The sequence below is a fragment of the Bacteroidales bacterium MB20-C3-3 genome (genome assembly GCA_035609245.1).
In the GTDB taxonomy this organism is placed as follows: domain Bacteria; phylum Bacteroidota; class Bacteroidia; order Bacteroidales; family UBA932; genus Bact-08.
Genome location: CP141202.1, coordinates 57,672 through 115,342 on the forward strand (window position 1 = coordinate 57,672; position 57,671 = coordinate 115,342).

Genomic DNA, 57,671 nt, shown 5'->3' on the forward strand with positions numbered 1-57,671 from the left:
ATGTATGCAATTGACTGAACCTCTCTGTTGTTGTAATAGAGGTGCATTGTTCCGTCTGCATCGGCTTTACCACCCTCAGAAATCAACTTTTTAAAATCCGGCAGGGTAATGACATTTTTAATATTGCCGTAGCCGAATTCGCCTTCTGCAGGGGTGTATGAGTTGAAGCCTGTTGCAACAAGGATTGAACCCGCCACAAACTGCTTTACCACCTCGCCCTGGGATCCTTTAATGGTCACATCCACCTTAAAATCTCCGATGTTTCCGCCAGTAGAGGTAACCTCGGCATTTGTAAGGAGGGTGATATTTGGCTCTGCTGCAATCTCTTTCTCAAGTCTTGCCAGCAGCTCCCTGCCATCGGTCCCCTCTGGGCTTATCCTCTCTAAGGCCGATAGGTGTCCGCCTACTCTTGCCTCTCTTTCGATAAGATATACCTCGTCTTTCATTCTTGCCAGAGATATTGCAGCCTTCATTCCGGCAACGCCTGCTCCAATTACGGCAACAGATCTCTTTGACTCAATTATAATTGGTTCAAGGGATTCGGCCAGACGGGCCTTTGCAATTGCTGCCTTAACAAGGTTGATAGCCTTCTCGGTAGCTCCCACTTTGTTGTCTGAATGGGCCCATGAGCCCTGCTCCCTTATATTTGCATGGACATAGTTGTATTTGTTCAAACCTGCTCTTTCACTAACGCCTCTGAAGGTTGTAAGGTGTAGTTTTGGTGAACAGCTTGCCACAACTATTCCGCTTAGGTCGTTCTCTTTGATGTCCTGCTCCATATCCTTCTGATTGGTATCACCGCAGGCAAACATGGTGGTCTTGGCCAGTACCAGACAATCCTCGTCCTTAACAGCCTCCCTCACCTTCTCAATGTCTACATAGTCAGAGATGTTACCTCCGCACGCGCATATGTATACTCCTAATTTCTTTTTCATCTCTTTCAGGTTTAACTGTTTAGGTAACTGATTGCCTCGGTGGATGCGCATCCTGCAGAGAGGATGGAGTCCGGGATATCTTTTGGTCCGGTGGCTGCTCCTGCAACAAATACCCCCTCAATGGTGGTTTTTGCAGGGCTTAGCAGAGGGTCACTCTGTTTAACATATTTAAGGTTATCAAGTTCCAGCTTCTGGGTCTTGAATAGTGACTGAGGCTCCTCGTTTGGTTTTGCACCTACTGAAAGAACCACAAAATCGTGCTCCGCCTCTTTTAGCTTACCTGTTGATACATCTTCGTATCTGAGTACAAGATTACCGTTCTCCTTTTCCGATATTTTGCCGATTTTTCCCTTTACCAGCCTTACACCCATAGCAACCGCCTGCTCGTAGAACTCATCGTATCCTTTGCCGAATGCGCGGATGTCTATGTAGTAGATAGTGATGTCTGCCATCGGCAATGCACCCATAAGAAGTTGTGCCTGCTTTATGGAGTACATACAGCATATCTGAGAGCAGATTGGGTTCCCCATTGAGTCGTCTCTTGATCCGGCGCAGAGTACATAGGCGATTTTGTCCGGAACCTTACCGTCGCTCGGCCTTAATATTGTATGGAATGGCCTTGTGGGTGCAAGAAGTCTCTCCATCTGCATTGATGTGATAACATTCTTTCCCTCCTGGTAGCTGTATCTTTTTACGGTTGAAGGGTCAAATAATTCAAAGCCTGTTGCAACTATGGCTGTCTTTACGCTTACCTCATAGTGTTTAGGTTTCATTGTGAAGTCAATGCAACCCGGAGGGCACACCTTTTCGCAGGCGCCGCAAAGTGTACAGTTGTCAATATCTATTGCTGCAACCTTTGGGCTGCAGATGCTGAATGGTATATAGGCAGCCTTACGACCCACGAGTCCGTACTGGAACTGGTCCTTTACAATAACCGGGCAGGCCTCTTCGCAAAGCTGGCAAGCTGTGCAATCCTCTTCAACAACATAACGCGGTCTTCTTGTTACCTTTGCTACAAAGTTTTGCTCTCCAAGTTTTTCGATTGACTCTATATCGCTTTCAGTAAATATCTTAATGTTCGGGTGTCTGGAAATTTCAGACACTTTGGGTGTGGTTATGCAGGCCGAGCAGTCCAGGGTTGGGAATACCTTGCTGAGCATAATCATCTTTCCCCCTACGGAGAGGCTCTTCTCCACCACCAATACCTTATAGCCGTTGTTGGCAAGGTTCAGGGCAGCTTCACCTCCTGCAATTCCTCCGCCTATGACAAGTGCGTCATAGGTAAGTTTAATTCGTTCTGTCTGCATAATTACTGGATTTCCTGTTTTAATAATATTTCGTTAAAGCTCTTAACCTGCTTAACGAATGATTCGCTGCACACCGAACAGATGGCAGCCATTCTCAGGCGTGATGGCTCAATATTCTGGGCCTTCATCATTTCGTGGACCCTCTCTACAAGATGACCCGTCTTCTCTGTGCAGCTCTCGCCATATGAGCAGTCGCTTCCGTCTGCAGCAATGAATACTCCGTCAAACCCCTTTTCAAAGGCGCGAAGAATCCATCTCGGCTTAATTCCGCTTGAACACCTTACCGGAATTGTGAATACCTCCGGCGGATAGTGTAATTTGAGAAGACCCGCCATGTCAATGGCGGGGTCGGATATTTTTTCTGTTGAGAAGACCAGGATTTTTGCATTCCTTTTGCTCATCTCAACTATTTTTAGATTTCGTTCTTACGCATGTAAATTTTGAAGTAACCATTCTCCTCAACGGTTCCCAGGTAGTCGTGTCCCTGTTTTGAACACCATTTAGGTATATCTACCTTTGTTCCTTCGTCGGCAGAGAGAATCTCCATAATTTCGCCCTCCTCTATTGTTCCAATGGCTTTTTTTGCCTCGAGCAGTGGTCCGGGACATGCTGTTCCTCTTGCGTCAACACTCTTATCTACGTTTAGTGCTTTTAGTTCCTCTTGTGTCATCATAATTCAATTGTTTTTATTGTTAATGAAATTTTTTGTTTAATTGTTTGCAATCTGTTTTTGATTGCTAAATGAATAATTGCGCAGCGCTTTCGCCGGCATCAGCCACAAATGTTGCTGCCCCTGCATACGAAAGGTGAGGGTAATCAATGAACTCCTCTTTTTTGAAGCCCATCAGACCCATTGACATCTCGCATACGATAATCTCAATACCAAGTTCTCCAGCAGTCTTGAACATCTCGTCAAGTGAGAGAACATTGTTTTTCTTCATAAGGTGCTTGATCATAACCGGGCCCATACCAAGCATATTCATGTTTGAAAGTTTAAGAGCATTTTTGCCCTTTGGAAGCATTATCCCAAACATTTTTGAGATAAAGTTCTTTCCCTTGGCGCTCTTTTTCTCATCTCTGAGTGCACTTAGCGCCCAGAAGGAGAAGAACATCTTTACCTTTGTGTCCATCGCTGCTGCAGCAATACCAATAATCATCGAGGCCATCACCTTATCCAGGTCGCCCGATACCACAGCCATAGAGAGCTGGTCTTTTCTGGCATTCTCCAGTTTGTCCACCCTCTTTTTCAGCTTATCCAGTTGTTCTTGCATCTCTTTGAATTTAGATTGTTTATATCCGTTTACAAAGAAAGCCCATTTAGCCATGCAAGCCGGCCAAACCCCAATGATATGAATACGGGTCAGGATGTGATATGAATCACAAAAAAAGATTACAAAGAGTCAAAATCTACCCTATAAAACCAAGACGGAATATAGTCGTACCACTCCTTATATTCCTGAGGAATAACAAATTTTAGCTCTTCCCTGAATCTCTTCTCTAATTGATATATCCTTTCCGGCTTAAGATTTTTTAGAATGCCAGGATATGTTTGAAAACGGAATTTGATATTTAATATTTTTCCGTTAAGATCAAGTGCCACTGCATATTGAAGACAAGGTTTAGCTAAATGATATACTTTTGGATTCATTGACTCAGGATAAGAGTTTTTTAAAGCCGTAATCTCCTCTTTAGAAAACACCTCTTTAATGATCTCTGCATCTTTACTTTCTTGAGCCAATTTAACCTTTTTGAAAGCGCCAATACTCGTTGAGTACCCCTTTTTGGTAACTACATAGTTTCCCAGAAGTGAATTATGGATATCTCCTATTTCAAATATTGTTCCCCCTCCAAAGTCCCATTTTAATTTATAGGTTATTTCATTTATCTGAATTGTGTCCTTTCTCTCTATCAGACTTTGAGCAAAAGTTAATGAGTAGAAGCAGACAGATAATAGAATCATAATAAACTTTTTCATGATGATTTATTTTATTGTTGATGTTATTACAAAGGATTAGCAATTTGGATGCTATAGCAGGCCTGGAATATGTCTCTTATTCTATCAAAAGATCTATTTAATATATTTTCTGTATAATTGCTATATGTTTCACTGTAGCCTCTTACAGCATCTGCCAGAGCTAAATAATTTTCAGATGTAGGATCTTCTAAATAATAATCAAATAAGATCCATTCTATATCACCGGGAAGCATAAGCCCTTTATTCATTGAAAAAATATAGTATGCCATAAATGCTTCTATCTCGGTGTTTAAATTATTAGATAACATCAGGTTTTGTTCTTTTTGAAGAGCATGGACAAGTTCATGTATTAAGTCATTAGCATTTGGTGTATTAGTTTTCCATGAAATGATATGTCCATTATTACTTGAGTAGGCATATGATAAACTATAAGTTTGATTTGGATTATGATTTATGTATATATTTCCGGAAATATTTGAAACAATACTGTTGCCTGCACAAGTAGCATATAATTCTTCAATTTTATCTTTTACTGATAAACTCTCTTCATCAAATTTGATTTTATCATCCGGAGATTGGTTGTCGTTAGAATCAACATATCCACCCCCTTCGGACCCTGAGCCTCCTCCTCCTCCTCCGGAATATGGATAATCAACGGTCCAACAGTTTATCTCTTCATTTACTTCAATATTTGATATATCCATTGCAGGACTATTATTATATGTCCACTCAATCCAACTTATATGATAAGTGGATTGACAGTATGTAACAGAGTTTTTTGTAGGGACATTATGACTTGAGACCCTAAGTTTTGATATTATTTTCCCCTCTTCATATTTCCAGCCACCAACATATTGTCCTTCTAAATTTTTATATAATACAAGACCGTCAAATTTTCTGTCTCTAAAAAGATAAGTCATCTTTGCTAAAGAATTACCGCTATTTCTTACAAACTTCTCTGATGGTACAACAATCATAAAAAACGCCCTGTAGATTCCTTGATTGTTGGATTCAATGACCAAAGATTCCTTATTGACTAAAGACAATATTTCCTGATTACTAGGTTTATGTATAAATAATTTAGTCGAAATAATATCTTGGAAAAGATATGATAATGGAACCTCTAAAGTTTTGGAAGTGTCATTGTGAAATATAAGTCCTTTTTCCCACATGGGCATCCATTTGGCATTGGATTTCGTCAAAAAAGAGTTCTTACTTAACCAGTTTATTGACTTTTTAATCTCTTCCTCTTTTTTTACAAAATAAATTTCCTGAGAAATAGGTGTATTCGTTGGTTCAATTTTTTCACAAGAGATTATTAACATTGTAAAAATCAATTTTAGTAATACAAAAGATAATTTATTCATATTAATATGTGTAAGTTATTATTTTTTTGTTTCCCTACCATGCCTATTTACAGCCAATCGTATATTTTATCGTTCATTAGTTCAATTTCACCAACATATTTGTCATCATCGCTTATTATGACGATATTGTAATAACCATGAACAGTAGTAATAAAATTGTATTTATGAATTGAACCATCGCAGATAATTGGTGATAGACAAATAATATTACCCAGATTATCAATTATATAAAATATATTATTGCTTTGCAGTTTATTAAATGATATTGAGATAGTATTATCCCCATAATTTATCCACACAGATGGTAATGCATTCAAAGTTCGAGGTCCGGGATTCACTGGCTCAGTTTTTCTCATCTCTACCTCAGTGCTGTTGCTTTGAGAGTACAAGGAGATTGTTGAAATCCAAAAGAAAGAAATAATTAACAGGATAGATTTAATTTTCATATAATCAAATTTTTATATATCCAAAAATACTTACAAAAGACTACCTATCAGTCGAAATCACTGATAATATTTAGTCATTTTTGGATCTGTAAAAATTTGATTACTAACGATAAATAGTTTTAGGAAGTCATTGCGATTGTTAGCTGGAAATTATCCTAATTTCACCACTGATATAATCGTCAATATTTGATTCAATTTTCATCTTTTGCGTGAGGCGTTTTTTTCTTCCATAAATGGATTTTTCGTTTGTATAATTAAAAAATACAGTCATTTCTATAGCAGAAAAATTACAACAAATAAGTGCAATTAGTTTTAAATCATCTGAATTTAATTCAGGGTGTTTTTTTGCAAGATGATCAATGATTCTATTATGCTGAACATTAACAATATCAACAAGGTCATTTAATACGCCCTCATCGAGATTATCTGTCCTAATAATTGATTTAAAATGCTTGATAAAGGCCTTAGGTGTGGACTCATATCTATATGAAAGATCTATTAATTGTCTGATTGTATGTAATTTTCTATCAAGGAATTTTTTTAATTTTTCTTCATTACTGATTGTGGTAGAGATTTCGCAATTTAGAGTATTTGCCCTCATTAATGAGCTGGATTTCAACTGTTCTAAAAAAAATCGGATCTCCTCAAGTTCTTTTTGTTTCCTTTTTATAATAAGTAACTCCACAAATAATAAACCGGCAAAAAATATTGATACTAGAATAATTACCAAAAGTCTGGATTGATTTTTGATTTGCAGATCTTGGTTTTTAATTACCAATTTCTGATAGTCATATCTTTTTTCAACATCGTAGATATCCATCTTTCTGGCACTATTTATAATTGAATCGGATATTCGCTGTGACAATGTGAAAAAATCAAATGCTTTTTTAAAATCGCCTGATTTCTCTGCTATAATTTTATTAGTAAGATAATATGATAGAGAATCATTCTTTCTGATATTTATCAATCCGGAATAATGGTAAGCAGAGTCAATCATGTAAAGAGCTGCATACGATCTACTCAGACAGTTATATACTTCGTCAGATAGTGTTGAGTTATTTTTGTTTCTGATAATAAACAGACATATCTCCTTTGCTGTTTTGTAGTTACCATCTAAATAATAAGTATTGGCCAGCAATGCCTTATTGTAGAGTAAGCTTACCGAATCCTCTCGCTGTTGTGCCAGTTCAATTGCTTGGTTAATATAATAGTATGCGCTATCCCTGTTTGTTTGCCCCACTCTATAGTGTTGTCCAATCAGACTTAGTATGGAATTAAGATTTGCGTAGTGCCTCGCTTTGTTGAAATAATCCTTTGCATTTTTATAGTACTTTATATCTTCGTTGTTCTCAATCAATTTCTTTGAATACAACATCCCTATTCTTGAATTGATTAGTCCTTTTAGTAAAAAATCAGAACTCTCAGCTGATATCTCTTCGGCCTTTTTGTACATCTCCATTGCCATAGTATTCATGTACATCTCCTCAAGAGAAATACCCTTATATATAAGTGATTTTGCATACTTATCCCATTCTTTCTCATGTAAATAATAATCAACTGCTAGAGAAATCAAAGAGTCATTAACTATAGGGAGGTAATTTTTATGAAGGCATTGGGTATACAAAAGGGCGTAGTAGGCTTTTTCCTGATTTGTTTTAAGTGCACTATATCGGATAGACTTCAATATATTAAGTGAACTGTCAGGCAAATAGTTCATTAAACTATCTGCTTTTTCTAAACTAATATACACATTACTGTTGGTAATGCAGGATATTATTATAAGTGCTGCAAAAATAAATATTACTATTTTTCTCATAATAATAAATTTCAAATGGATATAATCATTTGGATTGCAATATAATCACTTTTCCTCTGAGGCAGAGTTGTGGTTTTAAATTTTTTCCATACATTTGCAAACGATGAAATTTAACAGCACATATTATTACTCGTATTACTACTTCAACAGGGGTTGATACGGGATTGATATGTTATGAAACCATATTTGGCTCCCGTTTTTGGGGGCCTTTTTTGTTTATAATGAATATTAACCGCGCATATTACTACAGCTATTATTATTACCGCACTTACAGGGGTTCGGCCGTAGTACTATTGTGTAATTCTGAAACATAACCACAGAAAACATAAATGAAGTATATGAGTCCGGGCCCGCAGCCCGGACTTTTTTATTTAATAACTAACTAACAAATTACTTAACATTTAATCATTCAATTTATGAACGAAATTAAATTCCACACAGGCGAAAACATTCCCCTGGAACTTCACAAGGTAAGAATCGTCCAAAAGTTACATCTTATTCCGGTGGAGGAGCGGCTGGAGGCGATTAACAGATCGGGCTTTAACACATTCAAACTGAATACCCGCGAGGTCTTTCTGGACATGCTAACTGATAGCGGCACAAACGCAATGAGCGACGAACAGATGTCGGCAATGATGAGGGCCGATGATGCCTATGCGGGCTCTCAGAGTTTTGAGAGGCTGCTGGAGGCTGTGCGTGAGGTTCTAGGCGCCGGGCATTTTCTGCCTGTCCACCAGGGGCGTGCAGCGGAGAATATTATTTGCAGGGTTTTTCTCAAGAACGGAAGTGTTGTTCCCACAAACTACCACTTCACAACTTTTCAGGCGCACACGCTGGACAAAGGGGGGCGGATTGAGGAGCTGCTCTATGAAGATGCACTTAAGATAGAATCGGATAATCCCTTTAAAGGGAATATGAATATTGAGAAGCTCAGCGCCTGTATAGTTGAGAATGGCCCTGAGAATGTTCCCTTTATACGGATGGAGGCTTCAACAAACCTTATAGGGGGGCAGCCCTTTTCGCTCGCAAACCTGAGGGCAGTTAGGGGTGTAGCAGACAGATTCGACATCCTACTGGTGCTGGATGCCAGTCTGATAGGGGAGAATGCATACCTTATCAAGAGGCGGGAGGCCCAATGGCAGGGTGCTCAGATAGGGGAGATTATCAGGGAGATGACCTCGCTTGCTGATATTGTTTACTTCTCTGCCAGAAAACTGAGCTCGTCAAGGGGTGGTGGAATTTGTACAAACCGAAGGGATCTTTACTTGCAAATGGAGACCTTGATACCGCTCTACGAGGGTTTCCTGACATACGGAGGAATCTCTACCCGTGAGATGGAGGCAATGGCAGTGGGATTGCGTGAAACCCTTGACGAGACTGCAATTTCGCAAAGTCCCAGATTTATTGAGTTCCTTGTTGATGAGTTTAAAAAGCGAGGTATCCCTGTAGTAACTCCTGCCGGAGTCCTTGGCTGCCACATAGATGCAAAGGCATTTTGCTCTCATGTGCCCCAGAGCCAATATCCTGCCGGTGCACTTGCTGCCGCCCTCTTTATCGCCTCCGGAGTCCGCGGAATGGAGCGGGGAACCCTCTCATCAGTACGGGACCAAAATGGTAATGATATTCTTGCCGATATTGAGCTGCTCCGCTTAGCTGTGCCGAGGCGCGTCTTCACCCTCTCCCAGCTTAAATATGTAGTTGACCGTGTTCAGTGGTTGTGGGAAAACAGGCACCTGATTGGTGGCCTCACCTTCTCCTATGAACCCGCCGTTCTCCGCTTCTTTATGGGCGAACTCCAACCCGTAGGTGACTGGCCGCAAATCCTTGCCGCAAAATTCCGTGCGGACTTTGGGGAGAGTTTGTAGTCGCACAGCAAATTTGCCTCAGAGGAAAAGTGTCAAACAACTGAATATTTGACACTTTTCCTCTGAGGCAAATTGTGTTTTGGGTTTTTACTATATTTGTAAAAAATGAACAATGGCGAACAACTGTCAGTTTTGCGAATACAAATCACCGGCGGAGGAGAAGTTGTCAGCAGAGGAGCTTAAGATGTTATCTCCAAATTGCCTGACCGTAAAATTTAAGAAAGGTGATGTGATTATAAGGCAGGGAACATACTCTACTAATGTTGCCTATCTTAAAAAGGGGCTGGCCAAGATTCATATTGACGGCCCATATCATGTTCAGGTGGTGAGGATTGTTAAGCCTAGAAATTACCTCGGCCTACCCACTACTTTTGGAGATAAGATAAACCAGTATTCGGTGACAGCGATTGATGAATGTGAGGTTTGTTTCATAGATATTACAGTATTCCGTAAGATGCTTGAGACTAATCCTGCATTTACCAATCAGATTATGATTGAGTTGTGCAAAAGCGAGCTCGAGTCATATCAGAAATGTGTGAACCGGACTCAGAAGCAGACCCGCGGTAAACTTGCCGATGTACTTCTGGAATTCGCAAATGTCATTTTTAAAAATGACGAATTTACACTTAATGTTACTCAGGAAGAGATTGGAAATCTTGTGGATGCCTCTCGTGAAAGTGTCTCCAGAGTATTCACTGAATTTGGAAAAGATGGGATTATTGAGATGAACGGCAAATCGGTGAAAATTCTGGACAAAAATGGCCTGATGACAATTAGCAAGAATGGATAAATAATTCTGGAAATGGCTAAACCCGGATATCTCAAATATGGTGAACGGGAGGTTCGCCACCTCTCCACAGTCTGCCCTGAATTGGGTAGAGTCATTGACAGACTCGGCTTTCTTGAACGCCCCGTTGAACCTGACCTCTTTACCGCTCTCGCCTCCAGCATAGTCTCACAGCAGATAACAGGCAAGGTGGCGGAGACCATATGGGGCCGGCTTGTGAAAGCGGTTGAGTTAAAATTGGCGGCTGAGCCATCAAAATCAGTTGAACCAGGTAAGTCGGCTGTTTCTCCGGAAATCTTTTCGCTTCTCTCAACAGAAGAGCTCAGAGCCTGCGGACTCTCCCAGCGCAAGGCAGAATACATAACCGGCATAGCATCGGCAGCAGTTGAAGGCACCCTTGATTTTAAGAGCCTGCGTAGTTTAGACGATGCCGATTTTATCAGGGAGCTTGTTAAGCTACGAGGGGTGGGAGAGTGGACTGCCGAGATGATGCTCATCTTCTCTCTTGAGCGTCCCGATGTTCTCAGCTGGGGTGACTTTGCGATCAAAAATGGCATAAAGAAACTCTTTGGACTTGAGACACTTTCCCGCATGCAGTTTGAAGAGATTCGTGAGACATTCTCACCATACAATACCGTCGCTTCGCTCTATCTCTGGGAGCTGTGAACCCCCTCTGCGCATCTCCTCCCCGGTCAACCGCAGCCCCTCCGGAACTTTTCCTCCTCATCCGCTTCGCTTCTTCCGGCGGAGGTTCCTTCGTCCCAAAAGGTGTCCTTGACTCCCTCCCCGGTCAACCGCAGCCCCTCCGGAACTTTTCCTCCTCATCCGCTTCGCTTCTTCCGGCGGAGGTTCCTTCGAGTCTCGGTTGACCGGGGAGGGAGTACTGCATGCCTTTTCACAGAGTAGTCCGCATAAGTGAAGGAGTCTCCGCCACAGCGAACGAAGAGAGCGAGGAGGAAAAACTCCGGAAGTAATGCGGACTACTCTGTGAATGCATCAAGACTACCTGATAACATTGAAGGAGTCTCCGCCACAGCGAACGAAGAGAGCGAGGAGGTGGCAGGCCGGAATCGCGGCCAGGAATCAGGCGGCGTTTTTGTAAATGAGCCAGAAGGACATTGCAAAGACGGCGATGGCGATTATGTAGTTGACTGCTTTGGCTCCCCATTTTACTGCGTAACGGGATGCAAGAATTGCTCCGGTCACATTGCCTATTGAATAGATAAGGGCAACAGGCCAGTTGACCTGACCGTGGATTATAAAGATTGTCAGGGCTATCGGGGTGTAGATTACAACCGCAAATTGTTTTATTCCATTTGCTCTGAGGATGTCAAGCCCAAGAAGGTAAAACGATCCAAAGATTATTAGGATTCCTACGCCTGCATGAGTGAATCCGCCATATGCTCCAATGAATATAAAAGCGATGAATTTTGCTGCACTGAAGGCTTGAGATTTTGCGGCTGCGGCTGCGGTTGAGCTTATGGCTGCGGTTGAGCTCGCGGTTGACCTTGTAGTTGAGTTCGCAGTTGAGCTCGCGTCTGCTTTTGACCGGCGGTGCTGTGAGTAGAGGAGCATAATGGCCATAATCGGGAGCATGATACCCATGGCTATCTCCATTACAGATGGGTTGAGCACTGCGGCGGCCTGGGCGCCGGCCAGGGAGCCTATGGCTACAGGGATACCCACTTTAGTTGCAAGTTTTGTGTCCAGGTATCCGCTTTTTTTGAACATTACTGAGGAGACAGCGAATTGAGCAAGGACACCTACACGGGTGGTGCCGTTGGCGACATTAATCGGCATTCCCATAGCCATAAAGAGTGCGTATGAAAGGGCTGTGGCCATACCCGCCAAAGTATTTACAAAGCCGACAAAAATTCCTACTCCTATCAGTAGTGAAATCATTCCTGCCGATAGAGGGTCTGCTGTCTGAATGTAATTTGTAAAATTCTCAATCATAAAACGGGGCAAATGTAATAATAAAGTGCCATTTTGTCCTTTTTATCCTGCTGGCAAAAATTTTGTTGTTATTTTTGCGGCTTGGTAATTTTGAATAATAATGAAAATCATATAGGTAATGAAGAGAAAGAACAAGGAAAAAGAGATTGAGGAACAGGTAGATCAAGAGGTATCTGAAGAGCAGCAAAATAAAAATGAAAAGAGTGAGGAGGTTACTGAAAATAATGATTCTCAGAAGCTGTCAGAGTTGAACGACAGGTATTTAAGACTTGTTGCTGAGTTTGATAATTTCAGAAGAAGAACAGCAAAAGAGAGGATGGATCTTGTAGTAAATGCTGCAGAGGATACAATTAAGGGGTTGCTGCCTGTGCTTGATGATTTTGAGCGTGCCATAGATATTCTTTCCAAGTCCACTGGTGACATAAAGGCTGCTCTTGAGGGGACTGAACTTATTCATAATAAGCTAATGGTTTATTTAATTTCTAAAGGTCTTAAGAAAATTGAGGCTGTCGGTGAGAGTCTTGACACTGATTTTCACGAGGCCGTAGCTCAGTTCCCTGTAGAAGAGGATGCTAAGAAAAATAGAATTATTGATGTCGTACAGCAGGGTTATACGCTTAACGGCAAGGTTATAAGATTTGCAAAAGTTGTTGTTGGTGTATAAAATTTAAAAGATGGCAAAAAGAGATTACTATGAGGTGCTTGGCGTAACCAAGGGGGCCTCCGCAGAGGAGATCAAAAAGGCCTACAGAAAGATGGCTCTCAAGTATCACCCGGATAAAAACCCGGGAGATAAACAGGCCGAGGAGAACTTTAAAGAGGCTGCCGAGGCTTATGATGTTCTTAGCAATCCTGACAAAAAGGCCAGATATGATCAGTTTGGACATGCAGGAATGAATGCAGGCGGAGGTGGAGGCGGATTCAGCGGTGCCGGCTTCTCTATGGAGGATATTTTCAGCCAGTTTGGAGACATTTTTGGAGGCCATTTCGGCGGATTCGGAGGCTTTAGCGGATTCGGAGGAAGCAGAGGTGGCAGAAGGGTCAATAAGGGTTCCGATATAAGAATAAGAGTTAAACTTGATCTTAAGGAGATTGCAAAGGGGACTGAGAAAAAAATCAAGATAAACAAGCAGGTATCTTGTCATGAGTGTTCGGGAAAAGGTGCAAAATCTGAGGCCGATATAAAGACCTGTACAACCTGTAATGGATCTGGCCAGGTTACCAGGGTTCAGCAATCAATATTTGGAGCTATGCAGACTGCCTCTGTTTGTCCCACTTGCGGAGGTGAGGGGAAAACAGTAGTCAAGCCTTGTGGTAAATGTGGTGGTGACGGACTTGTTAAGGAGAGCGAGGAGATCAGCTTCAAGATACCTGCAGGCGTAGCTCAGGGAATGCAACTTAATGTTCAGGGCAAGGGTAACGCAGCGAGAAGAGGTGGGGTAAACGGAGATCTACTTGTTGTAATTGAGGAGGATGAACATCAGGAGTTTCAAAGAGATGGAAATGATCTTATCTACACTCTATTTGTCTCTATTACAGATGCTATATTGGGTGGTGATGCCGAGATTCCCCATTTTGATTCAAAACTGAGGATTAAAATTGAACCCGGAACTCAGTCAGGAAAAATACTGAGATTAAGATCAAAAGGGCTGCCTGATGTTAACGGATATGGATCAGGAGACCTCCTTGTCTATATTCAGATATGGACTCCTAAAAAGCTGGATAAAAACGAAAGAGAACTTCTTGAAAAACTGAAAAATTCAGATAATTTCAAGCCTAATCCTACAAAGGATGAGCGCAATTTCTTTGACCGGATGAAGAAGATCTTCTCATAATTTTCAATCAAAATAAGCAATTGTGAGAAAATTATTTATATCAGCCGCTCTGTCAGCATTATCATTTTTTACAGCAGTAGGTGCTATTGCACAAACTGCAGCCGGGTATATAAAGCCGCTTGATTTACCTATCTCCCTTTCCGGTAATTATGGGGAGTTAAGAGCCACCCATTTCCACGCCGGGTTGGATTTTCGCGTAGGCGGGGTATCCGGAGCACCTGTAAAGGCTGTAAAAGATGGGTATATATCAAGATTATCAGTCTCTCCCACAGGATACGGCAATGCTGTTTATATAACTCATCCGGATGGTACTACTACTGTTTACGGTCACCTTCACTCATTCAGCACAAAAGTTGCCGATTGGGTCAGAGCGATACAGTACGAGAGAGAGAGTTTTTCTGTTAACATCAATCCTGATCCCTCTCTGTTTCCTGTGAAAAGGGGTGATGTTATTGGTAAAGCCGGAAATACAGGCTCTTCCGGAGGACCCCATCTCCATTTTGAGATCAGGGATACAAAAACAGAAATCCCACTTAACCCCCAGATTGTTGCAGGATATGATATTCATGATAATATTGCCCCGACTATTGAGAGGGTCTCTTTTTATGGTATTACCGGTGCTGGAACAATACCATCTATCATATTTCTAAAGAGTTTTACCCAAAATGAAAAGGATGTTGTAGTTAATGTTCCGGATACATTTTATGTGGCTGTTGCAGGGGTTGACAGGATGAATGGTACAGGTGCCCGTCTTGCAATTTCAGAATATGAATACTACATTGACGGAGAGAAGATTTTTTCTTTCAGGGCAGATAAGATTCCTTTTGATAAAGGTCGGTATGTTAATTCAATTGTGGAGTATCCCCAAAAGGTCAATTTTAAGAGGAGTATGGTCAAGAGCTGGGTGGAGCCCGGAAGCGCACTGACAACACACACAGAGAGCACTAATCACGGGTTATTTGTTATTAGTGATGACGCTATTCACACTGTGACTGTTAAACTAAGTGATTTTGCAGGTAATTCGGCAAAAAGATCATTCTCGGTTAAAAGAGAGACCTCTCTTAAGCCAAAGCAATTTGATTCGCTCGCTCTTTCAGCCGGGAAAGTAATGCCTTGGTTTATTCCCAATATTTTTGAAAAGGGTTCGTTGAAAGTTACACTGCCTGTTGGTTCCTTGTACAGAACAATCCTCTTCTATGCCGATAGTTTATCGGGAGTTGGAACTAATTATCCGGTATGGAGGGTTTTCAGCGAGAGCACCCCTATACACGCCGGTGCAGAGATCTCTTTAAGGGTAACTGTTCCTGAAAATTTAAAAGATAAAGCCTATATTGCAAAGTTAGATGAGGGGGGAAAACTCTCTTACAGAGGCGGAAGATGGAGTGGTGACAGACTATCGGCAAGCCTAAGTGAATTTGGTACATATACTGTTGCTTTTGATACAATTGCACCTATTGTGAAACTTGCATTAACTGAAGGGGCTAAAATTGTATCGGGGTTAATTCCTGTTACTTTGTATGACCAGATTTCCGGTATTGCTGAGATAAATGCACAGGTTGACGGGGTATGGATTCTGCCTCAGTATGATCCAAAGAGCAGAAAGGTCACGCTTATACTGGATAGTAAAAGAATTCCCAAAGGTGGAAATAAGAAGCTTCTTCTACTGGTAACTGATGGAAGGGGAAATACAACTGAAATTAAAAGAGGTTTTATATGGTAGTAGATATTATTGGATTGATGTCAGGGACATCTCTTGACGGACTGGATTTATGCTACGCAAGATTTACGCTTGATGAGGCTCTTGGAAAATGGGGATATGAAATTCTTGCCGCTGAAGATGAACCATATCCGGCCGAACTTAAACATAAACTTGCTACTGCACAGAATATGACTGCAGAGGAGTATGCTCTGCTTAACTCGGACTATGGCATTTACTTAGGTATGAGGGTTAAAGAGTTTATTGTCAGAAACAGATTGAAACCTGATTATATTGCATCTCACGGACATACAATATTTCACCAGCCATCCAGAAGGTTTACAACCCAGATAGGAAGCGGAGCCGGTATTGCTGCCGAGAGTGGTGTTGATACTATCTGTGATTTCCGTACTACAGATGTTGCACTGGGAGGGCAGGGTGCTCCTCTGGTGCCTGTAGGTGACAGAAATCTTTTCTCTGAGTTTGCTTATTGTCTGAATTTGGGAGGCTTTTCAAATATCTCATTTGACAGAGCCGATGGTTCCCGCGGAGCTTATGATATCTCTCCTGTTAACTATGTTTTAAATCACTATACCCGTGCAATAGGCCTCGAATATGATAAAGATGGTGAGATTGCCGGAAGTGGTAATGTAAATCTTGAGTTGCTTGCAAAATTAAACAACCTGGATTTTTACCGTCAGACCGGTCCAAAGTCTCTGGGAAGAGAGTGGGTGGAGCAGAGTGTGATACCACTGATTGATTCTTCAGGAATAAAAATGGAGGATAAACTTGCTACATTTGTAGAGCATGTAGCAATTCAGATTTCCGGTCACATAAAGGAGGGAAAGGTACTGCTTACAGGAGGAGGAGCTTTGAATAAGTTTCTGGTTAAGAGAATGCAGGCGAATGCACCTCAGTGTGAGTATTTTGTTCCTGACAAACAGACAATTAACTTTAAGGAGGCGCTTATCTTTGCCTTCCTGGGTGCACTTTGGGTGGCCGATATGCCAAATTGCCTGAGTTCGGTTACAGGGGCCAGATATGATAATATTGGAGGAGCTCTATACAAGTCAGGGTTAAAAAGATAAATATTTTTTGTCAAGTAAAATATAATTTCTATTTTTGCAGTCCCAAAAATAATGGCAACCGCTTGAGTGAACGCAGGAGTCTTCAATGTTGCGCAAATACTGAATTTACAATGGATTTAATTAAAATTGCAGAACAAGCATTTGCCGGTGAGGTAAAGACACTGCCTGATTTCAAGGCAGGTGATACTATTACAGTCACCTACAAAATCAAAGAAGAGAACAAGGAGAGACTTCAGAATTATCGCGGAGTTGTTATCCAGAGAAGAGGGTCAGGTACTACTGAGACTTTTACCGTAAGAAAGATGTCTAATGGTGTTGGTGTTGAGAGAATCTTCCCTGTTACATCACCTTTCATCGATTCAATAGAGGTAAATAAGAGAGGTAAGGTACGCCGTGCCAGAATATTCTACCTTAGAGAGCTTACCGGTAAGAAAGCTCGTATCAAGGAGAGAAAATATGTTTCAGTTCCAAAGGATACTGATAAATAGACTGATACTGGCCCCGTAGCTCAACTGAATAGAGTATCTGACTACGGATCAGACGGTTACAGGTTTGAATCCTGTCGGGGTCACATAAAAAGACCGGCTAAAGAAATTTTTAGCCGGTCTTTTTTTTACTTAATCAACTCGAGTGTTTGTACTAAATTATTGCCATCAGTTGATTTCCATTTCTGGCTCTTTTTCCGATTTTCAATAATAATCCAAGTTTTTGAGAAGTCTGAGCCCTCACTCTCAATAGTAACATATTTATCGTCTGCCCATATCCATTTGAAAGGTGTTTTGTCCTCTCTGCGGATACCAAGTACTAAATAGTTTATGTTTTTTTCACCTGTACCATTGTTACTGAAATTGATTGTTCCAATGTTACTGAGTGATGTTCCGGGCTCTCCGGGTCTTGCACTTTCAAATCTCTTAACCTGCCACTCTCCTGTAAGTCTGTGGGAGCAGGAGAAGATGATTGTAAATGAGAAGGCAATTAGAAATAGTTTTAAAAATTTATTTCTCATCATTTTATAAGTTTTTTTGCATCCATATTATATCAAACTATCGTTTCTTACAAGGTAAGAATAAATTGTGAAAAAGTTGTCTTAATGTTAACTATTAATCTGTTAAAAAGTTTAGTAAAGAGAGATTGACATACTGCCCCCAACAGAGATAGTGTTGAGATCTGGTGCAGGTTTTGGATGAAAAGAGTTTCTATTTCTGGTAAAGACTCTTAATAAAATACCATTAATTATCTCTCTCTCGCAGAATAGGGATGCTCCGGTGTAAAATCCATTATAGTTTTTTTCATTTGATTGAATATCAACCAGCGATAATCTTGAGTAGCCTGCTTCTGCAGTTACTCCAAAGCGCATAATATTACCAACTTTTAAGGAGAGAGCAGGTCCTAAGGAGAGAGATAATGTTTTTATATTTATATCAGAGCCACTTAGATTATTTTTTTTGCCAATTGTTGTTCCTGAATTCCCGGAGAGATGGATTCCAAAATTGGAAGATTTAATTTTAAGTGACGGGATATAATATATGCTTTCAAGGGAAATTCCGGTACCTGTTGCAGGATAGTAACGGCTCCCATCAATAGAAATTTTATTTAGTATTCTTTGATATTCCAGGCCTATTCCTGTAAATGAATATCCGCTATTGGAGACATCTTTTATTATCCCTGCTGACTCATTATTCAACAGCCCTCTATCTCTATAAATAAGGCCCCCAAACATATATCCCAGTTCAGTTGAAAGAATGCCCATACCGGCTCCCATTATCACATCATGAACATAGTGCTTATTGTTCAATACTCTCAAAACGGCCGTTGCAGATGCTGCTGAATAGGCAGCAACTGTGTACCAAGGAGATTTGTGACCAAATTCTTTGTGAACCATATGAGCACCCATAAAGGCAATAGCAGTATGGCCGCTGGGAAATGCGTCGGACTCACTGCCATCCGGTCTGGGCTCTTTAACAACTCTTTTAATCGCATTAACGCTTCCTGTTACAATTATTGCAGATAATGCATTTGTTGCAAGCAACCTTCCCCAGGTACTTCTGCTCTCTACACCTGAAATTTTAAGAGAGTATAGTAGAAGTGAGGGGGCAAATCTAAGATAGTTATCTGCTGTGGTTTTAAAATTAGGTGTAAAGCTCTGACGGAGTTGTTGAAAACGTTCACCAGATTTGCCGTACAATGAAATTCCGGCAATAATAAATGGGGCAGGAATTATTACTTCTTTTATTGATATGCTTGATGAATCAACTCTATCTGGATGAATTTTGCCTTTAGTAACCTCTTGTCCCAAGAGGCTTTGAGTAATTATAATCCAAATTATTGCCGGAAGGATAATTCTTTTCATTTGATTCTAAAGCAGTGGGCTAAAAAGCCTTGCAAATGACTCCTTTACCTGATTTTTTATACTCCTCTTCGCCCATTTGGATCCGGCAAGGGATATACATTTATCAATATCTTTTATAAACTGCTCCTCCAGTTTAATGGCTATCTCTTTGTTGTAAATTATGCTTGTTATTTCAAAGTTATGCTCCATTGATCTGTTGTCAAAATTGGCAGATCCAATTATACAAAATTCACCATCGATGCTTATAACCTTCGAGTGGTTAAAACCTTTTGAAAAGAGGTAAACTTTAACACCGGCGTCCATCATCTCTGCTGCGTAAGAAAGTGTACACCAGTGAGTAATTGTTGAATCACTCTTTTCCGGCAGCATGAGACAAACCTCAATTCCGCCAAGTGCTGCAATTTTAAGTGCATTTAACAGGGATTCACTTGGGGTAAAGTATGGCGTAATCAGATAAATATGGTGCGTCGCTTTGGAAATAGCTGCAAAATAGCATTGCATAATGCTCGCCCAGTCACTGTCAGGGCCTGATGTAATTATTTGAGAGTAATAGGTTGAGTTTGTTCCGTCAATTCTTATGTCAGGAAGGCTTAACTGAGGATAATACTTCTTCTTTCTTCTGAATTGCTGATTAATGATAAAGTATCTGTCCAGCAAAAAACTGGATTGTAATGCAGCTACAGACTCCCCGGCAATTCTCATGTGAGTATCTCTCCACTCCTCAAAATTTCCGCCATTGTAGTATCTGTCTGCAATATTAACTCCACCCAGGTAACCTGTTTTGCCATCTACTACAAGAATTTTTCTGTGGTTTCTGTAGTTGAGTTTTGAGAGAGGGGAGAGGAACCATCTGACTGTTGCGAAGGCAAGAAATTCAATTCCTTTATCTGTAAACTCATTTTTAAATGAAACCGGAAGGTTCCAGCAACCTACATCGTCATAAATAACTCTTACCTCTACACCTTGCGATGCTTTTTCAATTAACAGATTTTTAAATCTATTTCCAATAATATCATCTTCAATTATATATGACTGAAAGTGTATGTGTTGAGTAGCATTTGAAATAGCCTGATACATTGAGTCTAATGCCTCTTTCCCGGAGAAAAAGAGTTCAATTTCTGAATTTACACCAAGAAGACTTTTGTTCCCTCTTAAATTCAAGTTGATTAGTTTTCTGTATCTGTTAAGTTCTGAAGGGAGAAGATCCGGGTTCTTCCTAAACTCTTTCAGTTGCTTGTAACTTCCAAGCCTTCTGAATCGTTCGTCTCTTACCCCTTTCCTGTTATATATCTTTGTTTTTCTGAAATTTTGACCAAAGAAAAGATATAGTATTAGACCAATATATGGCAACATAAGTATAACCACAATCCAGGAGAGTGATTTTACCGGATCTAGTTTCTTGTACATTATTATAAATGAGGCATAAATTGCCAGAATAAAATATACAAAATAGAGAATAATTGATATTACCTCCCAGTAGGTCATATAATTTATAGTTTGCTTGCTGTGTACAAAACAGATACACCTCCTGTCAAGGGTCTAAATGAGGTGTTAATAAAACCTACCTCCTCAAGTTCTTTGCAAAATGCAATATACTGAGGGAATTGGCTTACCGATTGGGGTAGATAGGTATATGCCTCCATATCTTTTGATACAAGCTTACCTATTAAAGGGAGGATGTTATGAAAATAGAACCTGTACAAGGCTCCCCATATTTTGTTTTTGGGTGAAGCAAACTCAAGTATTGAGAGCTCTCCTCCATTTTGAAGTACTCTGAAAATCTCTTTGAGCGCTCTCTTCCTGTTTTCAAAATTTCTTATACCAAATCCAATTGTAACCAATTGAAAACTTTTTTCTTCAAATGGAATATCATCAGCAGATGCTATAAAAAAAATTGGTTTGGAGATATTGCTCTCTTTAAGTTTTCTGCATTTCTCTTTAGCAATTTCTACCATCTGATCTGCAATGTCAATTGCTGTAGTTTCTACCCCTGCTTTGTAAAGGGCAATTGCTATGTCACCTGTTCCAGTGGCAATATCCAAAGCCTTTGCAGGCCCTTTTTTCATTGAGTGGCTTATTAATACTCTTCGCCAGTACTTGTCTATTCCCAATGAAAGCAGGTGGTTAAGAAGGTCATAGCTGCCGGCAATGCCATTAAACATTGCGGATATTTTATTCCGCTCCTTGCTGATATCCCCGGACATGGTTAGTTAATGAAATCAGAGATATATCCAAATGAAGTGTCATCCATTCTTAGCTCTCCTTTGGTAACATGTCCCAGTAAAGTAAGGGGTATGGAGTTGTTAAAGAAAAAATCAACAAACTGGCCCTCTTTATCTGCTGATACACTCACTAGAATTGCCGAGTTTTTATCTTTGAACAGAAAATCTTTGTCGCTTATCTCTGCATCACCTGTAATGTCAAAACCAAGTTTCTTAATACTGCAGGCTTCAATAAGTCCGCAGAAAAGACCTGATTTTTCAAGTGAGTGAGCACTGGTAACAAGGTTCTGAGAAATGGCATCATAAAGAATCTCCAGAATAGAGCTTTTGTCTTTAATATGCTTTTTATAATCGCCAAGAAGATATATGGTATCACTCTTTTTTACAAAATTCATCTGGATAGGATGTCCCTCCTTTTCAAATTGAGAATCAACAGGTTTTTTGGCATATTTGGCAATTCTCTCACGCAGTTCTGTACTCTCTGAGATCAAATTGCCTATCTCAACGAGGTCCTCCATGTTTTCTATCTGTTTCTTAAAGTTGTCGTTCATGCCTTTTACATTAAGATTTATGTAAAGTTAAGATTTTTTTCTGAATCTCTTTTAAATTCTCGAAAAGCGTATTATCTTTGTGCTCCCAAAAAAGCCCAGATGGTGAAATTGGTAGACACGCTACTTTGAGGGGGTAGTGCCGGCAACGGTGTGCAAGTTCGAGTCTTGTTCTGGGCACCAATATAAAAACCAAAATACTGAAATACAGTTTTTTGGTTTTTCTCTTTTTAATCCACGTCCGCACCACGTCCGCAATTAAAGAAAAGTAATTTATTGAATAATCTTATTTACTGGCTATATAGACCATCCCTTGAGGTCAAAAATTTAAGATGCAAATTCATATTTTCCGATCCTGTCTTTCAAGATAATCTTAAGGTAATCAATAGAATTATGTTTATACCTAACAATTTCAGCCAGCCTTAAGTATATAGTTTTGAGATATTCTCTAATATTATGTTCTTCAGGCCGTTGATATTTAGAATAAATATTCTAAATTTGGTTCGTTGTTCTAGATTTTGTTGAGTAGCTGATCTTGTGTCTTAAAAGCAAAATTAATGCTGTTTGAGGGGTTTAAGAATTTGGCCAAAATCTTTAATCAATCTGTATATACCTTACGAAAATATAGTGTCTATTTTAAAATAATACACTTAACTCAACAAAAAATCAAATAAAAACTTTTATGGATGAAAGATTTGAAATCAGTTTCTCAGAAGGTGGTGTAGGCGCCTTAGAAACTATTATTACAGGTGGCCTTGCTAAGGCAGTAGAGAAAGGTCTGGATACAATAACTGGAAGCGATGAGCATGGATGGTATTGTACGATTGAAGATAGTATCACAGAATTAAAAGTAACATGTTGGGGACCAACAAAGGAAAAGGCCCAAGAAAAAGCACTTACTTATATCTGGAAAGATATCGAGGATTTTGAATATGAACAAGAAAAAGAAGAAAGGGAAGAGGAAGAAGAACGAAAACGAATACAATTTGAAAAGGAGCAATCGGAGCGCAGAAGAATATCAAACGAATCAAACAGTGATAGCTCATCTTCTTCTGATGCTATTATAAAAATAATTGCCTGGATAGTTGGAATTTGCTTAGCAGTCTTTGTAGTTATTTGGCTTGCTATAAATGTTGTGATCCCTGTAGCAATGTTAAATTCAGCATTAATATTTGCCATTTTAACTTTTGTCTTCATGAATAAAAAGACTTTGTTTGCATCTCTTGCGTTAGTTGGAGGAGCGTATTTGATAATTGATGTGACTAATGGATGGCTCTCATTACTTTTCGTAGAAAATGTAGTTAAAAGTCCTTATTGGATAAGTGCTTTTGTATATATCAATGCTGCTGCAATTGGATTCTGCACTTGGCTTTTAATAAGCCCTCTTTGGTTAAAATCCAACCAATTGGAACCAAATAATAAAAGGAAGAATTTGATTCTAAAGAGTAGCTTGATTTTAATTGTTGCTTTTACAGTAGCGATAGCTCCGATTATTTATAATAGTGTAAATAATCCATTTAATAGTCCATTTAATAATAGCCATTACGATGAAACTTCTATGACAAATAGCACACCCCAAAGTAAATTAAATAAGTTTGTTGGAACTTGGACTGTTGATTTATATCCCATAGTTGAAATAAAAATAATCGATAATCAAATACGGATTAGAGAGTGTTATGGAGCTGATGCAGAATCCGGTATAGAATATTGGGGTTCTTTCGAAAATGATGTAATTACTGCCAAAGGAAATCCACAAGATTTCTACAAATTCCAATTACCTACATTTAAATTATTGGAAAATGGAAATTTGTATTTTGATTGTGGTGCTGGACCATATGAATTAAACAAATCAAACAAGAAATTAACAGCTTCAAGATTTGATGCTCCTGTAAATAATGATTAACAATTTTGTTAATCACAATAGTAAAAATTATTGCAGAAGAATGAATGGTAATTAGAAATATTCAAAATTGTAGATTTAGTTGTGAGATGGTCTAGTTTTTCAGACAGTTTTTTATTGAATTTTTAATTTATTCGCGTAAGTAGTTCTTTGACAAGTATATAAATTTTAAACTAGGAGTTATGCCGCTTTGTTGAATATTTTTGCCGGCGTTGTGTAATCCAGGCTTGAATGCTCTCTCAAATTATTGTAAAAATTTACAAACTCGCTGCAGCACCTTTGCAAATCTGTACCATTCTCAGGGAGTTCTAAATATATTTTATCATATTTGATAGTCCTGAAAAACCTCTCAACGAATTAATTGTCTGTTGCTCTTCCTTTTCCGTCCATAGATATTTGTATATCTTGGTCTTTAAGGAAATTGATATATTCTTTAGAATTTCAAGCTCTAAAGAACTCGCAACGGATGGCGTATAATAAAGAGAGCTTCTGCTGATGTTGAGCAACTCACATTGTTTGCAAAGAGAAAGCTCCGCGCTCTCTTTTTCAATCAGATTCTTCCGCTGATCCATAGGAATCATAGTACTTTTTTTTTGAGCCAATCGTTTTCTACCTTTAACTGACCTATTTGTTTGAAAAGTTCTTCCTTTTCCTTTTCGGCGTCTTGAATAGTCTTTTTGTCCTCATTCCCTTTGCTGAAAACACTTGCTGCATTTTCCAGAAACTCTCTTTTCCAAATGGAAATCAGATTGGGGTGTAATTCAAACTGTTCTGCCAGCTCGCTAAGAGATTTGTGTTCTTTAATAGCCTCCAAAACTACCCGGGCTTTGAATTCGGCTGTGAATTTGCGTCGTGATCTTTTCATAATGACAGAAATTTAATTGTTTATTAATTCCTGTCCAAAATTTTTAGACCATTACAGTCTTTATGCAGCAAATTTTTCACTGTGGCTCTGTCTTTCTACGCTTGTGCACAACGGACGAGGCTATAAGCAGTTGGGGACTTCGTGGACGCTTCCTTATCAACCGAGCAGAAAGCTTGCAAGCGAGAGCGACGCACGACCAACCACTTAAACCCCAATTGCTTATGAGCCTGTGTTAGCCCCAGTTTTTTATTATTTTTTTGTTGTAATATTTACATTTATCATAAAAATCAACGATAGTAGAATCCTGTGATTTTTCAACCAATTCTTCCCACGTTATCAATTTGACATCAAGTTTATCAATAAAATTATCAAGATTAGAATTTATCCAATCAAAAATATCTCTCTTTTTATCATCATCTGTCGGATAATGCGAAATCCTATTTTTTATTGTAGTTTTAATATTATCCTTATCCGTAAAGCTTTTAAAAGTCGGCTCCATAACAATCTGTTCTTCTGGAAGTAATACATAAAAAGCTAACTTTTTAAAATTATCAATCTGTATTGTTTTATTATCATAAATCAGTTTGGCAATACAGGCAACATTTCGTGCAGCTTGATTATAATTATCAGCATTTTTAGTTCCTGTCGACAATTTACTATACATTTTAGCCTCAGTCACATAAAAGAAATCGCAAGAATCTTTTAGAATCAAGTCTCCTGTGTCTTTTTTGCCAATTTCAAATTTACCAACAACACCATCGGCATGAGTCCAAGACTCTGAAAGATTATCTCCTCGTGTTCTTGCTAAAAATGGTGAAGGCAATAACGCTTCTGAAAACCAATCTACATTATCAGGGAATAATAAATCCTGATGAATTATCCTTTTTTCTTTGATTTGCTGCAAAATAATCCTAAGAATCCAGCCCTCATTATACAATAAAGTTGGTGGAATATTTGTGTCAGATTTATCTGCTTTTTCTAATATTTGAAGAATCTCATTTTTCATATATCATTGTGCTGTGTGTCGGTTTGTAAAATTGGGGCTAACGATTTTATAGATTCATGTTTATTGGATATATCTTTCCAAAAATTGGAGATATGTACATATTTATTGAATAATATATTTCTTATAAAATCTTATTGTTTTAACGATCAAAATTCTTTCTAAAATAAAATATAGCATTTGTAAGAATGTCATCAAGTTAACTATTTTTTTATTATTACCAATACACTTTTATCCACCATTTCCAATCCCGAATCATTAATCACCAAAAATAAAGTCACCCGTGCGACACCTTTTGTCCTACCAGTAGGATAAATTTGAAATAAAAAATGTTTTCATTTCTTACTTTTTGCTTATTGGTTTTGATTATAGTCTTGTATTTGCTGAAAGTAGTTGTTCGGGATATTGTAGAATTTATTGAATTTCTGATAGATGAAATTCGGAAAAAGCCAAAAAAATAGTATAGATTTACATTAAAGAATTAATTATGTCCAGACGAGAGACACTACAAAGACAAGTACTTATAGTATCTATTTTAAGAAAGCGCCCGGCTTCATTCTCCGAGGTTTCAGAGATACTTGAAAAGGAATCAGAGCTAAATGGCTACAACTTCAATATCTCAAAGCGTACCTTTCAGCGGGACTGTCAGGACATCTCATCCTTGTACAATATTGAAATCGTATATGATAATTCTATAAGAGCATATTGCATCAAATACGACGATCACTCCGGGCTGAGCGAAAAGATGCTGGAGACTTTCGATACTCTAAACGCACTGAAATTAGGCAATACTCTATCTGAATATATTCAGTTTGACAACAGACGCCCTAAAGGAACAGAAAACCTGTACGGGCTGATTCATTCTATAAAGAATAGCCTTGTAATAAGTTTTACATACGAGAGATTCACAGATTCAGGAGCGTTCACAAGAAGAGTCGAGCCTTATGCGCTTAAAGAGTTCAAAAACAGATGGTATCTGATAGGAAAAGATCAAATGAATGGAAATGTCAGAACCTATGGCCTTGACCGGCTCGAAGATCTTGAAATCATTAAGCAGAAATTTCTCTATCCGGAGGACTTCAGTCACGAACAACACTTCAGATACTCATTCGGGATTATAATTCCTGATGAGAATAAACCTGAAGAGATTATTCTCTCTTTCGACAGAGTAGCCAGTAAGTATATAAAATCAATGCCCCTTCACAGTAGCCAGAAGATTCTTCTGGACAGGGAGGATGAGCTGATAGTATCACTTAACCTTTGTGTAACCTTTGACTTGGTTGTAGAGGTTCTCTCATATGGCAAACATGTAAAAGTTATTCAACCACAATCATTGATTGACCAAGTTGTACACTCCCTGCAAAGTTCTATTTCAAGATACAGCGACACGAATTGACGCACATCTCATTTAGCTTTGAAATAAAAAAGCAAATGCAGAGTGTAGATTCAAAATTGTTACTAAAGAATATTGATATTATTTTCCGGGAGTCTCGCAGGATTATTTCAGACGACCAGCCTTTTAACTCTGTTAAAAAAAGTCTTTCAACGATATCAAACTATTTTAGTACCACAGAAAGAGAGTCATTTATTTTTGCGATTCTTTTTGTTTTAAATCTCAGTGAAACAAAAATTTCCTTTGTAAACCTCACTGAGCACTTTTCCAATCAGCCAACAAATATCCTTTTATTTAAAAGTGAACTTGAATCACTTTGCACTAAGGGAATTGTAAGAAAAAATTTTTCGGGTGGTGACGAAGATCCTTTCGGAGTAAGATATATGGTTAACCGCAAAGTAGTGGCAGATATACTGGATAATAAGCCTTTCTGTAAAGAGACTTTAAAGGAGCGTGACCTCTATTCATTACTGGAGAAGATATTTAAGACAATAGATAACAGAGAGAGCATTTTTGGCGGATCCAACTTATTATCGGCAGCAGTATTGGATATCATGAATGAGAACTTGGATATTCCATTCATAAATGCAATTCTTGATATGAAGTTGAAAGATGAGAACAATCTGATTTTTTTGTATGTTATATGGGCTATTCTTGACGAAAATCTTGAGCCGGATGCAGGAATTGTACTTTATTCAATATACAGCAAAGCATCAGAAAGGATAAGAGTAATGCAAAGGCTCATTGACGGCAGCCATGAGCTGATTAAGAAAGGGCTCTTAGAGACAGGAGAAGGATTGTTTTCATCTGATATTCATTTAAAATTGAGTGAAGCAACGATTATCCTGGCAAAAAGCTATGGCGTCATATTTAACAGAAGACCAAAATCGTCAAGGAAAATAATCACCCCTTCACAAATTAGATTTAAACAACTAATATTTAATGATAAAGCGATTAGCCAACTTAATACATTTAGAGATTTGCTAAGTCATAATCGCTATGAAAATCTGGCTAAAAACTTTGAGGCAATGAACCTGCCGGAATGTATAACGGCGATATTTTATGGAAGTCCCGGAACCGGGAAAACAGAGTCGGTTATGCAGATTGCCCGAGAAACCGACAGAGAGATTTTAAAGGTTGATATAAGTCAGACCAAATCGATGTGGTATGGAGAGAGTGAGAAAATAGTCAAGCAGATTTTCAAAGACTACAAAAACTTTATGAATGAGAGTGTCAGAACGCCCATCCTATTGATTAACGAAGCCGACGCTCTTATTTCTAAAAGATTAGACATCTCTTTTTCTAGTACACAACATACAGAAAATACAATCCAGAAAATTATCCTGGAGGAGCTTGAAAATTTTAAGGGGATATTAATTGCCACGACTAACCTACTTCAGAATTTTGATAAAGCATTTGACAGACGATTTCTATATAAGATTCATTTTCCGAAACCAAATCAGGAGATAAGAATAAAGATCTGGAAGAATAAAAAAACCGACCTTTCAATTAGCGATTGCAATATGTTAGCATCAAAATTCCCCTTTTCAGGAGGTCATATAGATAATATCATACGAAAGATCTCAATAGAGGAGGCAATTCAGGATTTACCCCTGCCAATTGATAAAATTGTAGAAATCTGTTCCACTGAATTACTTCAAAAAAATGGCGATCTAAAAACGATAGGATTTTAATATTATAATAGCCAGAAAAAACCATTTTTTGCTCCACTTTAGATTACTTTCCACAAGGTTATCTATTTTGTCAAAACTTGTCAATCCATTAACTGATCTTTGTTAAAAATTATCGACAACTTTATAAAAATATCAATTATGGAAAACAAGCATCAGGTTCACAACTTAATTATTCTTGACGAGAGTGGCTCAATGGGGTCAATAAAAAACACCATTATCAAAGGATTTAATGAGCTGGTTCAGACTATTTGACTATTCCGGTGATATAGGGCCACTATTCTGGAGCATATGGGGCCAGTTACAGTTTTCTCGCTTTCATAGCAAAAGTGCATAAAAATTTTTAATGTTATTTATTCTCGAAGAGATTTCTTTGATTTTATTTCTATTCTAAAAGCTCCATTTACCAGTCTATCCATAATTGCATCAGCAATAGTGCTTTCTCCTATTATATCATACCACACTTTTACCGGTAGCTGAGAGCTGATTATAGTTGATTTTATTCCGTATCTGTCTTCCATTATTTCAAGCAGTATAAGTCGGTCAATGTCATCCAGTATGTGTAGTCCAAAATCATCTATAATCAGTAGGTCCTGCTTTGCGATCTTGGCTATTAACTTGCAGTAAGTATCATCTGCTTTAGCATTTTTAAGTTTTGCGAAGAGTTTTTGAGCATTATGATACATCACCTTATATCCGTTATAACAAGCTTGATGTCCAAAGGCAGATGCAAGATAACTTTTCCCTGTTCCTGTAAAGCCGGTTATTAATATATTCTTCGCTTGTGTAATGTAAGAGCAGTCTGACAATCTGATTATTTGTGACTTATCCAATCCTCTATCATCGTCATATCTTATATTTTCAATAGCTGCCTGGTACCTGAACTTAGCCTCTTTTAAGGCCCTCTCTACCCTGTTATTCTCTCTGTTGTCCCATTCAGCGTTAATTAACATCGTCAAGAATTCTTCATTAGTTATAGCATCACACTGTCCTGATCCTACCATGTTTTTGTAGAGGCTATACATCCCATCTAACCTCATTGAACTCATTTTACTTAGTATGTTATTACTATCCATAACTATGCTATTTATAATATTGAGCTCCTCTGATATTTTCGTGTCGTGGCAGTTTTACGATATTCTTCGCAGTAGTACCAATTTGATTATCCAGGCTATTTGACAGGATATTCTTTAAAGTTGTATAATCATACACCCTATAAGCTAAAGCCCTTTTGCATGCATTTGTAAGCCTGTAGTTCCCGTATTTCTTACTCAAGTGTACAACTCCTTCGTACATTCTTCTGGCCAAATGAGGATATGTGCTTTGAGACATCATATTCCTCATATATTCTTCTACCAGCGGATCTACAGTACTTCCCCATATGTAAGCAACAGAAGGCTCCCATTGGTCTACATATCTATGATTTGGATGCCTGTGTTCAACTTTTGTAGAGTATCCATTTTCCTTGCTACTCCTTATGTGGGAAGCAATTTGCTGATTATTGTAATAGAAGGATATTGTCCCGGACGACACAACAGCTTTAATCCTCTTTCCGGCATATTTATACGGTACACTATAGCTGTGTCTGTCCTTGTTAAAAAATACATGATACTCTGTGTTTACCTTAAGTTTATATGATTTAGTTATCTCGTATCTATTTACAGGTAATGACATAAGAGCACTTTTTTCGTACTTTTCAAACAGGTCTTTACGACTATAATCTCTGTTCTGGAAGTTCTTAGCTACTGCAATAGCAACAAGCTCTTTTATCCTCTTATTAAGTTCTGTTAGTCCACAGGGCAGTTTATCCCTAAGAGGAGCAAATACTGAAGAGTAAACCACATTAATTATACTCTCTACTAATGCCTTATCTTGAGGTTTTCTGGACCTGGCTGGACTTACCGTTGCTCCATAATGGTTAGCCATAGAGAGAAAAGTATTGTTGATTACGGGCTGATACTTATCTGAAGAAGTAACTCCAGCCTTTAGGTTGTCCGGGATAAGCACCTTGGGTACTCCTCCAAAATTATGGAGTGCATTACTTACTGCCATTGTAAAGTCTTCCACTTTTTGACTCCCAACGGCCTCTGCTTCAAACATTCTGCTTCCACCAAGAATGGTTACAAGAACTTCTGCTTCTATAGCTTTACCGGAATTGGGACAAAAATAATTAAGCTTGTCTCCTGTGAAGTCTATAAACATCTCCTCTCCATATTCGTGTTCAAGATGCATTGAGACATTTTCACTATTTAGCCATTGTTGGTAATGATGACACATTTGCGAGTAACTGTAGCCTTGAGAGCGGGCTCTACGATATTCCTCCCATAAAATAAACCTGGTAACTCCGGTTCTCTTGAGTTCTTTCCTAAAATAGGGAAATAGTTTTTCCAAGTACTTATACTCTTCGCTTGAATCAAAGTACGAAGCTTCTGATTTAAATAATGCTTCCAGTTCTTCGTCAGGAATAGTTTGAAGATTTTCTTTAGTTAAGTTTAACTCCTTGTTTTTTGAGAAGTACTGACTTACTGTTTTTCGGTCAATCTGTAAACACCGAGATATCTCTCTTTGAGAGATCCCCTGTTCAATTAATTGCAAAATTTGCTTTACTTTGCTCATTGTTATTAGTTTTCCAGCCATGTGAGGTTCTTTTTGTGTTGCAACTACAAAAGTAACCCGCTTGCTTAAAAACTGTAACAGGAGGAGGGCCTGCTCTCCTCCTTTATTTTATAAAATGGCCCGGTATGCTCCAGAACGGTGGCCCAGTATCCGCCAGAATGGTGGCCCAGTATGGACCAGAATAGCTACTATTCACGGAATTGAAAAACAGTTTCCAGAGCAGGAGCACTTTATCTCCTTTGTAACATTCAACAGCCTTGGTACAAAATTTATACACCTTGTCGATCCTGCAGGTAAACTATCACAGATAGATGACAGAAAATACTGCCCTAACGCATGCACTCCTCTTTTTGATGCAATGGGTTTTGCGTTAGTTTCTCTGAAACAGGCTTTGACTGATAAAAGCAACTACAATGTTCTGGTAACCGTACTCACAGACGGAGAAGAGAATAACTCTAAGGAGTACTCGGTAAACGCTATTAAGGCAATGGTTGAGGAGCTAAAACAAGAGAACTGGACATTCACATATATTGGAACAGACCATGATGTAGAGAAAATTGCTCTCTCAATCTCCATAACCAACACACTGAAATTTAGCAGATCTGACGAAGATATTAAACAAATGTTCGATATTGACAAAAATGCCAGGATCAAATACAGTAAGAATGTATCTATGTTCGCAAACTTCAGCGACAATGATAATTATTTTGATAAAGAATAAATGAAACACTTCAACTTTTTTCCTAAATCTTTTTTTCCAGGGACAAATCAGATTAAGCTTATGTTTAACCTGCTTGCGAGTTTGCATGAAAAAATATATAACCATTAAACCTCAACCTGAATATTCAAAATATAGCCGACCTGATAAATAAGATGTAAAAAATCGCCCTCAAATTGGGGGCGATTGTTTTTTTGGTGTCCTGTCCCATTTTAATAGCGGGACAGATGGGACACTTGAGACAAATTTTGCCTGGCACTATCGTACTATACCCGCTATTGGTTGGATATAATGCTTATTTATTTGTATTTTGTATGTGTGGTAACGTTTCGCGGCTTGGCGAAGGTGGCGATTTTACCACAAATGTTCATACGAAGCACACTCTTCAAATTTACGATAAACTGTCATACGAAGAACTGAACCGCCACTTTTGCCAAACCGCTGTTAGTGGCTGGGCTTCTTTGTTTTTCGTCTGTTAGCAACATTTTTTGTCCTGCTGAATTGGTGGACAAGCAACACTTCCGTAACTACAATAAACACAGCAGTCGCCTTGTTTTGGTTTTAGAACTTGTTTACATTTTTCACATTCGTAAAAATATTGACAAGCGTCTGTCGGCATTGTTTCTTCTTTCTTGTGTCCGCAGTTGGGACAAGTTATTGTTGATTGTAATTTGATTTCCATTTTAATTTTCTTTTTTGTCAGCTACAGAATATCCTGTTGAGTTTATTGCTTTTTCGATTTCAGAAATGTTTGTTTTTGAGTTGTCAAATTCTACAATTGCGTTTCCATTTTCGTATGAAGCGTTTGAACTTATTATTCCTGTCAATTTATTTACTTCGTGATTTACGTGTTCGCCACAACTTGCACAAGTCATTCCGCTAATGGTAAATTCTACTTTTTGAATATTGGATTTGTCTACTACTATGATTTGCTTTTCTGACTTTGGATAGAAAATGTTGGAGTAGTGTGGAAAGGCAAGCATAACGATTGCAAATGCTGTTACAATTCCTAAAAACTTTTTTGATTGAATGAATTTAGGTTTTACTTCTGTTTCACAGTTACAGTTAATTTGTTTTTTTGGTTTCAACTTTTGATACCAAGCAAAACCAAGAACCAAAATTGTCAAACCGATAAAATACGGTCGGAAAGGTTCAAGCCAAGAAAAAGTTGAAGCAAGTCCGCTTGTCCCTGCAATGAGAGCCAAGACTGGTGTAATGCAACACAATGAAGCGGCAATTGCTGTCAAAAGCCCTGCTCCAATTAGTTTGTTGTCTGTTTTCATATTGTTTCTAATATTTTATTCTCGTCAAGTATTTTGAAAAACGGTCTCAGCATTTTTTCATACTCTTTTGTCAATGAGTAAAAAATGGTTTGAGCTTCTCTTTCTGTTTCAATTAGTTTTCTGTCTTTTAGTTTTCGCAAGTGTTGTGAAACTGCTGAAATTGTCATTCCAAGAATGTCGCTTATATCACAGACACAAAGTCGTTTTTCTTCATAGAGCAGAAACAGAATTTTGAGTCTTACGTTGTTTCCCGCTAATTCAAGTCCGTTCGATAAATAGTCAAACGAGCCGTTGAGTTCTGAAACTCGGTCTTTACAGCGATTTATTTGTTTAATGTCTGCTTGTTGTCGTATGCAAGAATTATTGTCCATTGAGCAAAGATAGTTAATTTGTTTATTTAAGCAATTGCTAAAATATGAAATGTCAAAAAGAACCCGATTTGTCTGTCGGGTTGTGTCGTCATAGCCTTGCCACTAACGGTAAAGTATAAAAGCAGTAGCGGAATTCAAGGTGATTTCCTTTCCACCGCCACAAAAGTTTGTTAAATGCACAGACCTTGATTTAATCACTAAACCCGCTATTGCTTTTATACAATGTTAGGTGCATACTCTTTTGTTTGAATATTCAGTTACAAGTTTGTCAAGAAATTGAAACAGTTTGCTATTCATTTCAGTATAGTTATAACTTCTTATTTCATCGGGCTTTTGAACATACTTGTGTGTAACGTTATTGCTTAAAATATTTTCTTCTTCTGCAATCAATAACTCAATGACTTCGGGGTTAAATTCTATATGGCATTGGAAGCCGTAAACCAAATTTGAATAAGCTACTATTTGTCTTGGGCAACCTGTGCTGGTTGCCAAAATTTTACTGTCGGTGGTAAGTCCGGGCATATCATTGTGCCAATGTCCTACAAGTAATGATGAACCGAAGTGGTTTATTTTCTCATCTTTTAATCCGTCATCAGTAAGTTGAATAGGGAAAACACCAATTTCCTTTTCGGGGCTATGTTCAAAATTTGCACCCAACGCTTCGCCAATGAGTTGTGAACCCAAACAAACGCCAATGACTGCTTTTTCAGATTTTATACATTTTTGTATTAAAGTAATCTCGGCTTTTGCATTAAAATGCGGACATTCTTTCTGTGTTGTAGCGGGGCTTTGAGGTCCGCCCATTACAATTAGTAAATCAATATTTTCTGCTGTTTCAGGCAAAGCTTGGTTTTCATACACCTTTGAAAAAGTGATTGTATGATTTCTTTGTTTTGCCCATTCCAAATAAGCCGCAGGTGCTTCGAATGTTTCGTGTTGAATAAAATGCACTTTCATCTTTTGATTATTTTTCATTTTTCGTTCCAATAGTAATTGTCGGGATAAATCCTTTGTCCAAAAATAGCAGTGCCTACTCTTACAATGGTTGCGCCTTCTGCAATGGCTGTATCTAAATCGCTACTCATACCCATTGATAATTCTTGCATCTCTACATTGGGAATTTTCAAGGCAATGATTTTTTGTTGAATATCTTTGAGCAAACGGAAACATTTACGCACTTTTTCCGTTTCTGCACTGAAAAGACCTATTGTCATTAAACCTTTTATTTTCAAGGTTTCCAACTGTGCAACCTGCCTTACCAATTCAATGGCATTATCAGGACTTACACCAAATTTGCTTTCTTCAAACGAAGTATTCACCTGTATCAACACTTCTATTGTTTTGTTTTCAAGCAGCAAACGTTGATGTAATTTCTCAGCCAAATTCAAACGGTCTAGCGATTGAATACAAGAAACATTGTATTTCAAAAGTTCTTTGATTTTGTTGGTTTGTAAATGTCCTATAAAATGATTTGTATGTGGAATTCCTTGTAATGCTTCAAATTTTTCTTTGAGTTCCTGTATTTTGTTTTCGGCTATCAATGTCTGTCCTGCATTTAATACAATTTTGATACGATCGGCATTTACGGTTTTTGTAGCCAACAGCAATTTTACTTCGCTTGGATCTCTGCCATTTTCTTTACAGGCATTGTTTATCCGTTTTTTTACGTGGGCAATATTTTCTATGATTTGTTTGCTCATACTTCTTCGTCTTTTTTTATTTTCCGGGTGTCCGCTGATGTTTGTGCGGACATTCGGAGAGTTGCACCTAACGGTTGCGTGTATGAAACGTTTGGCATTTCGAAGCACTTTCCTGTCAAGTTACAACTACTTTTGATACGAGCTGTAACACTTGAATAAGCACTGTCTGCCAAATGTTTTATACACGTTGTTGGCGTTTCGTTGTTCTTTTTATCTCAATAAGTGTATCATCAATTTTCTTTGTTTCCGTAATTATTTTGTCTTTTAGTTCTTCTTTAATTGGCAGTTTTTGATAATCAGCAGAATTTTCAGAATGTATTGGAATAATTCCTGTTTTCGGATTTACAAGATTACAAACATCAGCGAGACATTCCGCAGAAGCGTGTCCGCTTGTATGTATTTTACTTACTTTGGAAAACTTATCAATAAAATCCAAATATTTCTTATTTGCATGTTTGCATTGCGGATTTATATATTCTTTCCACATTGAATAAATCAGAATGGTTTTGTCTTTCTCTAATAATGGCAACAAAAACTCTGTGTAATCATCGAATTTATCAGTTGCACGAACTAACATACAAAAACCTTTATCTTTCATCCAATTTATTAGTTTCTCGTTGTCTTTCCGGAAAATATAAGGTTTCTCAAAATCAAATAATGTACTTTTTTTACCCGCAGTATCTGAAAATATTTCTAAAACACTTTCTTGAAAATCATCACAAACAAAAGGTCTGCCGTTCATTTTTTGATTTGCTGCATGAAAAGTAGCTAATCGTTCCATGTCAGTTGATGAACACAAAACAAATACATTTTTATTTTGCTTCATAAGCTCTACAACTTCTCCTTTCAATTCATTTTCGTGTCGAACTCTTTCGTCTAAACGTGCAAGCATTGTTCCTTCAGTAATTAGAAAATCAATCTTCCCTTGTTTAAGAATTAGTTTTTCAATAGTTGGAAGAAGACCTTTACCAAGATAACCGTGCTCCCGAAAATCGCCAGTATGCAAAATCCTCTTCCCATTTACTTCAATTAAAAACATATAGGCATCGTAAGCCGAATGGCTTACGAAATATGGTATTATTTTAATATCTCCAACTTTAAATATTTGTTGAGATTCAAAAGATTGCATTGCTTCTATTCTATCAATTTCTTTTTCCGACTGTTCTTTGCGGTCTTTGATGTATGAAAGGCGTTGATGTTTACATAAAGCTACTCTTTTTGCAACTTTACCAATATATTGAGTAATTGAATTAGGAACAAGATGAAATAGACCTAAATGGTCTCCGTGATAATGTGTGTAAAATATTGCATCAATATCTTTTGTTATCTTTTCAATTGCATCTGAATTAGCAAAATCATCGTTTACAACACCTTCGCCATTAGGAAGATTTTGCCCCAAATCTATTAGGATTTTTGCGTTGTTAGTTGCAATTTCAGTTATGCAACCTCCAATTTGGTCTATACCTCGATTGATTGTAATTCTCATTTTAGCTTGTAATTGTTATCGCTCACAACTATTAGTTTATGTCGATTTTTGAGTTCATTCGAAAATTCTGCAATTTGCGAATTGGTGTCAGGATGAAAAACAAAAACTAATTCAGGGTTTTGCTTTTCAAAAGCATCGGAGAAACTGAAATTATCAATGATTCCTAATTTAATTTTGTCTTCGATAATATTCTGAATGTCTTTTACCAGATTCGTTTTAAATGTTTTTGCGTTTTTTCCAAATAGATATTTTTCAAAATCACAAATATGCTCCTCAATCCCAGATTTACCTTTTGTAGCACCCATTCCTTTTTTTACTTCAAAGAATATAATTCTATTTGTTTCTTTGTCTATTCCTAACAAGTCAAAAACACCACGTTTTTCTCTACTAATTTTTTCAATTTGATTTTGCTCAAAAGCATATTCCATATCAAGAATGATATACTTATCACTTTTGTCTTGGTTGTTTTTTGCGATATTTTGTTGTGAGTCAAATTCCGCTCTTTGTTTTTTGCTTTCAAGCCAATTATCAATTGTTTTTTTTATCAGTTTGAAATATTCTTTTGGATTAGAAACCGCTAAATCAGTATTTGGGACATTTCCGTACTTCGTATCAACTTTTAATTTCTTAATTTCTAATGCTTTTCCTTTTCGATAATAAACAAAGGCATCGCCATTTTGACGAACTTCCAAACGTAATTCGTTATCTGATTTGATGTAGTTTAACAAAGGCAATAAATCACCATTTGTCAATCTTTCAATAAGTTTATCATCAATTTTTCGCATATCGTCTGTCTTTTTACAATGAACGCCAACGTTCCGCGTATATGATTAGGTGCGGATTACGGGGTACTTTCCTGTCGAAAAGCACCGAGGTTTTTGCGGGTGAAAATGCTGATTATCAGCACCAAAACCGCACTTAATTATATACGCTGTTGGCGTTTCGTTATTTTTTTTCTTCGTTTTCTCTCTTTTTATTTTCTTGTTCAATTTCTGTCAATGGCACATCCATGAGAGGCGTGTGTCTTATTTGTCCAGTTGGAAGATATTGCAAAATCTGACCATATTGAACTGAACCATTCATTCGATTAAGTTTAGTCGTAAGTAATTGTATGTAATCTAATTGAGGTGCAAAATTCACTAAACTCAAAAGTTCTTGTCCAATTTTTGTGAAAACTAAAACTTGTAATTGTTGTTCTGCCTTATTTTCGAGTTTGTTTTGTATAACACAAATATTACCAATAATAAAAACTATTTGTCTAGATGAATTCTCAGTTTTTCCGATTTTGAATTGTAAATCATTAGCTGTAATAAAACCCAATTCTTCTAATAATAATCTTTCATTAAATTTCAACTTATATTTTTCCTCAAGGATTTTTTCATCTTTAAAGTTAAGGATAAAGGAAACTCCACTTGACTTAATGCTTAATGAGGCAAATTTCATAAAAACTTGAGCCTCTTCTTTTGATAAGTTTCTCAGAATTTCTAAAGTTCTTAATGAATAAGACCTTGGCTTTTTAATCTCTCCTGCTAGTATTCTGCCCCATAAAACTTGCATTTCTTCATTTGAAATGTCTTCAGCATAATTAAAAAACCTTGTTGTCCAATCTTCATCAACAGGTTCTTCAGATACCGTTGTTTCTGATTCTAAGTTTTCAACAGCTTTTTGAGTTATGCTCTCAATATTTTTTTGTCGCTTTTGTTCTTTGAAATCAATTCTTTGCTGTGTTCTTTCTTCGATAGACAACTCTTTCTGTATTGAATTACTATCTAAAGACATTAAACTTAATTTTTCATCGTTAAATCCAATCTCTTTTAAATCCTGCTGATTGTCACGAATTGCTTGAGAAATAACTTTTATCTCATATGCTTTTGCATCAGCAGTTTTGCGAATTAGATAGGGTTTGCCAACAGCCCCAATCCCTTGAGAAATCACTTCTATTAATTTTTTCAAGGGTTCGCTAAGTCCGGTTAAATCTTTTATATCCATGATGTTTCTGGTTTTTTATAATGAACGCCAACGTTTGTAGTTATGGGCAGTGCGGGATTTCAAGGCAGTCCGTGTCGTTACAAACAAACTATGCATAGAGCGGAAACGCTGAATACCATACTGACACCCGCATTGGCTATAGCTGTTGTTAGCGGCAGTATTTAATTCTTTTCAAATTTGATGTCATATGAACCAAATGAATTTATCGTTTTCATCAAATCTTCATAGATGATATTTTGAACATTATTTTTTCCAGAAGCATACTCCCAGTCATAAAAGTTTGTTTCAGATGTACCAGCAATAATACTTGAATTGAGCCTCCATTTTATTTTAATTATGACTGTCCCAGAGTCATTTACTGATGAAATTACAATAAAATCATAATTGAATTTACTTGTGTTTTTTGGGCCAGTTGTCATAGTGAGAAAGTTATTATCACTTTTGTCTATTGAGTATCCATTTTGAGCAAGATGCTTTCCCCATTTTGTAAAACAGTCACTGTCCGGGAGTTTTGTCTCGATTAAAATTGTATTTGCTTTTTTAAATGGCTCACTTATTGTCTGTCCAAAAGAATAAACTGACATAAGAATTAAAATAACTGCTAATAAGAATTTTGTCTTCATAATTTTGTCTTTAAAGTGATTGATATTTCATTTTATAATTTCTGTCTGGCTCAAATCGTTCTCATTATAAGAAAAATCGTCTGCGTAGCCTGCGACTCAATATTGCCGCTAACGGTCGGCGGTATGAAACGTTGGGGATTTCGGAGCTGCGAACCTATCAACCGATAAGAACCTTGCCAGCGAGCGATGCACTTGGCATACCACTTAAACCCCAATGTTTTATGACCGCGTGTTAGGCAACGTTAATTTTTTCTTTTTTCTTGTCTAAAACTGTAAATATTATCATTAGTATAGTAGCAATTAATGCCATTATAGAACCAAAATAAAATGGCGCATTTGAATTAACCTTATCATACAATAATCCTGCAATTAAACTCGCAGGTAATAAAGTAATTCCAAGTACAGCATGATAAATTCCAAATCCCGTCCCTATTAAGTCTTTACTAACAATATCAGAAATCATTGCTTTCTGGCTACCATCAGTCAATGCACTGTAAAATCCATACAGCATAAACAAGAAAATAAAAACATTTATACTATTAAACCTACCGAAAAAATAATAAACAATTGCATATACTATAAAACCCAGAATAATCAATTTTTCACGACCAATTCTATCCGATAATTTTCCAATCGGTATGGCCAGCAAAACAGATACTGTATTAAATATCATATATACAAAAGGAATGTATGATTTATCTATACCTGTTTCGCTTGTTTTTACAAGCAATAATGCATCTGCTGAATTACCAAGAGTAAACACGAAAATTATAATAAGAAAGAAATAAAACTTTTTGGGTAAAAGTTTTAATGAAATCTTATTGGTGGTTTCATTTTTTTCTGCCTTTGCTTCTTTTATGAAAATAATAATCGTTAATACACCAAGAATTGCTGGAATGGTTGCTAATAAAAATATGTAAGAATAATTTAATGGAAAAATAGATAACAATAAGAAAGCAATCAAAGGACCAACAATAGCCCCACTATTATCCATTGCTTTCTGAAACCCAAAAGTTTTACCAGCTTCATTTTTTTTAATAGAGCCACTTATAAGGCTATCTCGTGGTGCCGCTCTTAAACCTTTTCCTATGCGTTCAAAAAACCGAAAAAATAAAATCTGAATTGGTATTCTTGCTAATGCATATAAAGGTGTTATAATGGCTGTAATACCATATCCGATAATCATGAATGGCTTGTTTTTACCAATCTTATCACTCCAGTACCCCGAAATTGCTTTTAATAATGATGCCGTACTTTCTGCAATCCCTTCAATTAAGGAGATAGTTGTTTTTGATGCTCCTATCGACAATAGGAATAGTGGCATCACACTATATACCATTTTGGTAGATGTGTCTGTGAAAAAACTTGTTAATCCGGTGAAAAAAGCATTTTTCTCTAATCCAAATATTTTTTTCTTTTCATTCATTTTATTAGTCATTCCGCAGTGTCTTTTTTAATGTTGCCTAACGTTGGCAATATGGCCAGTGGCGGTTTGCGGGCTACGTCCTTATCCACCGTTACAAACCTTGATACGGGACAGAAAGCTTCAAACTCCCACAGCCCCCGCCATTGGCTATATTGCGTGTTGTAGCCAGTTTTTATTTTTTTAATCATCTATTTATCTGTCCATTCTGGTGTTTTGCAATTACCCCCAATTATTTTCCAGTTATTAGTCTCCTTGTCATAAACAAATCGGAAATCAGGTATATATCCATTTGTTCCACCACATGCAATGGAATAATTTGCTTCTCGAAAATGTAATCCATTTTTAAAGAAAATTCCTTTTTTTACTTTTAATGCCAAATAGCCGAAGTTTATATCAATAGTATCATTTGAAATCTGTTTATGAGTAACTCTATATAACTTTAATGACTTGCCGTGCTTATAGGCGTAATCAAATAATTCATCTGCTGAAAGAAATTTATAAACACTATTATGGTCAAAGTTATTTTTAATCCTATCAATCTGCTCGTTTGGCTCAATGAATTTCCATCCACTCGATAATTGCAAATCAATCCGGCTGTTTAAGGCTTTTAAATAAATACTATCCAATGTCTGTTTGTCAATCTGCTCTTGATTGTTCGGTATTGTTTCAAGCAGCGAACTAATCTGTTTGAAATATTTTTTCTTGGGATAAATTAAAACTACTCCATTCCCGTTTCCATAAAGATATTTTTGCTCCTCACTTTTTAAAACTTCAATTTTATCTATCCAATTGGGATTTATGGAATTTGGAATTGAGTCTAAAAAATATTCAGTTTTGTCCATTTTAATCACAAACTTGGGTAACGAATCAAGAGGCTCGTTATTTATTCGAACATTTATATCATTTTTATCCTGTCCGTAAGCTAAAAGTGAAAGCGAAAAAATCAATATTGAAAATATGTATCTCATTTGCTGTTCGGTTTTCTAAAATTGGCTACAACGGACGGGGGTATGGGGCGGCCACTGTCTATATCTGTCTCAAATAAAAGTGGCTGCACTATACCTTGTGTTATGAGTTAGTTAATAAATCTTTGTATTCGCTTTTCGTCATTATTTCGGTAGCTTTCAAGTAGTCAATCTTATTAATTCGGATGCTTATGTTTTCTATCGGAGCAAATCCAGAATAGACATTTAATACAGAAGAGGCCGGATTATCTGACATCAGTACTGAATAGATCTGATAATCCTCCAAAAGCTGCTGTATATCTTCTGCGATGAATTTATCTTCAATCTCAACTAGCGTAATCAAATCACTTTCAGTCATATTATTTATTAATTACTCATAACTTGTTTATAGATCCATGTTTATTGAATATATCATTCGAAAAAATAGAGATATGTACACGTTTATGGAATAATGCATTTCTCTAAAACAAAATTAATTAATTGACAAAATTCTTTTAGGATAAAATATGACATCTATAAGAATGTCATGAAGTTAACTATTCTTTTTTAATTCCCAAACCTCTTCACCCCCACCATCTCCAATTCCATCTCTTCAATCAACAAAGCCAGCTCTTCTTCGTTACCAAAATCCCCCAGCTCCTTAACCTTCAGAAATGTCATATTCTTCATCGGATCCCTCTGCTCCTCAACCGGAATAATCGGAATATACTCTTTCCGGTGCTGCCTAATCAACAGGTCCGCAATATACACATGGTTGATTCTGTCCTCCTCAGTGGCACTCTTCTCCAGGATGTCAGAGACTGTTATATCAAGATCCTTTATTTGAGACAACTTCTCCTTCCACATGTGGTTTATTTAACCGATGGGTCACCTCGGAAAATTCAGTTACCAAAACAGAGAATTCTTTAAAAAATATAGATATCTTTGTAGTGTCTTGAGACATATTGGCCAATCTCGTTCAGAATATCAGGTAAAAAAATATGAAAATTGTATTTCTAGATTCTTCAACTTTAGGTGAGGGAGTGGATTATTCTATAATTGAAAGAGTGGGGGAGTTAACTCTCTATCCTCACACATCAACCTCAGAGATTCCGTCAAGAGTCTCTGCTGCAGAGGTTGTTATTGTGAACAAAGTTAAAATGTTCAGGGAGCAGATTGATGCTGCTCCTAAGCTAAAGCTTATATGTGTGGCAGCTACCGGTACAAATAATGTGGATAGTGAATATGCTGCTTCAAAGGGTATTTTAGTTAAAAATGTTGTTGGATATTCAACTGAAAGTGTTGTTCAGATTACATTCGGAGCAATACTTGCCCTGGTAAATCATACTATCTATTTTGATAATCAGGTAAAGAGCGGAGAGTACTCAAAGAGCCTCCATTTTACTGATACAGGAAGGTCTTTTTCTGAAATCTCCGGGAAAAATTTTGGAATAATTGGAATGGGTAATATTGGAAAACGGGTAGCTGAAATAGCAACAGCCTTTGGTGCAAATGTTATGTATTACTCAACTGCGGGAAAGTCTCACTGTAAAAAATATCCAGCTGTATCTCTGGAAGAGCTGCTGACAAAATGTGATATTGTATCCATTCATGCTCCGCTAAACGAGAAAACAAGTAACCTTATTTCAATGAAGGAGATTAAGCTTATGAAGCCTGATGCTATTCTTGTAAATATGGGCAGAGGGGGTATTGTAAACGAGGCAGACCTGGCCAAGGCTATTGATTATGGCCTGCTTGGAGGTGCTGCATCTGATGTTTATGAGCAGGAGCCTATTCCTGTTAATCACCCATATCTTAAGGTCTTGAAAAGGGAGAGACTAATTCTAACTCCCCATATAGGGTGGTCTGGTGAAAGTGCAAAAAAAAGGCTGCTTGAGGGAATTGCAGCCAATATTGAGTCATATCTTCAGAGCCGGTCACTTTAGGGGTGAGTCCGGCTCTTTTTTCATAAATGAGTACTCCAGTCTGTCAACCAATCTTGGGAAAAATTTATTAAGATTAACTGTCAATCTTCCTATAAATGTGAGGATTACCTGAGACTTTCTCTTTTTTATCCCTTTGACAAGATGCTGAGCACACTCTTCTGCCGACATCATTTTGCCTTCATCTCTCGGTGTTGATCCCTGTTGAGTCCCGTCTGCCACCAGAGCCTTTTCTCTGATTGATGAGGCTGTGAAGCCGGGGGCAAATATCATTACATGGAGATTCTCTTTCAAATGTTCAATTCTTAGTGTGTCAAGAAATCCGTATACAGCAAATTTTGAAGCTGAGTATCCTGTTCTCGCCGGGAGACCTTTAAAGCCTGCAATAGAGATAACTCCAACTACAGAGCCCCTGGTTTCAAGAATCCATGGGAGTGCATATTTTGTGCAATAGACAGTTCCCCAGAAATTCACATCCATAAGATTTTTGATTACGGAGAGATCAAGATCTTTGAACATTGCTCTCATTGATATTCCTGCGTTATTAATCAGAATATCTATTCTTCCGTATTTAGTGATGGTCTGTTCAATGAGATTTTGACACTCCTCCTCAACAGTAACATCTGTCTTAATACAAATAATTTCATTTTGAGAGAGTTCTTCCTTGAGCTTATTTAGTTTTTCAATATTTCTGGCTGCAACAGCCAGCTTTGAACCTTCGGCGGCAAAAGCCTTTGCCGCCGCCAGTCCAATACCGGAACTTGCACCTGTTATTACAACAACCTTGTCTTTTAGAGATTGTTTCATTTTTCAGACTACAGCTTCTGTAGATTTGTCCTGCATCTCTTCTGCTTTATATGCACCTTTTTTAAGGTTCTCTCCAATCTGTCCAAAGGCATTTAAAGTGTACTCAACATCCTCAAGTGAGTGCATAGCGGTAGGGATGATTCTGAACATAATAACTCCCTTAGGCACTACAGGATATACAACTACTGAACAGAAGATTTTGTGGTTTTCCCTTAAGTCGATAAGTATATTTGTTGCTTCGGCAACATTTCCCTGAAGAAATACAGGTGTAACGCAAGCCTCTGCTTTTCCAATATCAAACCCTCTCTCTCTTAGCCCTTTTTGTAGAGCTCTTGTAATTGTCCAGAGTTTCTCTCTCAATTCAGGCATTGAGCGAATCATATCCAGTCTCTTGAGGTTTCCCTCTACAAGTGGCATAGGTAATGATTTTGCGTAAATCTGAGAACGGAGGTTATATCTTAGATAATTGATAATCTGTTTGTCCCCTGCAACAAAACCTCCGATTGATGCCATTGATTTTGCAAAGGCTCCAAAATAGAGATCAATTTCATCTATAACTCCATAGTATTCAGAGGTTCCTCTTCCGTTATCCCCCATTACTCCAAATCCATGAGCATCATCAATAAGAATCCGGAAATTGTACTTTTTCTTGAGTTCAACTATCTTGTCAAGAATACCCAGGTCTCCGGTCATCCCGTAAACTCCCTCTGTGATTAGAAGGATTCCTCCACCTGTCTCCTCTGTAAGTTTGGTGGCTCTTGCAAGTGCCTTTTCACACTTTTCAATATCGTTGTGAGGGTATACAATTCTCTGACCCATGTGAAGTCTGACGCCATCCATAATACAGGCATGAGCCTCTGAGTCGTAAACAATAATATCGTGTCTGTTGACCAGTGCATCAATTGTGGATACCATTCCCTGATAGCCAAAGTTGAAGAGGTAAGCGTCCTCTTTTAATTCAAATTCGGCAAGTTCTCTTTCAAGTTGCTCATGAAGTGCTGTCTGTCCTGACATCATTCTGGCGCCCATTGGGTAACCCAGGCCCCACTTAGCAGCAGCATCTGCATCGGCTTTGCGAACTTCAGGATGGTTTGCCAGGCCAAGGTAGTTATTGAATGTCCAGGCAAGAACCTCTTTTCCGTTGAAAGTCATCTTTGGTTGTATCTGACCCTCAAGCTTTGGGAACATAAAATATCCGTGAGCTTTTTTTCTGTATTGGCCGAGTGGTCCTCCCTCGTCGTTTTTTATTCTGTCAAAAATGTCCATTATAAAAATGTTTAGGTATATCTTAGTCTTCTTCCAATTCTTAGAATTGTTGTTCTCTTAATTCCGTTAAGCGAGCAAAGTTTGCTGATTGATACTCCGGTTCTCATAGCAATCCTTCCTAATGTATCACCTTTCCGAATTGTCCAGTATCTGATTTTCTCAATCTCTTTTTTGTATTCAAAATGCTTGGCATTGAGGAGAAGGATGTTATTGTGAATAGTATATTTGCTAAAATCTACAAGGTGGTTTGGATTAATTGGATTGCCAAGGTACCTGGTCTCAAAATGGAGGTGGTTTCCGGTAGATCTTCCTGTGCTTCCACCAAGTCCTATCGTATGGCCGGACTTAACAGTATCTCCCGGGTTAACCAGGATTTTGCTGAGGTGGGCGTAAAGAGTTTCCAATCCGTTGAAGTGTCTCAACAGAACATAATAACCATAATCTCTTGCTCTTTTTGTAATTCTTACAACTCCGTCAAACGCTGCCGCAACGCTGTCTCCCTTGTCAACTTTAAGGTCAATTCCGTAGTGAAACCGCCATTTTCTGAATCCAAAATCAGATGTTATATGCCTGGATCCCGGATGTGAAAATCCACTCAGATCAATTCTGATGGTGTCTTTCATATCCTTGAGGTCTACCTGATAGGGATTTACCTTTGTGTCACTCCATATATCATACTCCTCCGGTGCATCATCAAATTCAACCATTCTGATGAAGTCCAGAATTTCAGGAATCTGTTTTGGGAGTTCCGGTTTAAATAGCGGATGGTCATACAGAGAGATAACTTCAGGAAATTTAATCCGGAATGACGGAACATCAATGGGTACCGAGGAGAGAACCCTTCTTTCAGAAGATGCTCTTGAAATATTTGGTAAAAGAATAGTGGCAAATATTAATGCAGTTGCCACTATCTTGCTAGGCGTCAATTTTAGCGTATTTTGCATGAGTCTCAATAAATTCTCTGCGTGGCGGAACTTCGTCTCCCATTAACATGGAAAAGATTCTGTCTGCCTCTGCTGCGTTGTCTATTGTTACTTGTCTTAGTATTCTTGTATCGGGATTCATAGTAGTATCCCATAACTGAATTGCATTCATCTCTCCGAGACCTTTGTATCTCTGTAGTGATACTCCTGACTCTTTTCCCCCTCCTATCTCCAGTGTCGCAAGTTTCCTCTCCTCTTCCGTCCAGCAATATCTCTCTTGTTTTCCTTTTTTTACGAGGTAGAGAGGAGGGGTTGCAATATAGACATAGCCGCTCTTGATAAGGTCAAGCATATGTCTGAAGAAGAATGTGAGAATCAGGGTTGCAATGTGACTACCATCCACATCCGCGTCGGTCATAATTATAACTTTATGGTATCTGAGCTTAGAGAGGTTGAGCCCTTTGCTGTCCTCCTCAGTACCTATGGTAACTCCCAGTGCAGTATAAATGTTCCTGATCTCCTCACTTTCAAAGACTTTGTGTTCCATAGCCTTCTCAACATTGAGAATTTTTCCCCTTAGAGGAAGAATTGCCTGGAAACCCCTGTCCCTGCCTGTTTTGGCGGTTCCTCCTGCCGAGTCTCCCTCGACAAGGAAAATCTCGCACTTCTCAGGATTTCTGTCGCTGCAGTCAGCTAATTTACCGGGAAGGCCGGCTCCGGACATTACAGTTTTACGCTGTACCATCTCCCGGGCCTTTCTGGCTGCATGTCTCGCTGTTGCTGCAAGAATAACTTTATCTACAATATTCTTTGCATCTTTTGGATTCTCTTCAAGATAGTATTCAAGGGCTGCAGTTGTTGCCTGAGATACTGCGGCCATCACCTCAGAGTTTCCCAGTTTTGTTTTTGTCTGACCTTCAAACTGCGGCTCCGCTACTTTAACCGATATAATAGCAGTTAAACCTTCGCGGAAGTCAGAGGCATCAATCTCAAACTTAAGTTTGGATAGCAGACCATTTTTATCTGCGTAGTTTTTGAGTGTTGTGGTCAGACCTCTTCTGAATCCGGAGAGGTGTGTTCCTCCCTCAATAGTGTTTATATTGTTAACATAAGAGTGGATGTTTTCTGAAAAGCCAGTATTGTATTGCATTGCAATTTCAATTGGCATACCCGTTTTATCACCCTCCAGATATATTGGTTTCTCTGTAAGTTTCTCTCTGTTTCCATCCAGGTACTGAACAAACTCCAGCAGACCCAGCTCTGAGTGGAAAACCTCTCTTAACGGAAGTTCGTGCTCTCCCTCCTCTGAATTCTCCTGCTCTCTGTAATCTTCCAGAACAAGTTTTACATTTTTGTTAAGATAGGCAAGTTCTCTGAGTCTTGTTGCAAGTATGTCATAGTTATAGTTTGTGCCGAGAACAAATATCTCGGGATCCGGACTAAAGGTAATTATTGTCCCTCTTTTGTCTGAATCGCCTACCAATTTAACGGGATACTGGGGAATACCTTTTTTAAACTCCTGGATAAATTGTTTTCCGTCTCTGTGAATTTCTGCAGTCAAATGCTGTGAGAGAGCATTAACGCAGGAAACACCAACACCGTGGAGACCTCCGGAAACTTTATATGAGTCTTTACTGAATTTACCACCTGCGTGGAGAACAGTAAGAACAACCTCCAGTGCGGATCTGCCCTCTTTTTCGTGTATATCGGTAGGGATGCCCCTTCCGTTATCCTCTACCGTGATAGAGTTATCTGCATTTATCTTTACCAGAATATCTGTGCAATATCCTCCAAGTGCTTCATCTATTGAGTTGTCAACTACTTCATAAACCAAATGATGCAATCCTCTGCTTCCAACATCTCCAATGTACATTGAAGGTCTTTTTCTTACTGCCTCAAGCCCTTCCAAAACCTGTATGCTATCAGCGGAGTATTGTCCGCTGATTGATAGGGATCCCTGTTCTGTCATATTAGAATTTATCTCTTATTAAAGAGGCAAAGTTAATCAAAAGCATAAAAAAAACCTAATTATTTTTGATAAATAATCAGGTTTACGAAAGGATGTATATTCATGGATATCAAAGAGTTATAATTACTCCTGCTGTTATGTTTATACCTCGGTATCCGTAGTCGGCCAGCCATAACCCTTGTGAGTTAAAGAGGTTGTTCCCCTTTAGGTAAAAGCTGAATTTTGAGTTATAGGAGTAATTGGCAAAAATGTTAAGAGTTGTGTATGGTTTGGTCTCAATCATAGCTGGTACTCCTGTTAAGTCAATAACACCTGTTCTTATAATAACAGGCATTGATGATTTATGAATCAGCTCTGCACCCGCGCTTACTCTTCCTCTCCAGTTATACCTTGCATGAAGGCCTGCCTCAAATGGAGAATGGTTGTAAGAGGGAAGTGAGTCTGGTCGTGAATAGTGGTTGTAAACCGCTTTTGCTCCTGCTTCAAACTCGTTAGATCTCCAGGATACCTCAGCGCCTGCTGAGTATTTATTCAATGATGCATAGTCTGCGTGAAAGATATTTACCATTCCGTCCCAGTTTTCGTCGTCTGATATTCTGAAAAATATCTCATCTCTGTATCTTGTATATCCTCCATATATATGGTAAGAGAATCTGTCCATTACTTGTCCCTTGAATCCTGCCTGACCGGTGAATGGTATCTCTGTATTCTTCAATTGTATGGATTGTGATATATAGTTATTCTCCTTAAGAAGCAATCCGTAGCCTCTGAAAATGGTTCCTCCGTCAGCTTCTGCATAAAACCAAAGATTGGAAGGGATAAGGGCAATTGAGGCTTTACCGTTGAAGTAAAAATCAAAGCCCTCCTCATCAGCTTCTGCCCATTTGTTTATCTTTACTCCGGCTTCCAGCAGCCACCTTCTTTGAGTGAAGATGTATCTCGGGTGTGCTGTAAGTGAGTATCTTCCAAAATCAGGATTTAATGAACTTTTTGAGTTTTCAAGATCGATGCCTACCATAAATTTATGGTTATCTCCAAATGATGGTCCAAAATCTGCCTTTATCTTAAAATAGTCCTCCTGAACCTTTTTTCCGTTGAACCTGGAAAGGTCATCCGTGAACATATAATCTGCAGATAGAAGGTAATTAAAGGCTCTTGGGGAGGGGTTAGCTGAACGAACAAAAAATCCCCCCTCAAAATTATTGAATCTTCTGGAGAGGGTGTCTCGCATATATCTCCACGAAAGTGATTCAGGTATCAATGTTTGTGCGAAATCTCCGAATCCGTGAAGTGATGCCTGTCTGTTTGTCCCTTTTATGTCAATTCCAGCCTCTCCCCGTTTCCATGAGTATTCAAATGCAACTCCACCTGTGTTCAGATGTTCCGGAGCCTGTACATCATCTATTTTTCCAAAATATGATGAATGCTCTCCAAACAGAAGCAAATTAAGTCCGTTGGGAAGGTTTGGCTGATAGTAAATATTTGCAAATGGGGCAAGAGGAAAGGATGTAGCCAGCTGAGCCTGGAATACAGGGTGTCTCTCCCTTCCCCTTTTCTCAATTTGTGCGGAGGGCAGGGGGGAGAATTCATACAGGTCCCGGACTGGTTTGTTGAAAACAGTATAGTCAAATATCAGATTAAATCTTGATATTGAGTCTGCAATTTGAAAGGGTAATTTGCTTTTGGTTATCTCCATCAGTTTACCGTCAAATTCTCTTCGTACCTCAAGTGTCGGGTCAATTTTCTGTTGTCCGTAAAGTGATGGCGATTTTGTTGCAAAGAGGGAAAAAAGTATTATTGCTACCCCAAATTTTATGTGTTTGTTAACTGTTTTCATCATTACCTCTTTTGAATTTTTTCAAGTCTTACGGCTAATTGATCTGCTATATCATCTTTTCCGTTTGATTTATAACTCTCTTTAATACTTTCGTATGTGGCACGTGCCTGTTCGATATTATCTCTCTCTGCATAGGAGTCTCCCAGCAGAATAAAGCTTTTTGCCAGCCAGTATGTCTGAGGAGAGCCGGAGTCTGAGAATGAGAAAGTCTCTTTTTCAACGGCTTCGAAATCACCATTGTCAAAATGATTGGCTATTATCAGGTAAGCAGCCTCTGCCCCCTCCGGTGTAACTTTATTTGATGAAATCTCTCTGAGGATTGGTAGAGCTTTACTTCTGTTACCGGTCAGATAATGAGATTTACCCTCAATGTATTTTATCTCTCTTAACTGAGCTTCGGTTAATCCGCTTTTATCCATCCTGCCGGACTCAGCTATGGCGTTTTCATACTGCCTCTCCATAAAAAATGATTTAAGCCGACCCATAACAGCCTCTTTTCTGTTGTTCTCCAGCTTAGCTATAAGTACAAGAGTTGAGTACCCTTCCAGTGCCTGTTTGTAATTTTCAAGTGAGTATGAAATCCTTGAGTAATTGAGGGTGGCTAGTTCCGTAAAAGAGCCCTCTCCTAGATCCATAACTCTCCGGTAGGAGTCAAGGGCAAGCTCGGGCTTCCCTGTTCTGTTGTAGGAGTCTCCAAGATAGAAGAGTGCTTGTGCTTTTTTAATGCTGTTAGGATAGGTGTTGAGAAAAGAGGAGATTGAGCTGATTGCCCCTCCGTAATTTCCATTAAGATAGAGTCTTTCTGCTGCTGTGAAAAGAATTGACTCTCTGTCAGATACGCTTCTGGTTTTTGAAAGACCTGTCTGATCCAGATATGAGAGGAATTCCTGAGCCTCTCCGCGTTCCTGATATATGCTCTCCAGTCCTGCGATGGCATCCTGTGCCTCTTGGGATTGCGGGGCAACAGAGAGAATCTGTTTATAGTAATTCATTGCTTCATTGTGATCTCCCCTGTTGAGCGAAATCAATCCCAACTCCAGTAAGGATTTTGGATAGTAGCCGCTCTCTCTGTATCTTGAATTTAATTCCTGGAAATATTTAATTGCTGTTTCATTATCTCCCGTCTGTACAAGAGTTCTTCCCAGTTCATATATAATTTCCGGATGGAGAGTACTTCTCTCAGCTGTATTGACAAGCTTCTCAAGAGCTTCAATTTTTGAATTATCGTCTCCTGAAAGTCCTTTTGCAATAGCAAGCTGGTAATTTGCGTAGGCGTATGAGTTAATATCAGATGCAGGTACCAGGGAAAACATATCTGCTGCTGCCTGAAACTTCCTCTGCATAAAGAGAGCATCTCCCAGTCTCAGCCTTGCTTCTGTAACGAATTTGCCGGAACCCGGCTGTGAAATGTATCTGGCAAACCACTGCTCGGCCTGAGAAAAATTACCATTCTTAAAATATGAGTATGCAAGGTTGTAAACTGAAAGAGGATATTCTGCAGTTTGTCTGAACCTGGAATTATTTACAAGAGATTGATTAATATCCACTGATTTCTGGAACTGGTTGTCCCTGTAATAGGCCTCTGCTAGCCAGAATCTTGCAAGCTCTTTTATTCTGTCATTGTAATTCCCGTTGGCTGCAGAGAGTTCCAAAACCGGTACAGCCTCTCTGAAAGCACCTAGTTCAATAAGTTCAATCCCTCTCAAAAGGGAGGCTTTTTGCAGGTTTACTGCATCTTTTGGCTGAGGGAATCTGATTTGCCTAAGCGCTTCAATTGCTGATTTATAATCTTTATTGATTATTGACGCTGTTGCAATATAATTTTGAATTTCATTGTACTTGGAATCAGCCGGAGAGTACTCTGTAAGATATCTTTTGAAAACTGATATGTCTTGATTCAGGTCAAATGAGAGTTTTGCAAAATTAAACATTGCATCCTCTCTGATTGCCGGATCAAAATTATATCTTGTTGCATTTCTGAATGCAATGAGTGCTGCTTGTTTGTTTTTTATCTGGATATAGCTGTGGCCCAGATGGTATTGGGAGTTCTGAGCTATAGTATCCTCTGTGTCTCCTAATTGGTTAAATGCATCTGCTGCCTGCTGGAAGTTGCCGAGTGAGTATGATATTATCCCTGAATAGTATATGTCTTTTCTGCTGAGATCAGTTGTGGAAAACTTGAATTGTTCAAAGAAAAAGTTTGCCTTCTGAGAGTTTCCTGTAGCAAAGTATGCCTCAGAGAGAAATCGGGCTGCCTTGGTGCGGAACTCTCCTGTTAATTCAGGGAAAATCTTCTCTCCTCCTGAGATTACCTCTTCATATCTCTTAAGCATAAATGCCGATTCTATCTTGTAGTACACGGCCATGTTCCTGAATCTTGGGTCGTTCTCAATTTCTGAAAACCTCTCAATTGCCTTCCTGAAATCTTTTTGCATATATGAGAGGTAAGCCAGATAATATTTGGCAGGATTTGTAAAAGAGGTGTGTTTGAAACTTACCACTTTGTTAAAAAATAGTTCTGACTCAGACAATCTTCCTGTCCTCATAAGGCCGTATCCCTTCATAAAGTTGAATTCGTTGCCCTGGACAGGTGTGAGACTCCTGATATTAATCATATCCATTATCTCTCCTGCACGGATATAGTCCTGCAGATTGAAAAAATAGGCTGCCTGATTAAGTCTTATACTCTCTTTTTCGCTTGAGTGCGGGTATTTATCAATATACTCATCAACTAATCCGTCAATATTAGGGAAATTTAGTTTAATAGCGCACAAAACACCAATAGCTTCTGCATCAGATAGTTCTGTTTGTGTAATTTGATTTTTTCCGCTTTCAGAGATTATATCATTGACAATTTTCATTGCAGCCGGATACATTGCTCTTTCGTATAAACTTTTGGCATTGTGCAATTTCTCCCTGCGGCCGGGATTATTTTGTGCAGCTATTTGTGAAGAGATTAGCGCTGTTAGCAGGGTTGCATATATAAGTTTGCAGATTACTTTCATTTTTGTCAATCTTTAGAAAGATGTCACTATTTAGATGTCAAATTTAGTAAATTTGCACCAATTAACAGCAATCATCATGCCTACAGAGCTTTTTAAACCAATTATAGAGATAACAAATGCAGATATTGTCAAGGAGGAGAGTCTGATTATATCAGATCTCAATATTTCAATAAACAAGGGAGAGATTGTGTACCTGGTTGGTCGTGTAGGCAGTGGTAAAACCTCTGTCATTAAAACAATCATAGGTGAGATTCCCCTGAAGAGGGGGGAGGCAAAAATTGCGGGGTTTAATCTTGCAAAACTCCCGGCAAACAAAATCCACCTTTTAAGAAGAAAGATAGGTGTTGTTTTTCAGGATTTTCAGCTTCTCACAGACAGAAGTGTATATGATAATTTGAAATTTGTATTACAATCTACCGGTTGGAGGGATAGGGCAACAATGGATTCTGTTATTAAAGCAAGGCTTGAAAGTGTTGGTATGCAGCTTAAAGCGCATAAAATGCCACATCAACTCTCAGGAGGCGAGCAGCAGAGGGTTGCCATTGCAAGGGCGTTGCTCAATAATCCAGAGATCATTCTGGCCGATGAACCCACAGGTAATCTTGACTCGGAAACAGCATCTGAGATAATGAACCTTTTAATGAAGATTCACAGGGAGGAGGAGCCGGCTATTGTTATAGTAACTCACAACAGATCAATTGTAAAAAGATACCCCGGCCGGGTTCTGCTTTGTGAAAACCTTACTTGTTCAGAGATTGAGGCTATTCAGGAGATTGATATCTCCAGATTGATGGAGGACGATTTTTGATATTATGAACAGAAGGGAGCGATATTCAAAAGTTCTTGGGTGGTTTAAGGAGAATGTTCCTGTGGCAGAGACGGAGCTAAAATATGATTCTCCTTTTGGCCTGATAGTGGCTGTTATTCTATCGGCACAATGTACCGACAAAAGGGTTAACCTTGTGACACCGGACCTTCTTAAAGCATATCCTGATGCCGATACTATGGCAAAAGCCACGCCTGAGGATATTCTCCCATATATTTCATCAGTTACTTTTCCAAATAATAAAAGCAGGCATCTTGCAGCTATGGCGAGAGAGCTGGCAGTAAGATTTAATTCTGTGGTTCCGGATGATCCTGAGGAGCTGCAAAGACTCCCCGGGGTCGGCAGAAAAACGGCAAATGTTATAGCCTCTGTAATATACGGTAAACCTTTTATTGCTGTGGATACGCATGTCTTCAGAGTATCGAGGAGGTTAGGCCTCTCGTCCGGAGATGATGTTTTGAAGGTTGAAATGGATTTGACAAAAAATATCCCTGCTGAGCAGAGAGCAATTGCTCACCATTGGCTGATTCTTCATGGCAGGTATATATGTACAGCCAGAAAACCAAAATGCACCGGCTGCGGGCTCAGTGCATTTTGTAAATATTATGAAGATACAGCTTTATGAGATCATATTCTCAATAGTGCTTACTTCAATAAATGATGCACCTGCTTGCACTCCAAAGCTGCCGGCAAGGACACCAATCATATCGGACTTAGTTACCATTTTGTCTGCAAGTAGTTTTTGTGCAGACTCTTTTACAAAGTCATCTTTTGATGGTACAAGGGATACAAAATAGCTGTATACCCCAAAAGAGAGTGCAAGTTCCCTCATTACATTTGGTTTGTAGCATTTAGCATGGATAGGAACTTTAGGTCTTAGAGCTGATACATATCTTCCTGTTCTGCCTGTCATTGTGTCAATTACAATATGTTTAATCGGTAATTGAGTTGTGGCATATACAAGTGACCTTGCAAGCACCTCGGCTGTTGGCCATGTAACGCTGCCTACTTTAAGATCAGTGCAGGGAGCCATATGCTGCTCTATCTCCATCGCAATGGTTTTCATAGTTCTTACAGACTCAACCGGGTATTTACCGTTTGCTGTTTCGCCGCTAAGCATTATTGCGTCTGTACTTTGAAATATTGCACTGGCTATGTCGTTTACCTCTGCCCTTGTTGGTCTTGGGTTGTCAATCATAGTATGGAGAAGCTGGGTTGCAATAATTACAGGTTTGTGCCTGGAGTGGCATTTGCAAATAATCTCTCTCTGTATAACAGGTATTTTTTCTGCCTCAATTTCAACACCAAGATCTCCTCTGGCAACCATTACTCCGTAACAATTATCAATAATTTCATCAATATTATCTACCCCCTCTTTATTTTCAATCTTGGCTATAACCTTAAGGTGCCCTTTGTGTTTTTTAATTATTCCGTTTATCTCATCCAGATCTGATTTGGATCTTACAAATGAGTGAGCTACAAAGTCCAGGTCATTTTCAACAGCCCATACAATGAAATCATGATCCTTTTGAGTAATTGAGGCTAATTTGGTTGAAACATTAGGTACATTAATACTTTTCTTCCCTTTGATTGTACCATCATTATCAACCACACATTTTAACTTGCCGTTCTTTTTCTCCTCTACAACAAGCTTAATCTCACCATCATCTATAAGAACACTTGCTCCAACAGGTATATCCTTGACAAAGCCGGAGTAATTTGTGTACAACAGGTAGTTTCCTGATATTCCGTTAATGTCGTCCGCGAAATAGACAATATCACCCTTTTTTACCTTGAATCCTTCAGGGGGATTCATTTCAGTGAGTCTGATTTCAGGACCCTTTGTGTCAATTAAAATAGCTATTTTATCTGATACCTTTCTGGTGTTGTTAACAATCTCTAATGATGATTGCAAAGTAGTGTGGGCTGAGTTTATTCTTACCACATTCATCCCCTCTTTGTACAGAGATTCAATAAACTCAGGGCTGCAGTTTCTGTCTGAGATAGTACAAACAATCTTTGTTTTCTTTTGAATCATATTTCTCCTAAATTTGTTGCAAAAGTAATCCATTTTATTTGAAAAGCGAAAGAGATAGCGGTTTACTAAGGGAGTTCATCTCATATTTAAGGCTTGAGAGATCAATGTCTAAAAACACTATTATATCATACTCCTCTGATCTTGAAAATTTTTTCACCTTCTGTTTAAATAAAAATTTTAATTTACTGAATAATGAGGGTGATACAGAGTTATTAATAGCATCTTATCTTGAATCAAGAGTGGCGGATGGTATATCAAAAAGATCTCAGGCAAGAGTAATCAGCTCTTTACGCGCCTTTTTTAAATTTCTTGAGATGGAGGGCAAAACAGAGAGCAATCCTACAGAGCGGATTGATTCACCAAAAATTGGAAGACATATACCTGTTGTTTTGTCTGTAAATGAGATTGAAAGAATTATCTCATCAGTAGACCTTTCTGCTCCTGAGGGACATAGAAACAGAGCAATAATAGAGGTTTTATACTCATGTGGCTTACGGGTAAGTGAACTGGTTTCGTTAAAAATTTCTGACCTTTTTCTGGAGGAGTCATTTTTAAGAGTAACAGGAAAAGGGGATAAACAGAGATTGATTCCAATAGGGGATCCCGCTTCCGATGCACTTAATCTCTATTTTTCTGTCAGGAGGCTCGGCAAAATATCTAAAGGGAGTGAGGATGTTGTTTTTCTTAACAGAAGAGGTGGAAAACTTTCAAGAGAGATGATATTTATTATGCTTAGAAAGCAGGCTGAAGCCGCTGGTATTGATAAAGAGATTTCTCCGCACACTTTCAGACACTCCTTTGCATCTCATCTTGTTGAAAATGGAGCTGATCTTAGGATTGTACAGCAGATGCTGGG

General features: G+C 38.3%; 56 protein-coding genes and 2 tRNA genes (2 of these 58 cut by a window edge). 18 read left to right on the forward strand and 40 right to left on the reverse strand.

The window, feature by feature from the left end:
- The 9 genes from U5907_00280 to U5907_00320 all read right to left on the reverse strand — a co-directional run.
- On the reverse strand, nt 1-935 hold the 5' portion of the coding sequence (locus tag U5907_00280) for an FAD-dependent oxidoreductase (GenBank protein ID WRQ33102.1). It extends 802 nt beyond the left edge of the window; 935 of the gene's 1,737 nt are visible here — the first part of the coding sequence; it begins with the start codon at nt 933-935; its stop codon lies beyond the left edge, outside the window.
- 11 nt (nt 936-946) lie between these two features.
- Nucleotides 947-2,242 (reverse strand): FAD-dependent oxidoreductase, encoded by a 1,296-nt coding sequence (locus U5907_00285; protein ID WRQ33103.1) that lies wholly within the window; start codon nt 2,240-2,242, stop codon nt 947-949.
- Nucleotides 2,243-2,244: 2 nt separating this feature from the next.
- Nucleotides 2,245-2,643 (reverse strand): hydrogenase iron-sulfur subunit, encoded by a 399-nt coding sequence (locus U5907_00290; protein WRQ33104.1) that lies wholly within the window; start codon nt 2,641-2,643, stop codon nt 2,245-2,247.
- An 11-nt stretch (nt 2,644-2,654) separates the two neighbouring features.
- Nucleotides 2,655-2,915 carry a sulfurtransferase TusA family protein gene (locus tag U5907_00295; protein WRQ33105.1) on the reverse strand — a complete coding sequence of 87 codons (261 nt, stop codon included), beginning with the start codon at nt 2,913-2,915 and terminating at the stop codon, nt 2,655-2,657.
- A gap of 64 nt (nt 2,916-2,979) precedes the next feature.
- Entirely contained in the window at nt 2,980-3,513 is a 534-nt protein-coding gene (locus tag U5907_00300; GenBank protein WRQ33106.1) for a DsrE/DsrF/DrsH-like family protein, read from the reverse strand.
- Nucleotides 3,514-3,632: 119 nt separating this feature from the next.
- Nucleotides 3,633-4,217, reverse strand: a complete 585-nt coding sequence (locus U5907_00305) for a hypothetical protein (protein WRQ33107.1) — start codon at nt 4,215-4,217, stop codon at nt 3,633-3,635.
- A gap of 26 nt (nt 4,218-4,243) precedes the next feature.
- Nucleotides 4,244-5,584, reverse strand: a complete 1,341-nt coding sequence (locus tag U5907_00310; protein ID WRQ33108.1) for a hypothetical protein — start codon at nt 5,582-5,584, stop codon at nt 4,244-4,246.
- 47 nt (nt 5,585-5,631) lie between these two features.
- A complete protein-coding gene (locus U5907_00315; GenBank protein WRQ33109.1) occupies nt 5,632-6,030 on the reverse strand; it encodes a hypothetical protein in 399 nt (132 codons plus the stop codon).
- A gap of 139 nt (nt 6,031-6,169) precedes the next feature.
- On the reverse strand, nt 6,170-7,846 hold the full coding sequence (locus U5907_00320; GenBank protein WRQ33110.1) for a hypothetical protein: 1,677 nt from the start codon (nt 7,844-7,846) through the stop codon (nt 6,170-6,172).
- A 416-nt stretch (nt 7,847-8,262) separates the two neighbouring features.
- Here U5907_00320 and U5907_00325 point away from each other — a divergent pair, with 416 nt between their 5' ends.
- The 3 genes from U5907_00325 to U5907_00335 all read left to right on the forward strand — a co-directional run bounded on the left by U5907_00325 (nt 8,263) and on the right by U5907_00335 (nt 11,164).
- A complete protein-coding gene (locus U5907_00325) occupies nt 8,263-9,711 on the forward strand; it encodes a tryptophanase (protein ID WRQ33111.1) in 1,449 nt (482 codons plus the stop codon).
- A gap of 112 nt (nt 9,712-9,823) precedes the next feature.
- Nucleotides 9,824-10,501 carry a Crp/Fnr family transcriptional regulator gene (locus U5907_00330; protein WRQ33112.1) on the forward strand — a complete coding sequence of 226 codons (678 nt, stop codon included), beginning with the start codon at nt 9,824-9,826 and terminating at the stop codon, nt 10,499-10,501.
- Between the two features lie 12 nt (nt 10,502-10,513).
- Nucleotides 10,514-11,164 (forward strand): DNA-3-methyladenine glycosylase, encoded by a 651-nt coding sequence (locus U5907_00335; GenBank protein ID WRQ33113.1) that lies wholly within the window; start codon nt 10,514-10,516, stop codon nt 11,162-11,164.
- 417 nt (nt 11,165-11,581) lie between these two features.
- On the opposite strand, the gene U5907_00340 is transcribed toward U5907_00335, so the two are convergent.
- Nucleotides 11,582-12,466: a sulfite exporter TauE/SafE family protein gene (locus tag U5907_00340; protein WRQ33114.1), complete on the reverse strand. Its 885-nt coding sequence runs from the start codon at nt 12,464-12,466 to the stop codon at nt 11,582-11,584.
- 106 nt (nt 12,467-12,572) lie between these two features.
- Between U5907_00340 and U5907_00345 the strand changes: the two genes are divergently transcribed.
- From U5907_00345 to U5907_00370, 6 genes are all read left to right on the forward strand, one after another.
- The gene (locus U5907_00345; GenBank protein WRQ33115.1) at nt 12,573-13,118 is read left to right on the forward strand and encodes a nucleotide exchange factor GrpE; all 546 of its coding nucleotides are present in this window, start codon (nt 12,573-12,575) and stop codon (nt 13,116-13,118) included.
- Between the two features lie 10 nt (nt 13,119-13,128).
- Nucleotides 13,129-14,289 carry a molecular chaperone DnaJ gene (dnaJ, locus tag U5907_00350; GenBank protein WRQ33116.1) on the forward strand — a complete coding sequence of 387 codons (1,161 nt, stop codon included), beginning with the start codon at nt 13,129-13,131 and terminating at the stop codon, nt 14,287-14,289.
- A gap of 22 nt (nt 14,290-14,311) precedes the next feature.
- Complete coding sequence (locus U5907_00355; GenBank protein WRQ33117.1) at nt 14,312-16,009, forward strand: M23 family metallopeptidase; 1,698 nt, start codon at nt 14,312-14,314, stop codon at nt 16,007-16,009.
- Entirely contained in the window at nt 16,003-17,073 is a 1,071-nt protein-coding gene (locus U5907_00360) for an anhydro-N-acetylmuramic acid kinase (protein WRQ33118.1), read from the forward strand. Before U5907_00355 ends, U5907_00360 begins: the two co-directional genes overlap by 7 nt.
- Nucleotides 17,074-17,183: 110 nt before the next feature.
- Entirely contained in the window at nt 17,184-17,561 is a 378-nt protein-coding gene (gene rplS / locus U5907_00365; GenBank protein WRQ33119.1) for a 50S ribosomal protein L19, read from the forward strand.
- 9 nt (nt 17,562-17,570) lie between these two features.
- Nucleotides 17,571-17,644 (forward strand) — tRNA-Arg (locus U5907_00370).
- Nucleotides 17,645-17,686: 42 nt separating this feature from the next.
- On the opposite strand, the gene U5907_00375 is transcribed toward U5907_00370, so the two are convergent.
- From U5907_00375 to U5907_00395, 5 genes are all read right to left on the reverse strand, one after another.
- A complete protein-coding gene (locus U5907_00375; GenBank protein ID WRQ33120.1) occupies nt 17,687-18,082 on the reverse strand; it encodes a hypothetical protein in 396 nt (131 codons plus the stop codon).
- A gap of 108 nt (nt 18,083-18,190) precedes the next feature.
- The gene (locus U5907_00380) at nt 18,191-19,423 is read right to left on the reverse strand and encodes a phosphatase PAP2 family protein (protein WRQ33121.1); all 1,233 of its coding nucleotides are present in this window, start codon (nt 19,421-19,423) and stop codon (nt 18,191-18,193) included.
- Between the two features lie 6 nt (nt 19,424-19,429).
- Complete coding sequence (gene cls, locus U5907_00385; protein WRQ33122.1) at nt 19,430-20,908, reverse strand: cardiolipin synthase; 1,479 nt, start codon at nt 20,906-20,908, stop codon at nt 19,430-19,432.
- A gap of 5 nt (nt 20,909-20,913) precedes the next feature.
- Nucleotides 20,914-21,627 carry a bifunctional demethylmenaquinone methyltransferase/2-methoxy-6-polyprenyl-1,4-benzoquinol methylase UbiE gene (ubiE, locus tag U5907_00390; protein WRQ33123.1) on the reverse strand — a complete coding sequence of 238 codons (714 nt, stop codon included), beginning with the start codon at nt 21,625-21,627 and terminating at the stop codon, nt 20,914-20,916.
- Between the two features lie 2 nt (nt 21,628-21,629).
- The gene (locus U5907_00395; GenBank protein WRQ33124.1) at nt 21,630-22,196 is read right to left on the reverse strand and encodes a hypothetical protein; all 567 of its coding nucleotides are present in this window, start codon (nt 22,194-22,196) and stop codon (nt 21,630-21,632) included.
- A gap of 93 nt (nt 22,197-22,289) precedes the next feature.
- Between U5907_00395 and U5907_00400 the strand changes: the two genes are divergently transcribed.
- Nucleotides 22,290-22,376: transfer RNA gene (locus tag U5907_00400), tRNA-Leu, on the forward strand.
- A gap of 499 nt (nt 22,377-22,875) precedes the next feature.
- Complete coding sequence (locus tag U5907_00405) at nt 22,876-24,096, forward strand: hypothetical protein (GenBank protein ID WRQ33125.1); 1,221 nt, start codon at nt 22,876-22,878, stop codon at nt 24,094-24,096.
- Nucleotides 24,097-24,401: 305 nt separating this feature from the next.
- On the opposite strand, the gene U5907_00410 is transcribed toward U5907_00405, so the two are convergent.
- The 3 genes from U5907_00410 to U5907_00420 form a co-directional block, all read right to left on the reverse strand.
- A complete protein-coding gene (locus tag U5907_00410; GenBank protein WRQ33126.1) occupies nt 24,402-24,674 on the reverse strand; it encodes a hypothetical protein in 273 nt (90 codons plus the stop codon).
- Nucleotides 24,671-24,958 (reverse strand): transposase, encoded by a 288-nt coding sequence (locus U5907_00415; GenBank protein WRQ33127.1) that lies wholly within the window; start codon nt 24,956-24,958, stop codon nt 24,671-24,673. Before U5907_00415 ends, U5907_00410 begins: the two co-directional genes overlap by 4 nt.
- A gap of 232 nt (nt 24,959-25,190) precedes the next feature.
- Nucleotides 25,191-25,964 carry a hypothetical protein gene (locus tag U5907_00420; GenBank protein WRQ33128.1) on the reverse strand — a complete coding sequence of 258 codons (774 nt, stop codon included), beginning with the start codon at nt 25,962-25,964 and terminating at the stop codon, nt 25,191-25,193.
- Nucleotides 25,965-26,448: 484 nt separating this feature from the next.
- Between U5907_00420 and U5907_00425 the strand changes: the two genes are divergently transcribed.
- Complete coding sequence (locus tag U5907_00425) at nt 26,449-27,357, forward strand: WYL domain-containing protein (protein WRQ33129.1); 909 nt, start codon at nt 26,449-26,451, stop codon at nt 27,355-27,357.
- 35 nt (nt 27,358-27,392) lie between these two features.
- Complete coding sequence (locus U5907_00430; GenBank protein ID WRQ33130.1) at nt 27,393-29,048, forward strand: ATP-binding protein; 1,656 nt, start codon at nt 27,393-27,395, stop codon at nt 29,046-29,048.
- A gap of 350 nt (nt 29,049-29,398) precedes the next feature.
- Here the strand turns inward: U5907_00430 and istB are convergent, their stop codons facing one another.
- Nucleotides 29,399-30,121, reverse strand: a complete 723-nt coding sequence (gene istB / locus U5907_00435; GenBank protein ID WRQ33131.1) for an IS21-like element helper ATPase IstB — start codon at nt 30,119-30,121, stop codon at nt 29,399-29,401.
- 7 nt (nt 30,122-30,128) lie between these two features.
- Entirely contained in the window at nt 30,129-31,661 is a 1,533-nt protein-coding gene (istA, locus tag U5907_00440; GenBank protein WRQ33132.1) for an IS21 family transposase, read from the reverse strand.
- A 115-nt stretch (nt 31,662-31,776) separates the two neighbouring features.
- Here istA and U5907_00445 point away from each other — a divergent pair, with 115 nt between their 5' ends.
- Complete coding sequence (locus tag U5907_00445; protein ID WRQ33133.1) at nt 31,777-32,382, forward strand: hypothetical protein; 606 nt, start codon at nt 31,777-31,779, stop codon at nt 32,380-32,382.
- Nucleotides 32,383-32,854: 472 nt separating this feature from the next.
- Here the strand turns inward: U5907_00445 and U5907_00450 are convergent, their stop codons facing one another.
- From U5907_00450 to U5907_00510, 13 genes are all read right to left on the reverse strand, one after another.
- Nucleotides 32,855-33,061, reverse strand: coding sequence for a GDCCVxC domain-containing (seleno)protein (locus U5907_00450; GenBank protein ID WRQ33134.1), 207 nt, complete (start codon nt 33,059-33,061; stop codon nt 32,855-32,857).
- 1 nt (nt 33,062) lies between these two features.
- A complete protein-coding gene (gene merTP / locus U5907_00455; GenBank protein WRQ33135.1) occupies nt 33,063-33,662 on the reverse strand; it encodes a mercuric transport protein MerTP in 600 nt (199 codons plus the stop codon).
- The gene (locus U5907_00460) at nt 33,659-34,033 is read right to left on the reverse strand and encodes a metalloregulator ArsR/SmtB family transcription factor (protein WRQ33136.1); all 375 of its coding nucleotides are present in this window, start codon (nt 34,031-34,033) and stop codon (nt 33,659-33,661) included. The genes merTP and U5907_00460 overlap by 4 nt, the downstream gene beginning before the upstream one ends.
- Before the next feature lie 225 nt (nt 34,034-34,258).
- Complete coding sequence (locus U5907_00465; GenBank protein WRQ33137.1) at nt 34,259-35,008, reverse strand: type 1 glutamine amidotransferase; 750 nt, start codon at nt 35,006-35,008, stop codon at nt 34,259-34,261.
- Nucleotides 35,005-35,733, reverse strand: a complete 729-nt coding sequence (locus U5907_00470; protein ID WRQ33138.1) for a YggS family pyridoxal phosphate-dependent enzyme — start codon at nt 35,731-35,733, stop codon at nt 35,005-35,007. Before U5907_00470 ends, U5907_00465 begins: the two co-directional genes overlap by 4 nt.
- Nucleotides 35,734-35,911: 178 nt before the next feature.
- Nucleotides 35,912-37,219, reverse strand: a complete 1,308-nt coding sequence (locus tag U5907_00475; GenBank protein WRQ33139.1) for an MBL fold metallo-hydrolase — start codon at nt 37,217-37,219, stop codon at nt 35,912-35,914.
- The gene (locus U5907_00480; GenBank protein ID WRQ33140.1) at nt 37,216-38,004 is read right to left on the reverse strand and encodes a hypothetical protein; all 789 of its coding nucleotides are present in this window, start codon (nt 38,002-38,004) and stop codon (nt 37,216-37,218) included. The genes U5907_00475 and U5907_00480 overlap by 4 nt, the downstream gene beginning before the upstream one ends.
- Before the next feature lie 160 nt (nt 38,005-38,164).
- On the reverse strand, nt 38,165-39,208 hold the full coding sequence (locus U5907_00485; protein ID WRQ33141.1) for a DUF2806 domain-containing protein: 1,044 nt from the start codon (nt 39,206-39,208) through the stop codon (nt 38,165-38,167).
- A 161-nt stretch (nt 39,209-39,369) separates the two neighbouring features.
- On the reverse strand, nt 39,370-39,831 hold the full coding sequence (locus U5907_00490) for a hypothetical protein (GenBank protein ID WRQ33142.1): 462 nt from the start codon (nt 39,829-39,831) through the stop codon (nt 39,370-39,372).
- A gap of 232 nt (nt 39,832-40,063) precedes the next feature.
- Nucleotides 40,064-41,269 (reverse strand): MFS transporter, encoded by a 1,206-nt coding sequence (locus tag U5907_00495; protein WRQ33143.1) that lies wholly within the window; start codon nt 41,267-41,269, stop codon nt 40,064-40,066.
- A 176-nt stretch (nt 41,270-41,445) separates the two neighbouring features.
- Nucleotides 41,446-42,225 carry a hypothetical protein gene (locus tag U5907_00500; protein WRQ33144.1) on the reverse strand — a complete coding sequence of 260 codons (780 nt, stop codon included), beginning with the start codon at nt 42,223-42,225 and terminating at the stop codon, nt 41,446-41,448.
- Nucleotides 42,226-42,325: 100 nt separating this feature from the next.
- The gene (locus U5907_00505) at nt 42,326-42,580 is read right to left on the reverse strand and encodes a hypothetical protein (protein ID WRQ33145.1); all 255 of its coding nucleotides are present in this window, start codon (nt 42,578-42,580) and stop codon (nt 42,326-42,328) included.
- A gap of 188 nt (nt 42,581-42,768) precedes the next feature.
- Complete coding sequence (locus U5907_00510; GenBank protein ID WRQ33146.1) at nt 42,769-43,068, reverse strand: hypothetical protein; 300 nt, start codon at nt 43,066-43,068, stop codon at nt 42,769-42,771.
- Between the two features lie 134 nt (nt 43,069-43,202).
- Between U5907_00510 and U5907_00515 the strand changes: the two genes are divergently transcribed.
- Nucleotides 43,203-44,147, forward strand: a complete 945-nt coding sequence (locus U5907_00515; protein ID WRQ33147.1) for a D-2-hydroxyacid dehydrogenase — start codon at nt 43,203-43,205, stop codon at nt 44,145-44,147.
- On the opposite strand, the gene U5907_00520 is transcribed toward U5907_00515, so the two are convergent.
- From U5907_00520 to U5907_00545, 6 genes are all read right to left on the reverse strand, one after another.
- Entirely contained in the window at nt 44,139-44,951 is an 813-nt protein-coding gene (locus U5907_00520; GenBank protein WRQ33148.1) for an SDR family oxidoreductase, read from the reverse strand. The two genes, U5907_00515 and U5907_00520, sit on opposite strands and share 9 nt — an antisense overlap.
- Nucleotides 44,952-44,954: 3 nt before the next feature.
- Entirely contained in the window at nt 44,955-46,217 is a 1,263-nt protein-coding gene (locus tag U5907_00525) for a pyridoxal phosphate-dependent aminotransferase family protein (GenBank protein WRQ33149.1), read from the reverse strand.
- An 11-nt stretch (nt 46,218-46,228) separates the two neighbouring features.
- Entirely contained in the window at nt 46,229-47,143 is a 915-nt protein-coding gene (locus U5907_00530) for a peptidoglycan DD-metalloendopeptidase family protein (protein ID WRQ33150.1), read from the reverse strand.
- A complete protein-coding gene (gyrB, locus tag U5907_00535) occupies nt 47,133-49,109 on the reverse strand; it encodes a DNA topoisomerase (ATP-hydrolyzing) subunit B (protein ID WRQ33151.1) in 1,977 nt (658 codons plus the stop codon). Before gyrB ends, U5907_00530 begins: the two co-directional genes overlap by 11 nt.
- A gap of 109 nt (nt 49,110-49,218) precedes the next feature.
- Nucleotides 49,219-50,949 carry a TonB-dependent receptor gene (locus U5907_00540; GenBank protein WRQ33152.1) on the reverse strand — a complete coding sequence of 577 codons (1,731 nt, stop codon included), beginning with the start codon at nt 50,947-50,949 and terminating at the stop codon, nt 49,219-49,221.
- Nucleotides 50,949-53,951 (reverse strand): tetratricopeptide repeat protein, encoded by a 3,003-nt coding sequence (locus U5907_00545; protein WRQ33153.1) that lies wholly within the window; start codon nt 53,949-53,951, stop codon nt 50,949-50,951. The genes U5907_00540 and U5907_00545 overlap by 1 nt, the downstream gene beginning before the upstream one ends.
- A 76-nt stretch (nt 53,952-54,027) precedes the next feature.
- On the opposite strand from U5907_00545, the gene U5907_00550 reads away from it, so the two are divergent.
- Complete coding sequence (locus U5907_00550) at nt 54,028-54,759, forward strand: ATP-binding cassette domain-containing protein (protein WRQ33154.1); 732 nt, start codon at nt 54,028-54,030, stop codon at nt 54,757-54,759.
- A 4-nt stretch (nt 54,760-54,763) separates the two neighbouring features.
- Nucleotides 54,764-55,402, forward strand: a complete 639-nt coding sequence (gene nth, locus U5907_00555; GenBank protein WRQ33155.1) for an endonuclease III — start codon at nt 54,764-54,766, stop codon at nt 55,400-55,402.
- On the opposite strand, the gene pyk is transcribed toward nth, so the two are convergent.
- Nucleotides 55,397-56,815, reverse strand: coding sequence for a pyruvate kinase (gene pyk, locus U5907_00560; GenBank protein ID WRQ33156.1), 1,419 nt, complete (start codon nt 56,813-56,815; stop codon nt 55,397-55,399). The genes nth and pyk overlap by 6 nt on opposite strands.
- Nucleotides 56,816-56,853: 38 nt before the next feature.
- Here pyk and xerD point away from each other — a divergent pair, with 38 nt between their 5' ends.
- On the forward strand, nt 56,854-57,671 hold the 5' portion of the coding sequence (xerD, locus tag U5907_00565) for a site-specific tyrosine recombinase XerD (protein WRQ33157.1). Its footprint extends 91 nt past the window's final position; the window shows 818 of its 909 coding nt (coding positions 1-818); it begins with the start codon at nt 56,854-56,856; the stop codon falls past the right edge of the window.

What these genes read in the sequence shown, in the direction of transcription:
- U5907_00315 (WRQ33109.1), bottom strand. Translation starts at nt 6,030, where the DNA reads ATGAAAATTAAATCTATCCTGTTAATTATTTCTTTCTTTTGGATTTCA.
- U5907_00515 (WRQ33147.1), top strand. Translation starts at nt 43,203, where the DNA reads ATGAAAATTGTATTTCTAGATTCTTCAACTTTAGGTGAGGGAGTGGAT.
- istB (WRQ33131.1), bottom strand. Translation starts at nt 30,121, where the DNA reads ATGGATAGTAATAACATACTAAGTAAAATGAGTTCAATGAGGTTAGAT.
- U5907_00470 (WRQ33138.1), bottom strand. Translation starts at nt 35,733, where the DNA reads ATGAGCAAACAAATCATAGAAAATATTGCCCACGTAAAAAAACGGATA.
- U5907_00430 (WRQ33130.1), top strand. Translation starts at nt 27,393, where the DNA reads ATGCAGAGTGTAGATTCAAAATTGTTACTAAAGAATATTGATATTATT.
- dnaJ (WRQ33116.1), top strand. Translation starts at nt 13,129, where the DNA reads ATGGCAAAAAGAGATTACTATGAGGTGCTTGGCGTAACCAAGGGGGCC.
- U5907_00550 (WRQ33154.1), top strand. Translation starts at nt 54,028, where the DNA reads ATGCCTACAGAGCTTTTTAAACCAATTATAGAGATAACAAATGCAGAT.
- U5907_00305 (WRQ33107.1), bottom strand. Translation starts at nt 4,217, where the DNA reads ATGAAAAAGTTTATTATGATTCTATTATCTGTCTGCTTCTACTCATTA.
- U5907_00495 (WRQ33143.1), bottom strand. Translation starts at nt 41,269, where the DNA reads ATGACTAATAAAATGAATGAAAAGAAAAAAATATTTGGATTAGAGAAA.
- rplS (WRQ33119.1), top strand. Translation starts at nt 17,184, where the DNA reads ATGGATTTAATTAAAATTGCAGAACAAGCATTTGCCGGTGAGGTAAAG.
- U5907_00285 (WRQ33103.1), bottom strand. Translation starts at nt 2,242, where the DNA reads ATGCAGACAGAACGAATTAAACTTACCTATGACGCACTTGTCATAGGC.
- U5907_00415 (WRQ33127.1), bottom strand. Translation starts at nt 24,958, where the DNA reads ATGAAAAGATCACGACGCAAATTCACAGCCGAATTCAAAGCCCGGGTA.
- ubiE (WRQ33123.1), bottom strand. Translation starts at nt 21,627, where the DNA reads ATGTCCGGGGATATCAGCAAGGAGCGGAATAAAATATCCGCAATGTTT.
- U5907_00420 (WRQ33128.1), bottom strand. Translation starts at nt 25,964, where the DNA reads ATGAAAAATGAGATTCTTCAAATATTAGAAAAAGCAGATAAATCTGAC.
- U5907_00300 (WRQ33106.1), bottom strand. Translation starts at nt 3,513, where the DNA reads ATGCAAGAACAACTGGATAAGCTGAAAAAGAGGGTGGACAAACTGGAG.
- U5907_00360 (WRQ33118.1), top strand. Translation starts at nt 16,003, where the DNA reads ATGGTAGTAGATATTATTGGATTGATGTCAGGGACATCTCTTGACGGA.
- U5907_00480 (WRQ33140.1), bottom strand. Translation starts at nt 38,004, where the DNA reads ATGCGAAAAATTGATGATAAACTTATTGAAAGATTGACAAATGGTGAT.
- U5907_00490 (WRQ33142.1), bottom strand. Translation starts at nt 39,831, where the DNA reads ATGAAGACAAAATTCTTATTAGCAGTTATTTTAATTCTTATGTCAGTT.
- U5907_00395 (WRQ33124.1), bottom strand. Translation starts at nt 22,196, where the DNA reads ATGAACGACAACTTTAAGAAACAGATAGAAAACATGGAGGACCTCGTT.
- U5907_00345 (WRQ33115.1), top strand. Translation starts at nt 12,573, where the DNA reads ATGAAGAGAAAGAACAAGGAAAAAGAGATTGAGGAACAGGTAGATCAA.
- gyrB (WRQ33151.1), bottom strand. Translation starts at nt 49,109, where the DNA reads ATGACAGAACAGGGATCCCTATCAATCAGCGGACAATACTCCGCTGAT.
- U5907_00310 (WRQ33108.1), bottom strand. Translation starts at nt 5,584, where the DNA reads ATGAATAAATTATCTTTTGTATTACTAAAATTGATTTTTACAATGTTA.
- U5907_00520 (WRQ33148.1), bottom strand. Translation starts at nt 44,951, where the DNA reads ATGAAACAATCTCTAAAAGACAAGGTTGTTGTAATAACAGGTGCAAGT.
- U5907_00475 (WRQ33139.1), bottom strand. Translation starts at nt 37,219, where the DNA reads ATGAGAATTACAATCAATCGAGGTATAGACCAAATTGGAGGTTGCATA.
- U5907_00425 (WRQ33129.1), top strand. Translation starts at nt 26,449, where the DNA reads ATGTCCAGACGAGAGACACTACAAAGACAAGTACTTATAGTATCTATT.
- U5907_00485 (WRQ33141.1), bottom strand. Translation starts at nt 39,208, where the DNA reads ATGGATATAAAAGATTTAACCGGACTTAGCGAACCCTTGAAAAAATTA.
- U5907_00465 (WRQ33137.1), bottom strand. Translation starts at nt 35,008, where the DNA reads ATGAAAAATAATCAAAAGATGAAAGTGCATTTTATTCAACACGAAACA.
- U5907_00290 (WRQ33104.1), bottom strand. Translation starts at nt 2,643, where the DNA reads ATGAGCAAAAGGAATGCAAAAATCCTGGTCTTCTCAACAGAAAAAATA.
- nth (WRQ33155.1), top strand. Translation starts at nt 54,764, where the DNA reads ATGAACAGAAGGGAGCGATATTCAAAAGTTCTTGGGTGGTTTAAGGAG.
- U5907_00510 (WRQ33146.1), bottom strand. Translation starts at nt 43,068, where the DNA reads ATGTGGAAGGAGAAGTTGTCTCAAATAAAGGATCTTGATATAACAGTC.
- U5907_00410 (WRQ33126.1), bottom strand. Translation starts at nt 24,674, where the DNA reads ATGATTCCTATGGATCAGCGGAAGAATCTGATTGAAAAAGAGAGCGCG.
- U5907_00405 (WRQ33125.1), top strand. Translation starts at nt 22,876, where the DNA reads ATGGATGAAAGATTTGAAATCAGTTTCTCAGAAGGTGGTGTAGGCGCC.
- U5907_00330 (WRQ33112.1), top strand. Translation starts at nt 9,824, where the DNA reads ATGGCGAACAACTGTCAGTTTTGCGAATACAAATCACCGGCGGAGGAG.
- istA (WRQ33132.1), bottom strand. Translation starts at nt 31,661, where the DNA reads ATGAGCAAAGTAAAGCAAATTTTGCAATTAATTGAACAGGGGATCTCT.
- U5907_00450 (WRQ33134.1), bottom strand. Translation starts at nt 33,061, where the DNA reads ATGGAAATCAAATTACAATCAACAATAACTTGTCCCAACTGCGGACAC.
- U5907_00540 (WRQ33152.1), bottom strand. Translation starts at nt 50,949, where the DNA reads ATGATGAAAACAGTTAACAAACACATAAAATTTGGGGTAGCAATAATA.
- U5907_00445 (WRQ33133.1), top strand. Translation starts at nt 31,777, where the DNA reads ATGGCCCGGTATGCTCCAGAACGGTGGCCCAGTATCCGCCAGAATGGT.
- U5907_00325 (WRQ33111.1), top strand. Translation starts at nt 8,263, where the DNA reads ATGAACGAAATTAAATTCCACACAGGCGAAAACATTCCCCTGGAACTT.
- U5907_00335 (WRQ33113.1), top strand. Translation starts at nt 10,514, where the DNA reads ATGGCTAAACCCGGATATCTCAAATATGGTGAACGGGAGGTTCGCCAC.
- U5907_00505 (WRQ33145.1), bottom strand. Translation starts at nt 42,580, where the DNA reads ATGACTGAAAGTGATTTGATTACGCTAGTTGAGATTGAAGATAAATTC.
- U5907_00320 (WRQ33110.1), bottom strand. Translation starts at nt 7,846, where the DNA reads ATGAGAAAAATAGTAATATTTATTTTTGCAGCACTTATAATAATATCC.
- pyk (WRQ33156.1), bottom strand. Translation starts at nt 56,815, where the DNA reads ATGATTCAAAAGAAAACAAAGATTGTTTGTACTATCTCAGACAGAAAC.
- cls (WRQ33122.1), bottom strand. Translation starts at nt 20,908, where the DNA reads ATGACCTACTGGGAGGTAATATCAATTATTCTCTATTTTGTATATTTT.
- U5907_00375 (WRQ33120.1), bottom strand. Translation starts at nt 18,082, where the DNA reads ATGATGAGAAATAAATTTTTAAAACTATTTCTAATTGCCTTCTCATTT.
- U5907_00525 (WRQ33149.1), bottom strand. Translation starts at nt 46,217, where the DNA reads ATGGACATTTTTGACAGAATAAAAAACGACGAGGGAGGACCACTCGGC.
- U5907_00500 (WRQ33144.1), bottom strand. Translation starts at nt 42,225, where the DNA reads ATGAGATACATATTTTCAATATTGATTTTTTCGCTTTCACTTTTAGCT.
- U5907_00380 (WRQ33121.1), bottom strand. Translation starts at nt 19,423, where the DNA reads ATGAAAAGAATTATCCTTCCGGCAATAATTTGGATTATAATTACTCAA.
- U5907_00460 (WRQ33136.1), bottom strand. Translation starts at nt 34,033, where the DNA reads ATGGACAATAATTCTTGCATACGACAACAAGCAGACATTAAACAAATA.
- U5907_00545 (WRQ33153.1), bottom strand. Translation starts at nt 53,951, where the DNA reads ATGAAAGTAATCTGCAAACTTATATATGCAACCCTGCTAACAGCGCTA.
- U5907_00295 (WRQ33105.1), bottom strand. Translation starts at nt 2,915, where the DNA reads ATGATGACACAAGAGGAACTAAAAGCACTAAACGTAGATAAGAGTGTT.
- merTP (WRQ33135.1), bottom strand. Translation starts at nt 33,662, where the DNA reads ATGAAAACAGACAACAAACTAATTGGAGCAGGGCTTTTGACAGCAATT.